The following is a 56640-nucleotide window of genomic DNA, read 5'->3' as shown; positions in this document are numbered from 1 at the left end:
TTTTCATTCAATTAACGCTATCAATGAAAAGCAGCCAGAGCATCGACTAAGTCTTTACAGGTTTCAAACCATAAGTCAGCTGGCCACTGCTGATAATCGTCTTCCTCACTGATATACCCGTAGCCAACGGCGACAGCCGTCATTCCCGCCGCTTTTGCCGCCTCCATATCACGAATATGATCACCGACGTACCAACACGCTTGTGGCGCCACGTTAAGCCTGCGCGCAGCCTCCCAAAGAGGCTCCGGAGCGGGTTTTCTGACCGCTAGATCATCTGCACATAAAAGAGCCCCTGGCGTTAGCGCCAATGCATCTAACAGCGGAAGGGTATAGCGTCTTGGTTTGTTCGTTACGATTCCCCACGAGCGTGATGCTGAGTGCCAGCGGTCTAGCCATTGGTCAAGGGGTTCAAATAGCCGACTGTGAACAGCAACTGCTTGTTCATAATTATCTAACAAATACTGCCGCGCCGTATCGTGTTCAGTAGAACCACTTTCGATACCAATAGCCAAGGTTACTAAGGCACTGCCGCCGTTAGAAACCTGGCCTCGTATTTTCCCGTAGGGCAGTGGTGTCAGCCCATGATGCCGTCTCAATGCATTCGTTGCTTCAGCAAGATCAGGGGCAGTGTCAACAAGAGTTCCGTCTAAATCAAACAGTATGGCTTCAGGTATTGATGTTGACATTTATTGGCTCGCTTTCCGGCAATACATCATGTAATTGACCGATACATCGTTTGCGACCAAGCGGTAGTGACGAGTCAGTGGGTTATAGGTCAGCCCCGTTTGTTCGTTAATCTCAAGATCTGAGGCTCTCGCCCATGCGGCCATCTCAGAAGGGCGGATAAATTTTGCATAATCATGGGTGCCGCGCGGCAATAGTTTAAGCACATACTCAGCGCCTAAAATCGCAAAAGCATACGATTTGGGGGTGCGATTTAGGGTCGAGAAGAAAACATAACCCCCAGGGCGAACCAGCTCACTGCAAGCACGAATGACCGATGCAGGGTCAGGCACATGCTCAAGCATTTCCATGCAGGTTACGATGTCATAATGCCCTGGCTGCTCTGCTGCAAGCGCTTCAACGCTTATCAGTCGATAATCCACCGATGCACCGCTTTCTGTCGCATGTAGCCGGGCAACGCTAAGAGGCGCTTCTCCAAGATCAATGCCGGTAACACTAGCTCCTCGATGAGCCATTGATTCACTTAAAATCCCACCGCCACAGCCGACATCGAGCACCTTTTTACCGGCTAGGCCTGCACGCGCGTCAATAAAGTCAAGGCGTAAGGGATTGATAGCGTGCAGCGGCTTGAATTCCCCCTCTGCGTCCCACCAACGACTAGCAAGTGCTTCAAATTTCGCAACTTCCGCTGCGTCGACATTGTCGTGGTTGCGATGAGTAGTGCTATCCTGAGGTATCGCTTGCATGTTTTAACTCCCATTGTCGGTAAGTTGGCATGAAGGTGGCAACCAACTAGTCGTTCAGTATTATGTCATTCTAACCACTCCTGGAAAGGAACGCATGAAAAGGAACGCGACATGAATCTTAACCCCCTATTTTCGCGACTTTTATTTTCTCAGGGAGCGTGATGAATGCGAGTGTTACTCCACGGAAGTGAACTAAGTGCCGCTACCGCCGCCGCAGCATTAGCCTGGGTAGGCCATCAAGTTGAGTGGCTACTACACGAAAGCGCACCATGGCCACAGCTTTTAAAGGCGGACTGGCTGCGCAGTGAACCTGAGTTAATGACGCATATTGAACAAGCGTTAGCCAGTGAAACACTGAGAATTATTGAAGCGCCAGAGCAGGCTCACTCTCCTGATGTGGTCTGGTTGGCTCTGTCGCCCGATCAGCGCCAAGCGGCCAAGACACTGCTTGAAGCCCCTATATTTGAGCACCATAGTGGTGCTGTATTAATTAATAATTCAACATTTCCAGTAGGCGAAACAGAGCAGTTGCACGCGCTTATGGGGCCCCAGCACAGTAGCGTTGCCTTACCTGACACCCTGGAAGAAGGGCGGGCCTGGCTCTCCTTTACGCGTCCTTCACGCTGGCTGCTCGGTTGTGACGATGCAACCGGTGAACAGGTGGCGCGCGAGCTTTTACGTGCCTTTAATCGCCGCAATGATGTGTTCCAGCGTATGCCTTGTAGAGCGGCTGAGCTGACTAAGCTCGCTATAAACGGCATGCTGGCAACACGTATCAGCTACATGAACGAGATTGCAGGCCTTGCAGATACGCTCGGAGTTGACGTTGAACATGTACGCCAAGGTATGGGCGCTGATACCCGAATTGGCTATGAATATTTATACCCTGGCTGTGGCTTTGGTGGCCCCAATTTCTCTCGCGACCTAATGCGCTTAGCTGATGTTCAGTCAGCCAGTGGTCGTAATTCGGCATTGCTAGAGCAAGTAATGGACATCAATGAACAGAAAAAAGAGACGTTATTTAGGAAACTCTGGACGCTCTTCGAGGGCGATTTAGCCGGCAAAACGATTGCTATTTGGGGAGCCGCTTTTAAACCAGGAACCACTCGAATCGATCACGCGCCTGTGCTGACACTCCTTGCTGCCTTATGGGCGCAAGGCGTAAAGGTAAATCTTCATGATCCAGCGGCAACCCCCGCGCTGCTCAACGCGGTCGGTGACCGAAACGATCTAACTACATTCACCAGTGACCCATACTTGGCATGTGAAGGAGCTGACGCACTGATGCTGGTGACTGAGTGGAAAACTTATTGGAACCCTGACTGGCATCGTTTAGCCTCGTTATTGAGCGCTAAGTTGGTGCTGGATGGACGAAATATTTATGACCCAGCCTTCGTGGCTAGCTGTGGCTTACGGTATAGAGGAATCGGGCGTCGAGCAGATCCCACAACGCATTGAGGAAAAGTCATGCCCAACAGTACTGCATCTTCTCGCATTGTTCCCGATGTGGACCAAAGCTTGACCGCACAACACTTGCGTCATCGCAGGGGGCCCAAACTGTGGCCATTGTGGTTATTGATGATGCTTATTATCATTTCGCTGGGTGCCGCCGCGGTGGGCCTTTGGTATGAAAGAGAGCGCTTATTAGAAGAGGTCCATCGAGTAAGTGGAGAAGTCTCTAATCTTCATGCAAGACTCGACTCGGGTGACACGGACACGCAAGATGCGATAGCCTTTGTACAAGCACAGATGACAACGCTGTTCCAAGAACAGGAGCAATTAGCCGTTGCGGTGACACGTACCCGTGAGGAACTCTACGGTCTTTTGACGTCAAACGAAGAGCTCGTGAATGGTGATGCCCTAAGCAGCATTGCTGAGCGTATTAGTCAGTTGGAAGAACAAGCAGCGTTGCGTGACCAACAGCTTGCCGCTATACGCACATCACTTGACTCACTTGAGCAAGCGGGCATGTCTGGGCGGCAAAATCTAGCAGAAGAGGTAACTTACCTCGAAGAGATGCTGTCGCAGCGCCTATCTGCGACTACCAACCGACTCGATGATATTGCTAAGTTAGAAAACGAAAACAGCGAATTGGTAACAAATGTTACTGCATGGCAAGAAGAGGTCGATCAGCGTTTTACTGAGGTAAACTCAACCCTTGAAATGCTAAGCAGCACTGATACTTCAGCTACTCAAGAAGCGTTACAAGCGCTTGAACAGCAATGGGCGCAACGATTAAACACCTTAGAGAGTGATATCCGTCAAGTGCGGCAAGCCCAGCTGGCATTTAGTGCTCAGATGGAGATGCTCCGCTAGCAATTGTCACCAGCATAAAGCAATGGGTAATAAAGCCACCGAGTCGCTGATTTGGTTAGGGATGAACTGCATGGAAAGAATACGGCGATGGCCTACCGTTAAACAAGCGACTCGTGAGGTGGTTTTACCGCTTCTTGTAACGTGGTCAGCTCCCGTATGGGCACTTAACGCGTCAATCGATGGTGTCAGTAGTGAAGTAGAGGACAATATTGATGCCTATTTACAGAACATTGACGAAGATCAGTACACCGATATCCGTTTGGAAGGCGAAATACGTAAGCGTGCGCAAGAAGCCATGCGCGTTTTCGGCTACTACGAGCCTGACATTACGGTTGATGTTGATAGCTCACCTATCACACTTCGCATAGAACCCGGCTCGCCGGTCAAAATCGACGTGCTTTCTGTCAATATCAGCGGTGAAGCAAGCGATGACCCTCCGTTTCAGGAAGCACTCGATGCATTTCCCTTGAAGGAAGGCGATACACTACGGCATGCCCCATGGGATCGCCTACGCAACCAGTTTTCAGGCCTAGCACTTGAGCGTGGTTATTTCGACTGGGGGTTTACTGACCGCCGAATGGAAATAAGGCCATACCTTGAAAGCGCTCGTCTCTATATGGATTTCGACAGCGGCCCACGCTATCAATTTGGCAATACGACTATTTCAGGTAGTCATATCGAACCTGAGCGTTTGCTTCAAATGCAGACCTTTGAAGCAGGGGAGCCTTATCTAGCGGAATCGATAGCCCGCTATAATCAACGTTTAGCTGAGACAGAATGGTTCAGCTCTGTGACGGTACGACCACGCTTAGAGACAGCGCGGGAGCTGACCCTATCGCCGCCAACAGGAAGCTCACCGTGGTGGAATGAAGCAACGGCATCGCAGCCTCAACGTCCTAGGCTGTCCAGCGCAGCGCTTGTCAGCGCACTTAGTGTCACTCAGCGGGACGATACCAGTCTGCCTATTGACGTAAGTGTAGAGCCTGCCGATCGCCATCAATTTGAAGTCGGGATTGGCTTTGCAACTGACGTAGGGCCGCGCATGCGCTTTGGCTGGAAACAGCCATGGATTAACCGCTTTGGCCATAGCCTGGATCATGATCTGTATGTTTCAGCCCCCGACCAGCGCTTCACAGGGACTTACAATATCCCGTTAGAAGATCCGTTACGCGATAGCTATCGTCTGCAATATGGCGTGCGTAACCTGGATGATGGCGATACCCAATCGTTAGAGGGTACCGTGGAAATCGCTCGTCGATGGGAGTTTGAAAATCGCTGGGTACAAACACTTTACTTCCGTACGACCTATGAAGACTTCACCCAAGGGGGAGTCTCAGATGAAGTATTGCTGTTTTATCCAGGCATTCAGTGGTCCCGTACAAGAACGCGTCCTCAGCGGTTTCCGCTTTGGGGAGATAGGCAACAATTATCGCTCGAGTATTCAGACACGATATGGGGATCCGATGCCAAGTTCGCGCGTATGACGGGTGACACAGAATGGATTCGCACCATTGGCGATGATAATCGTTTTTCGGCAAGGCTAAGTATCGGCGCTATCGAAACAGATAATTTCGATAAACTGCCTCCTTCGTTACGCTTTTTTGCGGGCGGTGACCGAAGTGTCCGGGGTTACTCCTACGAAAGCCTATCTCCGCGAAATGAAGAAGGGCTGTTACGTGGCGGCCAGCAAATGCTGACCTCGACTCTAGAGTACCAGCGTCGCGTGACTGGCGACTGGTGGGGAGCAACTTTTGTCGATACTGGAGATGCCTTCGATAATTGGGGGCCAGAAGAGTTAAAGACGGGCGCAGGGGTTGGCGTACGCTGGATTTCCCCTGTGGGCCCTATCCGACTTGATGTAGCACACCCATTTGACGATGAAGACGATTGGCGCCTGCATTTTTCCATCGGACCGGAATTTTAGGAGAGCATTTTGGCTAAGGTTGCAAAAGCGGCATCTATCAAGCGTCAACCGCTCTCAGTTAAACATCGCATTGGGTTGTTTTTGTGGAGTCTTGTACGGTTAGTCATTGTGCTGCCACTCTGGCTATTTGGTCTGGTCGCTCTGCTGCTCGGCGTTGCGCTCTCCCCTTGGGGAACAGGTCAACTGTTTTCTCAAGGCGAGCAACGGGGCTTCTTTACGTATGAACACCAAGAAGGCGCACTGCTTGACCAGTTTGCATTGCGCGGTTTTCAACTATCGCTTGGTGAGACACGCATCAACGTCGACAGCCTTGAGCTGGCCTGGGCTGAAGATTGTGTGCTGTCAGGTAAGCTTTGCCTGGACAAACTTCATGTAGAAGGCGCAGATATACGTTTGGGCGAGAGCACTGAAGCGGAGCCAGACTCACCAGAATCTGATGGGATGCCTAGCATCCAACTGCCTTTTCCTATTGAACTACGTTCAGTTGAGTTCACTAACGTCCAACTGCAGCTAGCTGATGGAACTCGCGTCGGCTGGGAGTCGTTTTCAACCGCGATTACCGCGCAGCAACATCTTGTCAGTATCGCGCCCACCACGCTCATGCAGCCAACCGTGTACTTGCCTCCCACGGCAGGCACCCAACTGACAGAAGGTATCCAGACACCGTTACATGCATCTGCTATTGATGGTGCGGTTATGGTTACCCAACCGGTCATAGCAGAACCAGGTCAAGCGGTCGAAGCCTTAGCAGCACGGGAGCGAATTGAGCTACCTGAAATAATGCTGCCCATTGATATCGACTTAGCATCCTTCACCGTGACTGACGTCACTGTCAGCGGAGCCGTTGATTACCAAGTCGAACGATTAGCCGTGGTTGCGAGTGCCGAAGGCAGCCAAATAACGCTCCGCTCATTAGAGTTGCTCACGCCTGATGCCGAGGCGAACTTAACAGCCAACGCCACATTATCAGGCAGCTATCCGTTAGATGCTCGATTAACGACAACCTTGTTTTTACCCGAAATATTTCCTGAGCTAAGTGGCGAAGAGCTTGTTTTGGAACTGTCAGGATCCCTAGATGAGCTGACAGCCAGTTTAGGGGCAGCCGGTGTCGTTAATGCAACACTGGAGGCTCAAGTCGATGCGCTGGCACCGACGCTACCCTTCAATATACGACTGCAGAGTAACCGCCTACAGTGGCCCCTCACACAACCTAGTAGCGATGAGTCATCGGCAGAACCCTATGTTGTTGAAGATATAGACATCGTTGCTAGCGGCAGCTTGGAAGCCTACCAGACAACGCTTTCCTTAAACGCTCAAGGCCCGCAAGTGCCGGCCACCGATATTCGACTCAGTGGCAACGGAGATCTTTCATCGTTCCGCTGGACGCCGCTAACCCTAGCGATTAATGACAGTTCGCTGAGTAGTGAAGGGGAAGTGAATTGGGCTTCGTCACTACGGGTTGATACCACCATCCAACTGGATCAATTCGATCCATCGCTGTTTGTCGAACAGCTCAACGGCAATCTCAATGGTGATATTACCGCTAGTGTGCGTCAAACCGGCGACCTATGGGAAGTCAGCCTGCCAGTCCTCGATATTACTGGGGAGCTCCAGGAGTATCCCTTGGCGCTTCAAGCCTCTTTAGAGGCTAACAGTGCGCTTGAAGTAGATATCCAAGAACTACTTTTCACTCAGGGAGACAACCGATTAACGGCCTCTGGTCAAGTTAGTGAGCAAGCAATGTCGCTAGATACCGAGATTGCATTGCGCCAATTACAAACGCTGCATCCAGACTTAGCGGGGACATTAACAGGTAATATTCTGGCCAGAGGTAGCATTAGCCAACCTAAGGTGGAAGCCGAATTAACTGGCCGTGATTTGCAGTTTGCCGAAAACCGTATTGAAACGTTATCACTGACCAGCAATATCGAGGGAATCGAAGACCCAACGCTAGACATTAACCTTGGTTTGCAGCAAGTCAATGCAGGTGGGCAGGCATTTTCGAGTATTGCCCTTGAGCTTAACGGACGCCTATCTCAGCACGCACTCACTGTCAGTATCGACGGCCAAGCCGATAACATGCTAAGCCGTGCACTTGTAGCGCTAGATGGGCGTTTTGATCAACAAGCGCAGCAGTACCAGGGCCAACTAACACCGCTGGAAATCGACTCCGAGTTCGGCAATCTACGTTTAGAAGCCCCTCTTGATATTCGTTACAACCTAGCTAACGGCCAAGCGCAACTCTCACCTTTCTGTGTGCGTCGCGAAGAAGGAGGGCTTGTTTGTTCGCAAGAACAGATTGCCGCATCGGCCGACCAAGGGCGCGCGGTGTTGAGCATCAGAGAAGTGCCGATGGAAGCACTCGAGCCTTTATTGCCAGAAGAGTGGAGCTTTGAGGGTGATACGACAGCAGACATTGTTGCAGCTTGGCGCCAAGGCGGGGCTCAGTGGCAAGCCGATGTTCAGGTATTAAGTGAGTTAGCGATTACGGCAGTCAACGATTACGGCCAGCCCGTAGAGCTTCCTGTGATTAGTTTAAACACGCAGTTAGACGCCAGTCAGGCTCAAGCTGATGCCGATATTGTACTGTCGTTTGCAGATGCTGGTGAGCTGGCACTCGATCTCAGCATTAGTGATCCACTTGGTCGTGGTGGTCTTAGTGGCGAGCTAAGCGCCCAAGCGCTTTCTTTAGCACCTTACCGCCCGTTGGTGGTGGGCATGGATCGCTTAGAGGGCGACTTAAATGGCCGTATACAAATTGCAGGAACCACCAGTCAGCCCGATTTACAGGGGCAGCTTGCGCTTCGTAATCTAAGCGTTCATGGCCCAGATATTCCTATCGATATCAAAGATGGCGAGCTGGTCGTTGCGTTTGACGGCGAACAAGGGGACATAAATGGTTTTGTTGCTGCTGAACGTGGTCGCTTGAATATCGCTGGGGATGCTTACTTTCCTGCAGGCGACGACTGGCGTATTGGTGTCGATGTTAACGCGACTCAGGAGCCATTATTAATCGTTTTGCCACAGTTTGGGCGTTTAGAAGCAGCGCCTGATATCCGCATTCGTGTAACACCGGATCGCTTGCAAGTACGTGGCAATGTCGATCTACCATGGGCGCGCTTAGAAGTTGGCGATCTTCCTGCCTCAGCTGTTAGCCCAAGCTCTGACGAAGTCATTATCACCGAGCGCGATGATCGAGAAGCTGAGCGAGTGGCTCAGCAACGGACTGCCAATGGCGAGCCAAGCGCTGCTGATGAGCTTTCACAATCAGGAATGGACATTGATGTGCTCATCACACTAACCTTGGGCCGTGATATGCAAATATCAGCATATGGGCTTAATTCTGATTTGGGTGGCACGTTAGAAATTCGTCAAGGCAGCGGTGCACTTCAGCTGTTTGGTGATGTCAACCTTATCAATGGTCGTTTTAAAGCCTTTAGTCAGGATCTGCTGATTCGCCGTGGACAGCTGATATTCAGTGGCCCTCCAGGGCTGCCAATTCTCGATTTCGAAGCAATTCGTAATCCTGATATCACGGAAGATGAGGTTATTGCTGGCATTCGTGTTAGTGGCAATGCAGAAGAGCCCAACTTACTGATCTTTTCAGAACCAGCAATGGATGAAACCCGTGCGCTGTCATATTTATTGAGGGGGCGTGCACCCGATGCTGCTGGAGGAGGGATTGATAGTGCGCTTACTACCGCCTTAATCGGCATGTCTCTCGGTAAGACAGGCGGAGCCGTTGGCTCCATTGGGGAAGCGTTTGGTATTAGCGATTTGACCTTGGATACCACTGGGGCAGGTGACAATAGCCAAGTGGTGCTGACAGGGCAGTTAACCGACGATATCCGGATTAGCTACGGTGTTGGCATTTTCTCGCCCATTGCAGAACTGACATTACGCTACACACTTTGGCGCAATCTATATGTGCAGGCAGTATCAGGCGCAAATCAAGCCGTCGACTTAATCTACACATTTACTCGGCCAGGTGACCCTACGATTTATCCACGGCAATAAGAGGGCGTTATGACGCTATTTTCTAAAGCAAATTCAGCACCACTTGGCCGCGTAACGCCGATTGAAACGAGCAGCGTACATACCGTTACAGGCCACTCACTTCACCCTCCTTTCCCAGCAGGGTATGAAGAAATTGTGTTAGGCATGGGGTGCTTTTGGGGCGTTGAACGCCTGTTTTGGCAAGTGCCGGGAGTTTACGTCACTGCCGCCGGTTATGCCGGGGGAGAAACACCAAACCCAACTTATCAAGAAACGTGTACGGGACAAACAGGCCATACCGAGGTAGTTCGAGTGGTATATGATCCCAATGCCACATCCTTGGCTACGCTGTTGCAAATTTTTTGGGAACAGCACGACCCTACTCAAGGCAATCGTCAAGGCAACGATGTGGGTAGCCAGTACCGCTCTGCCATTTTCACAACAACGGCTGCTCAGTTGATGGCTGCTGAAAAGAGTGCCAATGCCTATCAAAAGGCGCTCGATGAGGCTGGCCGAGGTACTATTACTACCGAGATCAAGCCGCTGAATACTTTTTACTACGCGGAGGCTTATCATCAGCAGTATTTAGACAAGAACCCCGCTGGTTACTGCGGGCTCAAAGGTACTGGCGTTACTTGCCCCATCGGTTAGTCGTGGTGAGAAGAGCCAAGTACTCCATCACAAGGTCAGTAATAAGGTCAGTAAAATGCCACATACTTTAAAACGTTCATGGCTCATGCCTTCGGTTTGGGCCCTGGTCGTCTTTGCTGCAATTACTACGCCGACCATGGCAGAGGAAGTTACTGAAGATGCCGTTCCAGCGCCACAAACGGTTGAAGAGAGCCCGTTTGCAAGTGAGCGAGAAGCGGTCATATGGCGTCAGGATGAATTGAAAGAGCTAGAAAGCCTTCTGCGTCAGCTGCGTTTTGACTTGGTGAATAACCAGGATGCACGCGGAGCCGCGCCGCGGTTAGCAACGCTTCAGGAACAAGCGACTCAAGCTCATTTTTTGCCCGCGTTTATTGTCGGCACTCATGGGCGTGGGTCTGACGCTCGCCCAGAAATCTGGGAAGAGTGGGAAGATTTCGCAGCGGGATTTACGGATCTTGAGCAAAAAGTGGCGACGCTAATCGATGCGGCCGAGCAAGAGGACTATCGCGCGGCCACGCGAGCATTTTCTGATGTTGGCTTAAGCTGTAAAAGCTGTCATCGCGCCTACCGCTATAACTGACCGAGATCGATGTCATCAGAGCGATAGGCACAGATGGTGTCAGTCGCTTTGTTGAAGGCGGTCGATACGATAAAGGGTCTCAACCTGCTCCAGGCCAGTTATGGTGCATTTGAGATCTTTTACACGGCCGTCGCTCAACCCATAGACCCAACCATGCACTGAAATATCTTGGCCTCTCTGCCAGGCACGTTGCAGAATTTTGGTTCGGCACAAACTATTAACTTGAGCCTTTACGTTCAATTCGCACATGCGGTCAATTTGCTCTTCCATTGGTAAATGTTCAAGCGTATTACGGTGATGGTTATACTGTTCGCGCACCGAATGCAGCCAGTAATCGACGACTCCGCACTCACCGCCGGTTACTGCCGCCTTAATGCCACCACAACCGTAGTGCCCCACAATCATGATATGACTGACCTTAAGTACATCCACCGCAAACTGCACAACTGACAGTGCGTTCATATCGGTATGGTGGAGCAGGTTAGCGACATTACGATGGACAAAAACTTCGCCTGGCGGAAGGGCAATAATTTGGTTAGCAGGCACACGACTGTCAGAACAACCAATCCAGAGGTAATCAGGGTTTTGCTGATTGGAAAGGCGTTTAAAGTAGTCAGGATCTTCCTCACACATACGCTCTGCCCAGGCGCGATTATTATCAAGCAGTGTTTCAATAGCGTTAGACATTGGATCTCCGTCACAGGTTAGGAGCTGTTAGGTTCAAGATAGAGCAAACTAGGGTACAGAGAGAGGGGTTTTAACCTTCTCAGAATCTAAGGTCAATCTTTGTGCTTAACGACCGTTGTCGGTAAGTACATGACCGATAAGTACATGCAATGGTTCAGGATAGGAATAGCACATGGCAGATAACGCGGAATATGAATACGATTTATTGGTAATTGGAGCAGGGTCAGGGGGTGTTCGCGCCGCACGAATGGCAGCTGCAAGCGGTGCCAGAGTTGCTATAGCAGAAGATCGTTACTTGGGCGGCACCTGTGTCAATGTCGGCTGCGTGCCTAAAAAACTGTACTCCTATGCGGCTCACTTTCACGACAGCTTCGATGATGCCGCAGGCTTTGGATGGCAGTTGCCTGGGCCTGCTGTCTTTGAGTGGTCAGTGCTACGCGATAATAAAACCAGTGAAATAAAACGGCTTAATGGCATTTATCAGCGGATGTTAGAGGGCGCGGGAGTCGTACTGCTTCATGCTAGAGCAACCGTGACAGGGGCACACAGCGTTTCACTGGCTTCTGAAGAAGGCGTTACCCAAGTAACCGCACAAAAGATACTGCTAGCGACAGGTGGTTGGCCATGGGTGCCTGATTTTCCTGGCAGTGAATACACAGTCACTTCAAACCAGATATTTGACCTTGACGCTTTTCCAGAGCGGTTTCTGGTTTTGGGAGGCGGCTATATTGCGGTCGAATTCGCGAGCATTTTTAACGGCCTCGGTAGTGAAACACATTTGATTTATCGTGGAGAGCTGTTTCTAAAAGGGTTTGATGAAGAAGTTCGAGCTTTTACCCGCGATGAAATGAGCAAAAAAGGCGTCAATCTGCATTTCAATACCAATATTGAACGGATTGAACCCAATGGCTCGGCGTTTAACGTGTATTTAACTAACGGTGATGTTCAAGAGGTAGATGCCGTCTTAGCAGCGACAGGACGTAATGCCAATACGCAGGGGCTAGGGCTTGAAGCATTGGGTATTCATCTTGATAGCAGTGGAAAAATCCCAGTAAATGCGCGCTACGAGACGGCGGTCCCTTCAATCTTGGCGCTTGGCGATTTGACCCAGGGGCCTGAATTGACGCCCGTAGCACTGGCTGAGGCGATGCAGTTAGTCGATATCCACTTCAATGAAACACTGCCTAAACCGCTGGACTACGCCACGATTCCTACGGCGGTTTTTTGTCATCCCAATATTGGGACGGTAGGGCTATCTGAAGAGGCTGCCAGAGAAAACATTGGCAAAATTAGCGTTTATAGCGCGGACTTTAAAGCAATGAAACACACCTTGTCTGGTAGCCAAGAACGCACTTTAATGAAGCTAATCGTTGATGACGCGACAGATGTTGTCGTAGGGGCTCACATGGTCGGTGAAGAGGCCGGTGAATTAATACAAGGGATCGCCATTTCGGTCAGAGCTGGGCTTACAAAAGAAGATTTTGATCGTACCATCGGCATCCATCCAACAGGTGCGGAAGAGTTTGTGACAATGAGAACAGCTACGCGCAATTGATTACATAAAATTTACATTTTTAAGGCGAGCATTAGCTCGCCTTTTTTGTCTCGCAGCTATGTGAGGTTGATCTAAACTCTTCCAATACAGCGGCTCTTTCAGCTGATTTTTGCAGGTAGAGACGCCTTTGATAACCAAAAATTATGGAAAAGGACAGGATGAATAATATGATTTTTGAATTGCTCATAATCAGCTGTTATAATGGCGCTCAAATTCGCTACAGCGAAGCATAACCATGAGCACGCCAATAACACCTTTTACCCCTTCTGCAGACCTTGCACGCCCAACAGTCGCTGATGCTGTGGTCGGGCATGCATCTACTCCGTTATTTATTCGCAAGCCGAATGCAGATGATGGTTGGGGCGTCTACGAGTTGATAAAAGCTTGCCCGCCGCTTGATGTTAATTCTGCTTATGCTTATTTACTGTTGGCAACTCAGTTTCGCGACACCTGTGCGGTCGCGACAAATGAAGAGGGCGAGATAGTAGGATTTGTATCTGGCTATGTGAAAGACAACGCGCCGGATACCTACTTTCTATGGCAGGTTGCCGTCGGTGAAAAAGCACGTGGTACAGGCTTGGCGCGCCGCTTAGTCGAAGCCATTATGTCGCGTCCAGAACTTGATAATGTGCATCATCTGGAAACGACGATCACTCCAGACAATCAGGCCTCTTGGGGCTTATTTCGCCGCCTCGCTGCACGCTGGCAAGCCCCTTTAAATAGCCGTGAATATTTCTCTACCGAACAACTCGGTGGGGAGCATGATCCTGAAAACCTAGTTCGTATAGGTCCATTTCAAACAGACAGCATGTAACGGAACGGACCAGCTATTGCCCAATACGCGGTTCTTGCTAGCTGGTTACGTGTTACCGCTGTTTCCGCCAGTTTGTCCTACGCTTGTTGGCTCAATGATTTAAAAAGGAGGTCGTTAATGCAGACCCAAACGCTTGAACGCATGGAATCTAACGTACGTACTTATTCGCGCTCATTCCCCGTTGTGTTTACCAAAGCCCAGAATGCTCGTTTAACGGACGAGAATGGTCGTGAGTACATTGATTTCCTAGCCGGTGCCGGCACGCTCAATTACGGCCACAATAACCCACATCTCAAACAAGCAATGATCGACTATCTGTCAACAGATGGCATTGTTCATGGCCTGGATATGTGGACCGCTGCAAAGCGTGATTACCTGGAAACCCTTGAAGAAGTTATCTTCAAACCGCGTGGCTTAGACTACAAGGTACATCTGCCTGGTCCGACAGGCACTAACGCAGTAGAAGCGGCCATCCGTTTGGCCCGTGTTGCTAAAGGTCGCCATAACATTGTGACCTTCACCAACGGCTTCCACGGCGTCACCATGGGAGCACTGGCAACCACGGGTAACCGCAAGTTCCGCGAAGCGACCGGTGGCATTCCCACACAGGGCGCAAGCTTTTTACCCTTTGATGGTTATATGGGAGAGCATGCGGATACGCTGGATTACTTCGAGAAATTACTTAACGACAAATCTGGCGGCCTCGATATACCGGCAGGTGTTATTGTCGAAACCGTGCAAGGCGAGGGCGGTATTAACGTGGCAGGCCTTGAGTGGCTCAAGCGTTTAGAAAGTATCTGTCACGCCCATGATATTCTGTTGATCATCGACGACATCCAAGCAGGCTGTGGCCGCACGGGTAAGTTCTTTAGCTTTGAACACGCGGGCATCACGCCTGATATCGTGACGAACTCAAAATCACTCTCTGGATTCGGGCTGCCATTTGCCCATGTATTGATGCGTCCAGAGCTTGATAAATGGAAGCCTGGTCAGTATAACGGCACGTTCCGTGGTTTCAGCCTGGCGATGGTGACCGCCACGGCTGCGCTCAAAAAATATTGGTCAAATGATGTTTTTGAGCGTGATGTTCAGTGCAAAGCGCGTATTGTTGAAGAACGTTTCCAAAAGCTGGCAGCCTTACTCAGTGAGAACGGCATGCCTGCCACTGAACGTGGACGCGGCCTCATGCGCGGTATTGATGTTGTCTCTGGTGATATTGCCGACAAGATCACCAGCAAAGCATTTGAGCACGGCCTTATTATTGAGACCAGCGGCCAAGACGGCGAAGTAGTGAAATGCCTATGCCCGCTGACCATCAGTGATGAGGACTTGCTGGAAGCGCTGGATATTCTAGAAGCCTCAGTCAATGCTGTTATCCAAGCGTGATGTAGAGTTAGGCTAATTTTGCAGCATCGATTCAGCACTGGGCCGCTTCGGTTAATACCAAGTGCCTCATAACGGAGCAATTCTATGATCGTTCGTAATCTTGAAGAAGCACGTAAAACAGATCGTCTTGTCACCGCCGAGAATGGCAATTGGGACAGCACGCGTCTTGTTCTAGCCAATGATAATGCGGGTTTTTCATTTCATATTACCCGTATTTTCCCAGGCACTGAGACGCATATTCATTACAAAAACCACTATGAAGCTGTGTTTTGCTATGAAGGCGAAGGCGAAGTAGAAACCCTAGCCGATGGCAAAATCTGGCCGATCAAAGCAGGCGATATTTATCTGCTGGATCAGCACGACGAACATCTGTTACGCGGTAAAGAAAAAGGCATGACCGTCGCATGCGTTTTCACGCCAGCAATTACCGGTAATGAAGTACACCAGGAAGACGGCTCATACGCTGCACCCGCTGGTGAGTAAGGCCCAACGTTAGCGTTACGGATTGGCTAATGACAAAACAGCCTGCTTAAAAAGCAGGCTGTTTTTTATGAGGGTTGTCATTGATGATTAGGATTTTAACCTGATGCCTGTGAGATCATACGGGTTCGCATAATATATATTATGTTAAATTAACTAAATAAAGGTTCCAAAACCAGCGGATCAAGTTGGACAATACAATGTCCTTCTCCTTATCATTCATGCTCTTCTTGTTTAAGGATATCTCACGTTATGCGCTCAGGTGTATTGTGTCTAATGGCTGGTTTGTCGCTTTCGTTTGCAGGCTGTGCTGTGACACCGCCAGAAACGAATGAGCCACCGCCATTAAGCGAAGCGTCTTTTAACACCCGCATCCTTGAACTTGAAACCTCTCTTGCTCAGCAGTGTGCATCCGCGTCTACACGACTGCACGAGCAGCAGCTTAACCAACAGCGAGCGTTAACAGCTGATGTTCGCGAAGTCGGTAGCCTGTTGCGCTATTTGCGCCAAGATGTGGCTGGCCTACAAGCTCGCGGTGAAGATCCCGTTATTGTTCGTGAAGAGTGCGATGTTGATGCCACTCAAGACAACAAAACACTGCTGGGCCGCAGTGAATGGGTTGGTTTACCCAGTGTTGGCACTTATTTGAAGGCGCGCGTTGATTCTGGAGCCAACACGTCATCACTATCAGCATCCGAAATTACCCGCTTTGAACGTGATGGCGAAAATTGGGTGCGCTTTAAGTTGGCACTAAATGACAATGACGTGGTCGTAGATCGCGTGCGTGATGAATGGATCGAAGCGCCGATTGTACGTAGGGTGCGTATTGTTCAGGCATCTGGTGAAGAGTCTCGCCCAGTGATCTCACTGTTAATGACCTTGGGCCCAATCCGCGAAAACGTTGAGTTCACGCTTAATAATCGCACCCATTTGGACTACCCAGTGCTGTTAGGACGGCGATTCATGATGGATATTGCCACTATTGATGTTGCTCAAACCTATCTTTACGAACGTCCAGAATTCCCTGGCGGTGAACCTGTCGATCAAGCCGCTGAAGATGAAGCAGCAGATCAAGACGATACTGAAGAGTAACAGTTCTCCCCCGCCGTTTTTCGCTGAAAGGAATCATGATGTCACGGTTGCCGTTTTATTTGATCGTTGGACTACTGCTGTTGGTTGGTATTGCCGCCAGTGTGCATCGACATGTTCAGTTCGAAATCCCCTGGCTACCCGGCGAACAGCGCCAAGTATGGGAAATCGAAGCTGTTATCAACTTTAATGCCCAGGACGGCCCTGTGCAGGTTGATCTAGCGCTGCCTTCTCATCAGGCCGGATACCGGGTTTTGACGGAAAACACCGCGTCTTCCGGCTATGGGCTTGCCTATAAAGCAGATGAACTAGGTCGTCAGGCTGAGTGGACTATTCGCAATGCCGCCGGTAGCCAGCAGCTTTACTATTCAGTGCAAATGCTGGTTTCGCCAGATGCGCGCTCACCGGTACAAACGCCACCAGAATTATCGTCTGTTCCCCCCTGGGAAAGCCCGTACGACACTGCCGCTAGCCAATTAATTGATCGTGCTTGGGCACGTAGCGCCAATAACGCCACCTTTGCGAGAGAATTGATTTTAGATATTAATGGCGAACGCCAAGGGGAAAATGCACGACTACTCTTAGCCCAGGAACAGCCATCGCCACTGATTGTGCGTTTGTTGAACCAAGCGGGTGTTCATGCAAGGGAAGTCAGCGGCCTATTGATGGAGGATGGTCGTCGTCGACAAACCCTCAGCAGTTGGATTCAAGTGTTCGACGAATCTGCCGAAACGTGGACACTCTTTAATCCGACTACCGGCGAGCAAGGAAAACCCGACAACCTTCTGCTCTGGGAAACAGGTGGTCGCGCGGTGCTAGAGGTCCAGGGCGGAACCAATTCGCGTGTCACCTTTTCAATGTTGACACATTACCAACCGGCTTCTGCGGCGGTTCGCAATCACTACTCTGATGACACACTACTCAACTTTTCTATCCATAGCCTTCCTTTGGAAGAGCAGGCACTTTTCCAAACGATCCTGCTGATTCCCATTGGCGCGCTGGTAGTGGTGTTTTTGCGCGTGCTGGTTGGGGTAAAAACGTCGGGCACGTTTATGCCGGTGCTGATTGCATTAGCGTTTATTCAAACTACCCTGCTAACGGGCTTAATTGGCTTCCTGCTGATTGTGGCCATGGGCTTGATCATTCGTAATTATCTTTCATACCTCAATCTATTGCTGGTAGCGAGGGTTTCGGCGGTCATCATCACGGTCATAGCAATCATCTCAATTTTCACTGTCATTGCTTATCGTATGGGCCTAAGTTCGGGGTTAACCGTCACATTTTTCCCAATGATCATTCTGGCGTGGACGATTGAGCGGATGTCGATTCTTTGGGAAGAGGAAGGGCCAAAGCAGGTACTGGTTCAAGGCGGAGGCAGCCTCTTAACCGCTGTATTAGCGTTCCTTGCCATGAACAACCCCTGGGTTCGCCACATTACTTTCAACTTCCTTGGTGTTCAGTTCATTCTGATGGCGCTCATCTTGTTGCTTGGTAATTACACGGGCTATCGTTTATTGGAGCTTCGCCGTTTTAAGCCAATTACAGATGAAGAGAAATCCTCATGAGCTGGCTAAAGAACTGGACGTGGCCGACACGACTTAGAGACAAGGGAATTATCGGCATGAATCGGCGAAATATTCGCTACATTGGCCGCTATAATTCCCGACGCTTATATCCGCTTGTTGACGACAAGCTGAAAACCAAGCTTCTTGCGCAACGTTACGGCATCACAACGCCAGAGCTCATTGGTACGGTAACGACTCAGTTTGGTGTCAAGCATATCAGTGAGATGCTGAGCGGCCATTCAGGCTTTGTGATCAAGCCCGCCAAAGGCAGTGGCGGAAAAGGCATACTTGTTATTGAAAAGGTACAAGAGGGTATCTTTATCAAGCCAAGCGGTGTCAGTTTGTCGATTGAAGATATTGAGCGCCATGTTTCGAACATACTTTCTGGGCTGTATTCGCTAGGCGGCTCACCGGATGTCGCCGTTATCGAAACACTGATCAATTTCGATGAAAGCCTGATGGCCTATACCTATGAAGGCGTACCGGACATTCGAGTCATCGTGTTTAAAGGTTATCCCGTGATGGCCATGATGCGGCTTTCTACCGCTGCGTCGGATGGCAAGGCCAATCTTCACCAGGGGGCCGTGGGTGTTGGGCTGAACATTGCCACAGGCGCGGCCCTACGTGGAGTGCAGTTTGATCGTCCATGCTTTAGCCATCCCGATACAGGTCACGACTTGGCAAGTCTGGTTGTCCCACAGTGGGATACCCTGCTCCACCTGGCAGCAGGCTGCTACGAGATGACCGGGCTTGGCTATCTTGGCACCGATATGGTGCTAGATAGAAAGCATGGCCCCATGCTGCTTGAGCTTAATGCGCGCCCCGGGCTTGCTATCCAAATGACCAACGGTGAAGGACTTCGCCGTCGGCTTGACCTGATCGAGCAGCAGCCTGACGGTGTTCCCGTCGCGGAACGGGTAGCGTTTGCACAACACCACTTTGCCCGCCAAAGCGAACTCGTAGAAACGCCTGACACTTCTTCGGCGACGGCGTAGACTACGCATATCCCGTTCAACGAGTGCCCTAATGACAGAAGCTAATACGCTATTACAACAAGCGGAATCCCAGTGCCATACCCGAGGCGTGAGATTTACACCTATTCGTCGCCGAGTATTAGAGCTGATTGCTGAGAATGGTGGCGGCCTAAAAGCGTATGACTTGTTAGACCAGCTATCCACTGAGCATGCCGCAGCAAGACCTCCCACGGTTTACCGTGCTCTCGACTTTCTTATCGAGCAAGGTCTCGTTCATCGTATAGAGTCACAAAACGCTTACGTTGCCTGCGCCTGCCCTGAGCATGCCCATGGGTTTCAGCTGTTGATTTGTCGCCATTGTGGCTATGTTGAAGAGCTTCACTTAGATGAAATAAGCGCTCAACTGGCCGAATTAGCCAAACGACAAGGGTTTAACGTCGAGCGCCAAACGATAGAACTTCAAGGTTTGTGCCAAAATTGCCGATCTGCGAGTAACGAGTAATGTCACGTTTTGACCAATTAGCCCCGCGCGACCTATTCAAAGCCCTAGAGTCTGCCAGCCCTTCCGATACGTTGCCCGGGACCGAAGCGCTTCTTGACGCAGTGCGCTTTAACGAACAAGGCTTGCTGCCTGCCATTGCCCAGCAGTTTGATTCAGGCGAAGTGTTAATGATGGCATGGATGAACCGCGAGGCACTCGAAGAAACGCTAGCAACGCAGCGTGCTTGCTACTATTCACGCTCGCGTAAAAAGCTCTGGCGTAAAGGTGAAACCTCGGGTCAACAACAGCAGCTGAAATCTGCGGCTCTCGACTGCGATGGTGACACGCTATTACTTCAAGTCGATCAGACAGGACCCGCTTGCCACACCGGTCGACGCAGCTGTTTTTACTTATCGGTAAATGAAGAGCGTGCGACGATTACCAGCGAACCGCTTATCGACCCAGCGGCACTTTACGGCAAGAAATAGTGGTAAAGCCGCTATCCCAAGCAAAGCACTGGGCCTTGAAGGCACTCGCCATTGTCATGATTGGTTGCATCAAGGTCTATCAATACACCATTAGCCCCCTGCTGGGGCCGCGCTGTCGCTTCTGGCCAAGCTGCTCGTCTTATACCGTTGAAGCCATTCAAGTGCATGGCCCTTTCAAAGGCGGCTGGATGGCGATAAAGCGTATTATGCGATGCCACCCAGGCAGCGCCGGTGGTATCGATCCCGTGCCTGGTGGCAGAAGCGAGCAGCTATGTCGTGAAGACCCCGATTTAACAGCGCCGCCGCACTCAAAGTGCGACCATCATCACTGAGAAAGCTTTCCAATGCGCGTTTACAATTAAGACTGTTTTGCCACCTGGTAAATACGCTCCAACATGGCATGCAAGCCGTTACTGCGGGTAGGTGATAGGTGCTTATCCAAACCTAAATCTTTCAAAAAGTGAGGCTCGGTTTGGCTAATCTCATCAGGTGTGCGATCACTATAGATTCTCAGCAGCAACGCAATCAGTCCTGAAACGATGGCCGCATCCGACGTTGCCTTGAAAATAAGCTTGTCGCCCTGCCCTTCGTGACACATCCACACGTTAGATTGGCAGCCCTGAATCTTAAACTCTTCGGTTCGCTGCTCCTCCGGAAAGTCAGGCAGTTGCTTCCCCATATCGATAATGTATTGATAACGATCCATCCAGTTATCAAATATTTCAAACTCTTCGACCAGTTCTTGCTGGGCCAGCTCAGCGCCTGAAGTTGCCATGGCGTTTCCTTTGGGTTGGTGTCTCAATATCATGCCTATTATAACGGGTCAGAAGGCATTTTTGGGGCTGTTTTCAAGCGATGACGCTGCTGCTCTTGGTGCCATTCATTATCTTCGGTGTGTAAGTAGCGACTCGTCGTATCCAGTTTAGAATGACGGGCACTCTCGGCTAAATAGCGCAGGCTTACCCCCGATTGCGCTTGATGTGTAATCGCCGTATGCCGCAGCCAGTGGGGTGTTGCACGACGCAGCGCACTCACATAGGCAGGCTTACCATTTTGCGCTTCTAGTGCATCAGCCGCCTCGCTAAATACGCCTTTAATCAGCCGATAAAGTTGGTTATCGCTAATGCCACGACGTTTATCTAACGCACGGATAAGAGGGTCGGGTTCGTGATAACTGGGCAGGCCTGCTAACCCAAGCGCTTCCCGCCATTCGAGCACACACTCAAGCATGTCATCGGGCACCGGAATACGTGCAAGCTTACTCCCCTTACCGACCACCACCCACCACCATCGCCCCTCGCTTTCCTGAAAGTCATCCATCCGAGCGTTAGCCATTTCACTAATACGTGGCGCTAACAGATAAGCGAAGCTGAATATAAACCGTCGCCGTGCTTGTTCATACGCTTCTCGCTCACTAGCGTGTCCGGCTGGCGTATTCAGCCACTGCCAAAACCATACCCAAAGATCTCGCTCTAAATAACGCTCAATGGTTTGAGCCTGGTTGTTCAGCCGCCTTGCTTTGTCGCGCATTAGCACAAATGGGTTATGGCGTACCCACCCTGCTTCCACTAGCCAGCTAAACAAGCCCTGCAGAATAATCAGACTTTGCCGCCGGCTTGCAGGCGAGAGCCCACCACGAAAAGGTCGCCATTGCGCATGATAGCGAGGCTTACTTGCCCCCACCCACTGCTCAGTTGGCTGAGGATCTGCCAAAAAAGCCTCGTACTGGCGCAACATTTCACGATTCATATCGCATAACGAGGTGTTGTGGCTGGACAACCAAAGCAGCAGGCGCTCCGCCTCTCGGCGGTAACTTTTCAATGTCTGAGGGCTGCCTTGGTACTCCCTAAGCCACGCAGCAACAGCCTCAACGTCGTTTTGAGCATCAATTAGCTGCGTTGGGGTGACGGGCACGGAAGACTTAGCCAGCAAGTCAGGCCAGCTGCCCTTTTCTAGGCCTTCACGTACGTGTTTTTGCTGTTTTTCGACCTCTCTGGGCATCGCCACATTCCCCATATCTACCGCGTTATTTTTCAATGGGTTAAGTGTGCTGCTATCGGCACTAAAATTCAAGATAAGGGCAGTAATCTTGAATTTATAGCACTTAATGTAAATAACATTACGTTTTATGTATTACGTAATTATTGTAATTTTAACCAAACCCTACGAAAATAGCGCTACCAATCTGACAGGGATAAGCACCATGGCTCGCAGCGGGATTCAATACAGTGATGTTCAGCAAGCAATCGACACCCTGCTCGCTCGCGGCGACACTCCTAGCGTGCAACGCATTCGGGAAGTACTGGGAACCGGCAGCTTCACAACGATCAGTGAGCATTTCCGTAATTGGCGTATTGAGCGAGAGCAAAATCGCGATGTTCCGCCACCTAAGGGCGTCCCAGAAGTCATCGTTAACGTCGCCACCGAACTATGGCGCGAGGCGCAAGAGGTCGCCAATCAAGCGCTCGTCCACTATCGTGAAGATGCTAATCGGCAGGTAGAGAGCGCCCAGCAGGAAGCTGCCGAAGCACTTCAGCAAACAGCCAATGCGCAGCAACGAGAAAGTGCCCTTGCAGAGCATTTGCGACATACAGAACAGCGCTTGGAGACACTTAATCGCGAGCTGGCCGCTAGTCAAGCGAGCGAGCGTCAGTGGCAGCAACAGGCAGAGCAAGCCAACCAAGATGCTAAGCGATACCAGCAGCTACTTACCCAGTCGGAGCATGATGTCGCTTCGCTGAAAGAGCGCTTCACTGAAGAGCTGCAACAACGCCAAGCCGCTTGGGAACAGCGCCTTGCTCAGGAGGAGCAGCGTAACGAAGCAGCGGAAGGAAAACTGATGGCGTTGCTAGACACGCTAAGACAAGAGCGTGCCCAAGAAGAAAAAGCACTACAAAAGCGCCTGCTCCAGTTCGAGCAGCGCTCAGACAGCTTGGCGAAAGAGCTTCAGCTCAAAAAAGACACGTTGCAGCACTACCAGTTAGACAACAGCAGCTTGCAACAACGTATTGACGAGCTTGAGCGCAACAATATATCGCTAAAAGAGCTGCACTCCAGCCTGCAGAGCGAGCTTGATAAAGCCCACCAAGCACTAGAACAGCAGCACAAAACGGCGCTTCAGGACGAAAACTGGCAGCAACAGCTTTGGCAACGAATGGAAGCCCTTCACGCGCAATTAACAGCCCTGCCCGAGACGCTTTCATCACAGGATAAAGAAGGCACCTCAACTGACGAGTAATGCATTGCGTATAAAAAAGCCCAGCCCACCGAGCCGCCTTCGTCATTCCCGCAGGCCCTTAGCGGGAATCCATGTTGACCTGGAATTTGGGGCTCCTGCAGGTCAAGATCAAGGTGGATTCCCGATAACCCCACTCGGGAATGACAGTGCGGTTCACGCTTTGGAAGGTGGTCGCTTTGCTGTATGTGGCTAGTGGATAATGCCAGCCAGCCTTGGCTGACTGGCATTACGCAGATCTACTGGGCATTTCGAAGCGAACACGGTGCCACCAACAGTGCGTTAGCGGTAGTAAGCGTTCGTTGTATCCGTGTGATCGGTCACATCACGGATACCCGCTAGCTCAGGAATCCGCTCCATCAGTGTTTTCTCAACGCCATCTTTAAGCGTTAAATCTACCGCTGCACAACCTTGGCAGCCGCCACCAAAAGCAAGGATCGCCACCTTGTCTTCGGTCAGCTCTACCAGCTTGATTTCACCACCGTGGGCCGCCAGCCCTGGGTTAATCTCGCTGTAAAGCGTGTAGTTGATGCGGTCTTCCAGCGGGCTGTCCGCGTTAACTTTAGGCATTTTCGCGTTAGGAGCCTTGATGGTTAACTGGCCGCCCATACGATCCGCGTTAAAATCAACAACCGCCTCGTCTAAAAACGCCAAGCTGTTTTTATCGAGAAATACGTTAATTTTTTCAAGTTCAAGCTTAACGTCAGTGGGTTCTTCTTCACCTGGACGGCAATAGGCTAAACATGTTTCCGCGTAAGGCGTGCCGGGTTGGGTGATAAAAATACGTACAGCAATGCCTTCAACATTCTGCTTTTCCAACAGTTCAGCAAGATATTCCTGAGCACTGTCAGTAATATCAATACCTTGGGTATCTGTTTCGATAGTCGCGGTCATAAGGGATGTTATCCTCCCGTGGTTGTGGCTTGGCCACATCACATGTCATTTATAACTATTTCATTAACGCCTATGGTAAGCAAAACTGCTCGCCAGCACAATCCCGACTATTTTAGTAGGCTATTGCCTATGTATATGAGCGCGCCTCATTAAGATACTGCAATAACTTCACGCCCTTACTTGCTGCCCTATGGTGTGCCCTTTGTTATGATAGGCGCCGCTCACACTATGACGACGACTATAAAAAATATCCTTTTTGACTGAGACGCTGGAGATTCCCCCCTGCCATGGCTGCTAGTGATTTGACTGCTTCCCTCACCCAACGCCTTGCCCAACGTATCCTGATTTTGGACGGCGGCATGGGCACCATGTTGCAGAACGCCGAACTCAGCGAGGACGATTTCCGTAGTGACCGCTTTCGTGACTGGCCCTCGGACCTTAAAGGTAATAATGACTTATTAGCACTTACCTGTCCGGACTTAGTAGCACGTATTCACCGCGACTATTTAGAAGCTGGCGCGGATATTATCGAAACCAATACATTTAATAGCACACGTCTTTCCCAGTCAGACTATGGCATGGAAGATTTGGTGCCTGAGCTGAATCGTGAGTCGGCACGTTTGGCGCGTAATGTCTGTGACGCCGTGGCGGCTGAAACGAATATCCCGCGGTATGTCGCTGGGGTACTTGGGCCAACCTCACGCACCGCGTCTCTGTCGCCGGATGTCAACGACCCTTCTAAGCGCAATGTCACCTTCGACGAGCTTCGCGAGAACTATTACGAAGCTGCTAGGGCGTTAATCGAAGGCGGTGCAGATCTTATTATGATCGAGACTATCTTTGACACACTTAATGCCAAAGCCGCTATTTATGCCCTTGAAGAGTTGTTTGATGACCTGAACACGCGGCTGCCGGTGATGATTTCCGGCACCATTACCGATGCCTCAGGTCGCACGCTTTCTGGTCAAACCACCGAGGCATTCTGGAACTCTGTTCGCCACGCTCAGCCTCTCTCAGTTGGCTTGAACTGTGCTCTAGGTGCGGAGGAGCTGCGCCCTTACATCGAAGAGCTTTCCACTAAAGCCGATACCTTTGTTTCTGCGCACCCCAATGCGGGCCTACCCAATGAGTTTGGTGAGTATGACCAAACCCCAGAGGAAATGGCGGCCATTGTCAGCGAGTTCGCGGCAAGTGGACTGGTCAATATTATTGGGGGCTGCTGTGGCTCAACCCCTGAGCATATTCGCGCCATCGCTGAGGCAGTCAGCTCGATGGCGCCCCGCAAGATTGCAAAGCGTAGTCATGCGTGCCGTCTGTCTGGCTTAGAGCCCTTCAACATTGAAGCCGACGCGCTGTTTGTCAATGTCGGTGAGCGCACTAACGTGACCGGCTCGGCACGCTTTAAGCGGCTGATCGTCGAAGAAGACTTCACCACCGCGCTTGAAGTCGCCTTGGAGCAAGTCGAGAACGGCGCGCAAATTATCGACATCAACATGGACGAAGGCATGTTGGAGTCCCAGGAAGCGATGGTTCGTTTCCTTAATTTAATCGCTGGCGAACCCGATATCGCTCGCGTTCCGATCATGATCGACTCCTCTAAATGGGACATCATCGAAGCGGGCCTTAAGTGTGTTCAGGGCAAAGCGGTTGTTAACTCTATCTCGCTGAAAGAAGGTGAAGCCGCGTTTCGCGAGCAAGCCACCAAATGTCGCCGCTTTGGCGCCGCCATTGTGGTCATGGCGTTTGATGAAGAAGGCCAAGCAGATACCTTTGCGCGTAAAACCGAAATTTGTGAACGCGCCTACCGCTTACTAGTCGATGACATTGGCTTCCCTGCGGAAGATATTATTTTCGACCCTAATATCTTTGCTATCGCGACCGGCATAGATGAGCACAATAACTACGCCGTCGATTTCATTGAGGCTACCCAGTGGATCCGTGAGCACCTGCCTCACGCGATGATCTCCGGCGGCGTATCGAACGTCTCGTTTTCATTTCGAGGCAATAACCCCGTTCGTGAAGCCATTCACTCGGTATTCCTTTACCACGCCATTCGTGCAGGCCTCAGCATGGGCATCGTCAATGCGGGCCAATTGGCGGTTTATGATGACTTACCCACTGAGCTGCGTGATGCGGTAGAAGACGTCGTGCTCAACCGCCGTAGCGATGGTACCGAGCGGCTGCTTGACCTTGCCGACAAGTACAAGGGCGATGGCAGCGGCGCCGCCAAAAAAGAAGACCTGGAGTGGCGCAGTTGGCCGGTTAATAAGCGTATCGAGCATGCGTTGGTTAAAGGCGTAACTGCATATATAGAAGAGGACACCGAACAGGCTCGCGCCGAGGCCGCTAGGCCCATCGAGGTGATCGAAGGCCCGTTAATGGATGGTATGAACGTGGTTGGCGACCTGTTTGGTGCCGGCAAAATGTTCCTACCCCAGGTAGTTAAGTCGGCTCGCGTCATGAAGCAGGCGGTTGCCTATCTGATTCCCTATATCGAAGCGGAAAAAAGCGAAGAGACCAAGGCCAAAGGCAAGATCGTAATGGCCACGGTTAAAGGCGATGTTCACGATATCGGCAAAAACATTGTCGGCGTGGTACTGCAGTGTAATAACTACGAAGTCATCGACCTTGGCGTGATGGTGCCTACCGAAAAAATTCTTCAGGCCGCCCAAGATCACAATGCTGACATCATTGGACTTTCAGGACTGATCACCCCATCGCTTGATGAGATGGTGCATGTTGCTAAAGAAATGAAGCGCCGGGGCATGGATCTGCCGCTGCTCATTGGTGGTGCCACTACCTCCAAAGCCCATACAGCCGTAAAAATTGAGCCACAATACGATCACCCCGTGATTTATGTAACCGATGCCTCCCGAGCGGTTGGCGTCGCGGGCCGTTTACTGGCGCCGAACCTTAAAGCCGCCTACGTTGCCGAGATTCGCGAAGAGTACGAAAAAGTGCGCGAGCGTAACGCCAAACGCCGCCCTAAAGCCGCAGACCTGGACTATACCCAAGCCCGTAAACGGCGCTTTCGCACGGATTGGAACAGCTTTACTCCAGTGAAACCTCAGGTGTTGGGTCTCAAAACCTTCGATAACTACGACCTTGAAGAGCTGGTTGAACGCATCGATTGGACACCGTTCTTTATGAGCTGGCAGCTTGCTGGCAAGTACCCCAAAATCCTTGAAGACAAGGTGGTCGGGGAAGCTGCACGCAATTTGTTTGCAGATGCCAAAGTGATGCTGCGCAAGCTAATCGACGAAAAGCGCGTTCAGGCGCGCGGCGTCATTGGCTTGTGGCCCGCTAACAGCGTCGATGACGATGTCATTGAAGTGTATGCCGATGAAAGCCGCACCGAGATCGTTGAGCGTTTGCATCACATTCGTCAGCAGACCACCAAAGGGCGTGATGGGATCTGCTACAGTCTGGCGGATTTTATTGCGCCTAAAGAGAGCGGCAAAGCCGACTGGATCGGTGGTTTTGCCGTTACCACAGGCCATGGGGTTGATGAACTTTCTAAAGCCTATGAAGCAGCTGGTGACGATTACAATGCCATCATGGTGCAAGCATTAACCGACCGTTTAGCAGAAGCGTTTGCCGAGCGCATGCACGAGCGCGTGCGCAAAGAGTTCTGGGGCTATGTGCCGGAAGAGACGCTGGATAATGACGCGCTAATTGCCGAGAAATATCAGGGTATCCGCCCTGCTCCCGGCTACCCAGCCTGCCCTGACCATACCGAAAAGGCCACGCTGTTCCGGTTGCTTGATGCGACGGAAAATACCGGCTTGGCACTGACCGAAAATTTTGCCATGTGGCCTGCGGCGGCGGTCTCTGGCTGGTACTTCGCACACCCCCAGTCCAAATACTTCTCCACCGGAAAAATCACCCGGGATCAAGTGGAAGCGATTGCGCAACGCAAGCAGATGCCATTAGTGGAAATGGAACGCTGGCTATCGCCAGTGCTCTCTTACGACCCTAGCTAATGTCAGCAGTGGGCCGCCGCCAAGGTAAGGTCATGCGCTTAGCCTTACCGATCATGCTGGGCATGCTCTCACAGAGCATGCTCAACCTTATTGATGCTGCACTGGTAGGCCATTTAGGCCAAGAGGCATTGGCAGGTGTTGGTATCGGCGGCTATGCCATGTTTATGATGACGGCGCTGGTTTTTGGCCTCTCTTCCAGCGTCCAGTCGCAAACCTCTCAAGACCTGGGCGCAGAACACTTCCCGCTAACACGCTCACTTCACTCTGGCTTGCTGATCGCCGTTATGGTCGGCATTCCATTATCGTGTCTCGCGTGGTGGCAGGCTCCCCGGTTAATACAGCTAATGACGCCAGCAGATGACGTGACGGCGATTGCCGTGGAGTATTTCCGCTGGCGCGTTGTATCGTTAGCCGCGATTGCCCTGACACTTTGCTTTCGCGGTTACTGGAACGGGCGGCAACACACGCACCTTTACCTGCGTATTATCGTCATTGTGCATGTGTTCAATGTGGTCGCTAGTGCAGGATTAATTTATGGCATTGGTGGCCTACCGGCGCTGGGTGCCAATGGTGCAGGTATGGGCACGACGCTTTCGCTACTGCTGGGGCTGATTATTTGGGCTTGCGTGACCTATAACGCCCACGCACTTACCCGACAGAAGCTGACATTGCGCTCATTACAGACCACACTATTTTTGGCTATCCCACACTCACTGCAACAAGTATGGTTTGCCGCCGGCTATGTGGTGCTGTTCTGGCTATTAGGTAGGATGGGCACGCAGAGTGTCGCTGTGGGCCATGTGCTAGTGAATCTATCGTTGCTACTTATTTTACCTGGCGTCGGGGTGGGTGTGGCGGCAATGAGCTTGGTCGGTGAAGCATTAGGGCGCGATGATCAACAGGCAGCACACCGCTGGGGAATCGACGCATTAAGCGTCGCTGGCTTGCTGCTGACAGTGTTGGCACTCCCTATGCTGTTGTTCCCGGCCACTGTTCTGGCTATTTTTTTTGAAGATCACTCACTTATTCAGTCAGGTACTCTTCCCTTACAGATTACTGGCTTAATGATAGTGCTGGATGCTGCCGCATTGGTGCTGGCCCAAACGTTAATGGGCGCTGGCGCTCAGCGAACAGTGATGTTGCTTACTTTGAGCATGCAGTGGCTAGTGTTTCTGCCACTGGCCTGGTGGGTAGGCATTGAGTTGGAATATGGGCTACTCGGTGTATGGCTAGTGCAACTTTTCTACCGTGCGCTCAACTCCAGCAGCTTCTTATGGGTGTGGCAGCGTCGACGCTGGCTAGCTCAAACGCTATGACTATAAACCTCAAATACCATTTAGCGATAAAAAGATAATTATATATTCTTTTGTAGAATATGACGCCCGCGTTAAGGTGACGGCACATTACCGTCCGTCTCGACGTGACCATTTCGCTTTTAGCAGGATCGTGCCACATGTACCGTTATGATATTCACGACCAAACGTTGGTTGACGAGCGCGTCGCTCAGTTTCGTGACCAAATGGACCGCTACCGCGCCGGGCGTTTGGGAGAAGAAGAGTTTCGCCCGCTGCGACTCCAAAACGGCCTGTATATTCAGAAGCATGCGCCAATGCTGCGAATCGCCATCCCCTACGGCATGCTGGCGGGTAAGCAGCTTCGCGCGTTAGCGGAAATTACTCGGCGCTATGATCGTGGCTATGGCCACTTCACGACTCGGCAAAACTTGCAGCTGAACTGGCCAGCATTGGAAGACGTACCCGATATTTTGGCAGACCTCGCCAAAGTGCAAATGCACGCTATTCAAACTAGCGGAAACTGCATCCGCAATACCACCAGCGACCAGTTTGCAGGTATTGCCGGTGATGAAGTGGAAGATCCGCGCCCCTGGTGTGAGCTAATTCGCCAGTGGTCAACCTTACATCCTGAGTTCGCCTACCTGCCACGCAAATTTAAAATTGCCGTCAGCGGTGCCGCCCAAGATCGCGCAGCTATTCAAGTGCATGACATCGGCCTGCGGCTATGGCGTAACGAAGACGGTGACGTCCGCATTAAAGTGCTGGCAGGTGGCGGTCTTGGCCGCACACCGATGATTGGCGACGTGGTGCGCGAAGATCTTCCCTGGCAGCACCTCTTAACGTATCTAGAAGCATGTGTTCGCGTATACAACCAATTTGGTCGCCGCGATAACAAGTTTAAAGCACGTATTAAAATTCTCGTCAAAGCGCTCGGTATTGAAGAGTTTCGCCGCCGCGTTGACGAAGAGTGGGCGCATCTTAAAGATGGCCCGCAAACACTTAACCAAGCAGCGGTTGATGCGGCCAAGATTCACTTCCCTGAACCAGAGCGCCGTCCGGTTGCTGAGAGCGCCATTGCCGATTTCGAACAGCTACGCAGCGAAAATCGTAGTTTGGCCCGCTTTGTGACGAATAACGTCACCGACCACAAGGTCCCTGGTTATAAAGCGGTGACCCTTTCACTTAAGCGCCGCGAACACGCGCCTGGCGATGTCACAGCGGATCAAATGGAAGCCGTCGCCGACCTGGCCGATCGCTATAGCTTCGGTGAAGTGCGCGTGACCCACGAGCAAAACCTAGTGCTGTCTGACGTTCCCGTCGATGAGCTAGAGGCGCTCTGGAAAGAGCTTGATGCACTGGGCATGGCCAATCCAACCGTAGGTACGCTGAACGATATTATCTGCTGCCCTGGCGGCGACTACTGTGGCTTGGCCAACGCGGTCTCTATCCCCATCGCCCAAGCACTGCAGGAGCGGTTTGAAGACCTGGACTTCCTCTATGACCTCGGCCCGCTGGATCTGAATATTTCAGGCTGCATGAACGCCTGTGGGCATCACCACGTTGGCCACATCGGCATCCTCGGCGTCGACAAAAAAGGCGAAGAGTACTACCAAATCTCGATTGGTGGTAACTCAACTGACGATGCCTCGTTAGGTAAAATCCTAGGGCCCTCTTTCTACCGCGAAGACGTGCCGGACGTTGTCGATAAGGTACTGCAAGTCTATGTGGCCGAACGTCACGCAGACGAGCGGTTCCTCGACACCTATCGCCGTATTGGCTTAAAACCCTTTAAGGAGCGTGTTTATGCCCAGCAATGACACTCAGACTGACGCGGTTGAGCTCACGCCAGTACATGTCGACCATCTGATCGCTGATGGTGAACTGGCAGCAGAGAATGCCTGGTGTGTGTCCTATGACGCAGACACGCTCCCTGAACAGCGTCCCGCCTTTGTGCCGCTGGCACTCTGGCAAGCGAACCAGGACGATGCCGAGCTAGCACCGCTGCTTTCAAGTGATACCGAGTTAACCACGGAGCTTGGCCAGCAGCTAAGCCGTACCAGTGCGATTGCCATCGATTTCCCGGCATTTACGGATGGGCGTGGCTACACGCTTGCTCGTTTGCTTCGCGAACGCTACGGCTATACCGGTGAAGTACGTGCAGTCGGTGATGTGTTGGTCGACCAGTTGGATTACATGCGCCGCTGTGGCTTTACCGCCATGGCTCTGCGTGATGATCAGCATCCAGACGACGCTATCCGTGCGTTGAATATGTTTAGTGTTCGCTACCAAACCGATGTTGAGCAGCGCCAAGCATTGTTCGAACGCCGCCTGGCGGACACAAAGCAGTAACCGCAAACGATATCGAGATAGACGTAGAAAGATAGAAGTAGAGATAGAAACAGAAAGGGCAGCTTCTCGGCTGCCCTTTTTGTTTGATAAACAATTACTCGATAAACAATGGCAGGCTATCCGCGACGTTTTTGCTGGCGCTCACGGTTGTTAGCTTTGGCACGGTCACTTTTACGTAGCATGACCCAGGTGGCGCCAAGGCCACCCTCCGCAGGTTGCGCAGAAATATAAGCCTGCACTTCGTCGAACTGAGTAAGCCATTTAGCCAGATAGGAACGCAGGACATTCGCAGGACTATCTATTTCTCGCCCCCTCCCATGCACAATGAGCACAGAGCGAAGGTCGTGGAGGTAAGCTTCTTGAATAAACGGGAACAGCATTCTGCGGCACTCTGCCAGCGGCCGCCGTAGCAGATGTAGCTGGGCCTGAACACTGTAACCACCATGCTTCAGTTTATCGACCACTCCTTGCTGAATACCCTCCCGGCGGTATTCAATCGGATCAAAGGGCGGCAACAAGTCGACAAAATCATCGGATAAGAAATTACGCTCTTCCAGACGCTGCTCAGCACTTTCACGACGAGCAAGCTGGGCCTCTGTAGGCCGCTGGCGCTGGGTACCTGTATCTGCGCGGTTATGCTTGGGTAACGGCTTTACATCGCCGACCAACGCACTGAAATCCATCTCATCACGAAGTGATTGATTCATAACAGGCTCCTCTGACAGGGTCTAATGCCTCTATCCTAGCAAACCCGCCGACATTGCTTAAGACTTGTTTTCATTAACATCTAACGCCACGCTGATAGCCAACATTATCAAAGGAGTGGGCATGGTTTGGTTAAAACGTTTGATCGCGTGTAGCGCAGCACTACTAATCGGTGCCGCAGGTTGGCTTTGGCTGACAATGCTGAGCCCGTGGTTTTACGAGCGCCCCTCCCACTTGCCAGTCATTGAAGAACGAACCCACAGCGTCTTCGTCTATGGCACGCTGCGCTATCTCCCTGTGCGCTGGGTGGTGATGGGCAGTTCAGGCAACCCACAACCAGCACGTCTTGAGGGCTTTAAAAAACAAGGCCTGGACTTGACTCCCGATACCCATAGCCATGTAGAAGGGTTACGGTTAGAAGTCACTGCGGATCAGCTATTGCGCTTGGATCGTTATGAGCGCTTGGGTATTCGCTATGAGCGGGTCAAACAAACGCTGGCGGATGGTTCAATTGCCTGGGTTTATCTACGCCTGCCCGCATTTAGCCAATTGCGTAACGCATCTCCTGTACAACCGGTAGCTCTGGTACCATAAGCAGACAACGCAGTGCCCTCTTTACGTCGTTATTTCTAGGATACCTCATGAGTGATTCCACGCCGTTTGTTTTAATTCTTTACTATTCGCGCTCAGGAGCCACTGCGGATATGGCAAGGCAAATTGCAGCAGGTGTCGAAAGCATTACGGGGATTGAAGCGCGGCTGCGCACCGTCCCCCCTGTCTCCACAACCTGTGAAGCCGTTGACCCCGAAATTCCAGCGGAGGGAGCAGTCTATGCAGACCTCGAAGATTTGCGCAACTGCAGCGCGTTGGCATTGGGTAGCCCTACGCGTTTTGGCAATATGGCGGCACCGCTTAAGTATTTTCTAGATACCACCAGCAGCCTATGGATGAATGGCGCATTGATTGATAAACCTGCCTGTGCATTTACCTCCACTTCCAGCCTTCATGGGGGCCAGGAAAGCACGTTGCTCACCATGCTCATTCCGTTACTGCATCACGGCATGGTCTACGCCGGCATCCCCTATAACGAGACCGCCCTTCTTAGTACCCAAACCGGTGGCACGCCCTATGGGGCTAGTCATGTTGCCGGTGCGCGTAGTGACCGCTCTGTCGACGAGCATGAGCGTGCACTGTGTCTTGCTCAAGGCAAGCGGTTAGCCAAGCTTGCGCGAGCACTGCATACAATGCGCCAGGAGGACGCAGTATGAGGCAGTGGTTAGAAGGTCTTGAGACTCGCCATGGACTCGATAAGCTCACGCAGCAAGCAAGGCAGTTAGTCCTCGTCAGCTTTGTCATTCTGCTGCTGCTTGTTGTCTATCGTGGCTTTTTTATTCAAGGTGATACCTTTAACTGGCGTCCAGTGGTCGCGTTTGTGCTGCCACTCTTGCTATTCCTACCCTCGATCATTGGTCAGCGAGCCAGAGGCCATGCCTGGTTAGCCTTTGTTAGCCTACTGTACTTCACGCAGGGCACTATGCTGGCAACCCTACCCGGCCAAGGCGTTCGCGGTGTGCTGGAAGCGCTTGCATCCCTGGCCCTATTTACTGGCTGCATGGCGTACGCGCGTTTTCGCAGCCGTCAACAGCGCCAAGCATAAGCTTAGCTACCCTCTGTTTGCTAAAAACATCAGTAGGGATAAAACCACAGCCAGCCACAAACGCCCGCCGCAACTAAAAAAGCACCTAGCGCAAATAGGCGATGCTTAGTTCGGCGGGCAGGTTTTATATCAATCGGTTCACTATTGAAACGTTTGATTCCCGTCACCATCGCCGCGACTAAATTTTCTCCTTGCAGAGCATGCACAACGATGCCCGCAACATGGATTGCTATCAGGATAAGCAGCACATCACTATTGAGTGAATGCAAGCTGGCTAGCTCGCTACTTATGTCTCGGCCCAACAAACCGTAAAGCGGGCCCTGAAAGAAGATATCGTCACTCAAAAACAGCCCACTCACTGCCTGAAAACTCAGTGAGAGCAGCAGAAGCACCACCATCCACCCCCCCAAGGGGTTGTGGCTCGCATAGCGAGGTGCACGTCGCTTGAGCAGCGCATTTGCATAAATTGCCGTATTTTTTGGCCCATAAACAAACGTACTAAAGCGGGCATAGATAGGGCCTGAAACACCCCAGATCACGCGAAATATCAATAAACCAATAATCAGGTAGCCTGCTTGGGCATGAGCCTCAATCGGAAACAAAAACGGTGCGCCATTGGTTTTCGCGGTGTAAAACGAAATGGCCACCGCTGCCAGCAGACACCAATGGAATAAGCGTACAAAGACGTCCCAAACGGCCAGCTGTTTTCTTTCATTCTGCATTACGTTGCCCTTTATCTTCTATCCATACATTTTCTCATTTCTTCAATGTTTCTGATATAACGCATTACAGAGCACAGGCGACGCGTTATACAATCAAGCAACTTTGCATTACCCGTAACGCCATCAACCTCTCGGCTGGGCTTCCAAATAGAGCTTGTCAACAAAGCGTAGAGACAGGGCTTGAGCTTTACCGAAAGACCAGCGACCATGAACAAAATTTAAAGGGAGCAGTATTCAATGACACGCAATATAGCTGATATTAGGCGCGATTATGAAGGTGGCCGCCTTGATGAAGCCCAAGCCCCCGACAATCCCTTTGTGCTGTTTGATGAGTGGTTTAGCCTAGCGCTGGAAACGGAAGGACAAGACGGTAACGCAATGACCCTTGCTACGGTAGACAGCCAGGGGCGCCCCCATGCCCGTGTCGTTCTGCTCAAGGGGTTTGATGAGCAAGGCATGGTGTTTTTCACCAACTATCATAGCCACAAAGGTAGCGAGCTGAGTAACGTACCTTTTGCGGCCATCACCTTTTGGTGGCCTTCGCTGTCACGACAAGTGCGCATCGAAGGTCCCGTAGAGCAAGTGGCACAAGAGGAGTCTGATGAGTACTTCTCAAGTCGTCCACGTGGTAGCCAGCTGGGTGCCTGGATTGCTACCCAAAGCGTTGTGATCCCCGATCGCAATTGGATCGAAGAGCGGCAAAAACGCTTTGAACAAGCCTACGAAGGACAAGATATTCCGCGTCCGAATCACTGGGGTGGCTATCGAGTTAATCCTGAAATGATAGAGTTCTGGCAGGGGCAACCCAGTCGTCTTCACGACCGCCTGCGTTTTGAGCGGCGTGACGGCGGCGACTGGAGCCGCTTCCGCTTAGCTCCTTAATCAAGCAATTCATTAAGTTAGTCGGTTCTTAATTTAGACATTTCGTCACTCGCGTTTACCCATCCCATGAATGAGCCTGCCTCTTTTGAGGCAGGCTCATCTGGGTCAGAAGCAGCCTAGTCAGGCTGGGCTCTCTAACCGGTGACGCTGCCATTCACTTTCAGGCTCGTTCAACCTGAGCACGGCATCAATCACCTGCTCTTCCATGTTATAGCGACACTTAAAGCCCAAGTGCTTCATCAAGGCGCGCATGGGATGGTTATCGACCATAATTTTGCCGATCATTTCGAGCGTGCCAATGCTGGTGCAGTAATCGATCATCTTGTTCATTAACAGGCTACCAATACCCAGCCCCTGCAAGTCGTCACGGATAATAATCGAAAACTCCGTGCGAATATTATCAGGATCATTCCATACCCGAACGACACCCAACATCTCTTTACTCCCGTCATCGTGCTGATGTTCGGCAATAAAGGCCATCTGTCGGTCGTAGTTGATATGCGACAGAATCGACAGATCACGCTGGGTTAAGTTAGATTTATTGTGGAAGTAACGAAAACGAATACTCTCCTCTGATAACTGCCGGTGGAACGTCGTAATCAGCGGAGCATCTTCCGCGCGGATGGGGCGAACCTCTACCCGCCATCCATTTGTCAGCGTTACCCATTCACGTAGCTCTTCAGGGTAAGGCATGATGGCAAAACGCGCAGGCGGCCCTAAGTCCATGGCAAAATCCACGGCTAACATCCCATCACGGTTCAGCAACAAAGGATTGAGTTCAAGCCCTCTCAAGTCGACTAAGTCAGACGCCATTTGAGACAGCTTGACCAACAGCTGGCAGAGCCGCTGGATATCTCGTTCGGGGTCGGCCGAATGCTCGCGAATCAATGAAGCCGCATGGGTCCTGCCCACCACGTCAGCGGCCAAGCTCATGTTCAGCGGCGGTAGCGCAATCTGGCGGTCCGCTAGCACGTTTACTTTATAGCCACCTATCCCAAAAACAATCAGCGGACCGAATACAGGGTCACGCGTGATCCCGGCACAGATCTGCATTGAGTGTTTACCACGCTGCATTGGCTGCAAACAGTATTCGCGAATAGCATATTGAGGGAATTTCTCGCGTACCTTGTCGCCTAGCTGACGGATCCCTTCGGCCACTTGCTCCGGCGTTTCTAAATCTTGCAGTAGACCCGCGGATATTTTATGGGGGTGCTTACGGTAACGATAAGGACGACAATTGCCCTCGTGAATGACTTTTAGCGCCTTAGGGCCTGGAAAATGATCCGCCATTGCTAAGGCATCTTCCGGCTTGCTCAAATAGACACTAGGCGCCGCTGGAATGCCATAGGCTTCCAATACTTGGGCCGTTTCGGAATGGGTCAATGTTTGTCGCCCTTCCGCTTTGGCATTTTTAATCAGCGCGCGACACTCCGCACGAATCTCTGCGCTGGTGGAAAAAGGTAAGCTAGGCGGAATTTCATGCAGCAGCGCTTGAACACGCTGATAGTCCACCATATGCATAAATGCTTTCACCGCCTTTTCCGGCGATGTATAGGTGGGTATCCCCGCCAAATTGCACACATGCCTAGCATTCAGAGCTTCTTTCAGCCCCATCCAACTCGTTAGTAAGTTACGTTTAAATGTCTTTCGATGATCAATCAGCGCCTGAGCGGTGGCCAATGAAGGCGCTAAACGAGTAGGCGCGTGAACCACCAGTACGGCATCCACATTTGGATCGGCAGTGACAATTTTTAGCGCTTCTACAAAACGCTCTGGCGTCGCGTTGCCGCCTAAATCCACTGGGTTCTCACCGGGTTTGCTCATATCTACCTGGCTTTTATGCAGCACCCGCTGGGTCTCTTCGCTAAACTCCGCCAGTTTACCGCCGGCACTTATCAGTTTATCGATCGCCAGCATGGCGGGTCCTAAGCCATTGGATACAATAGCCAATCGGTCGCCGCGAAGCGGCTTCATGCGCGATAAGGTTTCAAGCGCATCCAGCAATTCATCGTAATCATTGACGCGAACAACGCCCGCCCGGGCAAAGGCCGCGTCAAACACCACATCACGATTAGCAATACCTGGTGTGGGGGCCATACCCGAAATATCTGACTGCGGCGTTCGCCCACTCTTGATGGCGACGACCAAGCGGTTACGCGATGCATCACGCACGGAGGTCATAAAGTGCTGAGCATCCATCACGCGCTCAAGGTGCAGCAGAATCGCTTGCGCTGGAGAAAACTGATTCACATAATCAATCAAATCTGGCAGTAGAACATCAACACTGTCACCTACCGTGATCAAGTGTGAAAAGCCAACATCGCGGCCAGCAGCCCAATCGATCATGGCATTTGCCAACATGCCCGATTGCCCTAAGTAGGCCACTTTGCCCGCTTGAACTGGCTGGCTGGCATAGGAAGCATTCAGTTTCTTCCCAGGCACAATCAGCCCCATGCACTCGGGCCCTAGCACCCGGATACCCGACTCTATCGCCGACTGCAACATACGTTGCCGGATTGAGCCTTTGTTGCCCGTCTCACGATCAAGGTAGGCACCACCGGAAAGCACCAGCGCAGCTTTAACACCAAACTGCCCAAGTTTTTTGATAAGACTAGGAACACCATCGATTGGCGAACAGATAACCGCTAAATCAGGGATTTCAGGCAGTTCATTCACGGTGCGGACGCAATCCACGCCGAAGACTGTGTCATATCCTTTCAGATTGACCGCCCATATTTTCCCCCTAAAACCGCCCTCTTGGAGATTACTGAGCACTAAACCACCCAACGAGGCTGGCTTTTCAGAGGCACCGAACACGGCCACTGTGCGCGGTTCGAAAAAATGATGCAAAAAACGTGTGCTCACGAATGCGTCTCCCCTGAAATTAATAACCACTGTGTACGACTTATTGACACTGTCGCGCAAGCCCCTGAGACGATTAAGGTGGCGATATTGTCTTCGGAGCGCTTGCATGATTACTGCCTACCTTACTCACCCAGACTGCGCATTGCACCATATGGGGCCTGAGCACCCTGAAAGCCCTCAACGGCTTGAAGCGATTCGTGCGCGCCTATCTCTAGCAGGCCTTCTTCAACAAACCATGCAGGCGGATGCCAAAGAGGCGTGTGACGAGGCATTAGCAAGAGTGCACCCAACAAGGCACCTTAATGCGTTAGCAAAGTGCCTGCCGAAAGAAGGCATCGTCACCCTCGATAGCGACACAATGATGAACCCCGATAGCCTAAAATCGGCCAGAGTGGCCGCGGGAGCCGTCATTCGCGGAGTTGATCAAGTCTTTAAGCGCCAAGCTGACAACGTATTTTGCGCAGTACGGCCGCCTGGGCATCATGCAGAAGCGGCTGATGCGATGGGGTTTTGTTTCTATAACAACATTGCCGTCGGTGCGGCCCATGCAAAAGCAAAATATGGTGCTAAACGTATCGCAATACTCGATTTTGATGTTCATCAGTGCAACGGCACTATTGATATCTTCAAAAATGATCCAGAGGTACTGGTGTGCACGAGCTTCCAGTATCCGTTTTACCCCTGGCGCTATTTACGCAGTGAATGGCAAAATGTGGTCAATACGCCGCTGGAAGTAGGCACTGATAGTAAAGAGTTTAGACGCATTATCGAACGACAGTGGCTTCCCGCTCTCCATGCGTTCAAACCAGACTTAGTCATGCTTTCTGCAGGCTTTGATGCTCATCGCGACGACCCGATGGGAGATATCTGCTTAGAAGATGAGGATTTTTATTGGATAACCCACTTAGCAATGGAGATTGCAGCCCTCTATGCAGAAAACCGAGTAGTTTCAGTACTTGAGGGGGGGTATAACCCGAAAACCCTCGCTAGCGGTGCAGAAGCTCACTTAAAAGCGCTATTGGGTTTGCCCTTTACGGATGTTCCATGACGTATGCCACTCACTATTGTGAAACGTCATGCGACGGCGACCTTGATACAGAGCGTCTGTGATAACATGCGGTTTTATTGACGTTTACTCACGTGGCTTTTTATGACCGCTACTACTGAAGAGCATGCTGCGCTGCGCATAGCCTCTGGGCGAAAGCCCTTTGTCGAACCTTTACGCCTGGGGGAACGTTTAAAACAGATTCGCCTTGCTAACCAGTGGACATTGGAAGACGTCAGCCAGCGCACAGGCTTAGCACGTTCAACACTCTCCAAGATCGAAAATGACCAAGTGTCGCCTACGTTCAGTGTGGTTCAAAAACTTATTACCGGCCTGAACATCGACCTGCCCCAGCTATTTACGCCGCCGAAGCGTGAGCGCTATACCATGGGGCGTAGAGATCTTACCCGTAAGGGCAAGGGCCAAGTGCACCCTACCCCTACCTACGAGCATGAGCTGCTCGGACATCAGCTTGCTCAAAAGCGCATGATTCCTTTTAAGACCATTGTTAGAGCACGCAGCTTTGATGAGTACCATCAGTGGGTTCGACACGACGGTGAAGAGTTTTTGATGATTTTAGAAGGCGATATTTTGTTATACACAGAATTTTATGCGCCACTCATGCTCGCCGAAGGCGATAGTATTTATTTTGATAGCGACATGGGGCACGCCCTGGTTTCTACCAGCCCAGAAGATGCGGTCGTGCTTTCTGTTTGCACACGGGGCGACTCGGTCTAACGCCCAGATTTCGTATCGCTCAAAATAACCGCAAAAATAGCTATAAACAGTTTGTGGGCTTAGGAAGGCCAGCGATGCGAGCAATACGCTTTGGTGGACTCCCCGGAAACAGCGTCATTAAATAAATCGAATTCCCCTTCTCATCACCCAGCGCCTGTTTTGTGGCTTTCACTAAGGGCCGCATTGCGGGTGCCATTTCATATCGAGTATAAAACTCGCGCACCAGCTGAATAATTTCCCAGTGTTTTTCTGTAAGAGTTAACCCTTCATCCTCAGCGAGCAACTGAGCAACCTCACCGCTCCACTGATCCTGCTTAACTAGATACCCCTCAGGATCTAGTTGGATCTTTTGCGACGAATCAAGATAACGGTATAAACTTTGATTACTCATATTCAATACCAGGAAATGATCTTTTCATTTTGCTCGGTCAACTTAATAAAGCCGTCCATTTCTATCAAAGGCAGCCCATGGCTGGTGGCAACAGAGTGAACCCCTCTCGAAATAGCATCTTCAGCTAGCAAAAAAATCGACGCTGTATTGGCTGCCCAACCTTGCCATTCAGGATAGAGCGCAGCCTGCACGCCGTCTTCTATCAGCACAACAGAATCGCCATTGCTGAGTGCGTTGAGCATTTGCACAGCAGCATCGCTATGGGGAGGTTTATTCAGAATATGCAGCATAGTTATTGGCTACTCTGCTAAAAATTGAGCGCAAAATTAAAAATTAAGAACATAATTATAACGCTGGAACAGGTCTGGCACGTCTGAAGCCGGGACTAGGGTAACTCCCTCAACCAGCTGATCAGTGGCTATATTGAAGGCTTGTAGGGTCTCGGTAGGGACTAATAGGTTTTCTATATCGTACATTTCTAACATATTAATTGTCGGTAGCGTGGCTTTTTGGCCTGGCGCGCCAACCTGTTGCTCTTTGAGTAACGCGAATATCCCCTGCCCTAAAAACAGCAGATCAACCGCTTGCCCAAAGGCAGCAGACACTAGCGCAACATCCAGCCCTTCCCGCAACTCATTTGAGCTATAGGGCGCATGTCGTATAACGATAAGTCGCTCATTTGCTTCAGCCATCTTAGTCCTACCTATCTACTCCGGTCGCCCTGTTTTCAGCCCTGTTCTCACTACTAAGCAAACGTAATAAAACGATCACAGCGCTGCTGTAGCTCAAGCAGTTGCCCTAGCCCCGTTAATTCAAAGGGTGGCTCAAGATTGAAGTTCACTTGCCCGTGCCGCTTTGCCTCTGCTTCACTCACCACACCACGGCGTAACGCCGCCGCGACGCATACATCTAATCCCACCCCGTGCTGATGATGCAGGTCAACCCAAGCGTCTCGCATATTGAGCTCATCCTGTGGAGGAGTCATTAGTCGAGAGGCATTATGAACGCCATCTTGATAGAAAAAAACGCCCTTGATGTGGTGTCCTTCATTTAGCACTGCTTGGGCAAATCGCAGCGCGGAATGAGGGGCGGCACTACTATACGGCGCCCCCATGACCAATAAGCCATACTCCATCGGATTATCTCGATACAGTCCGCCCTAAAAAAAACAGACCCTAGCAAGTAGGGTCTGTCGCGATAGTACTGCAGGGGTTGATCAGTCGTTGCTCATAATGCCTAAAATCGAGAGCAGACTGATGAACAGGTTATAAATGGAAACATAAAGCGTAATAGTTGCGAGAATGTAGTTGGTCTCTCCCGCCCGGTGAACAATTTCACTGGTTTGGTAGAGGATCGCCGCTGATGCAAACAGCACAAAACCAGCGGAAACCATCAATGAAAGCGCAGGAATGTTGAAGATCAGCCCGGCTACCATGGCCAAAATCAACACAATGGCACCAGCCATTAGGAAATTACCTAAAAAGCTGAAGTCTTTCTTGGTGGTTAATGCAACCGCAGAAAGGCCGATAAACGTCAAGCCAGTCATTGCCAATGCATTCATTATCAAAGCGCCACCGTTAGGCAACGTAAGATAGGCGGAAATGATTGGGCCAAGCGTGAAGCCCATAAATCCAGTGAATGCAAAAGTCGCCAACAAGCCAGCTGCCGAATTGGCCGTTTTGTGAACCAGGAACATCAGCCCGTATGCACCGATAAAGAACACAAAAATGTTCATTTGTTGGATGCCCATTGCGACAGAGGCACCAGCGGTGACCGCAGAGAATAGCAATGTCATGGCCAATAGCGCGTAGGTGTTACGCAGAACTTTATTAGCGCTAACACTACTTACTTCGCTGCGCGTTTGCGCTCTCGCCGTGTTCGAATCGTTAAAAGCCATTTATCTATGCTCCCTAATGGTAATACTAACAACGGACAAGGATGCCGTTACCAAGTTCCAGACGCAAGTATTTGTCTTCCACGCAAACAACTGCTTTTTAAGGCACTTGCTCCTCAAGCGTTGACTATGCTTAACATTCCACACCACTTTGGACATAGAAATGCGCTATAAAATTCCCCTGACCGTACCAAATTTGGCGTGATTATCTTCGCTTCTTCTGCTTACAGCTTCACTGCTGGCGGTGAAACGTTATCGTCGTCTTCTTCCTTGTGAGGTAAATGCTGCATTGTCGCTGCTTGACGCGCATCCTGAGCGTTATAGAGACGTGCATCGATCACGTTCAGCACCGCCAACTGTGCAAATAGCACGGCAAAACAAATGATCAGACCTTTTAACATGGCACTGTTCCTTAGGGGGCTAACAACTTAGAGGGCAAACAACATCGTCGTTGGTAGCGAATAATAGTCCTCGGCGGAAAGAAAGCAACGGGGTTTGGTAAAATCACCATTTGCCCTATCAATTTACGCTAACAATCCGCAAATTCTTCAGTATCAATATCAGCTTGTTGCGTGTCGCTATAACGAGCGCCAGCAACTTGGCTCGGCAACAGCATACCGTTGAGCTGAGTCACTGTTGCGTCATCCAACACGACCGTTTCAGCGCGTAAGTTCTCGCGTATATGCGTCACTGAGCAGGAACCAGGAATAGGCACAATATGATGGCCCTGGGCGTTTAACCAAGCTAGCGCCAGCTGTGCGGGTGAGATCTCAAGACGCCTAGCCATTGTTTTAACGTCATCCAACAAAGCTATATTGTGAGGTAAATTGTCTTTACTAAAGCGGGGCATTCCGGCGCGCATATCCCCTGTCGAAAACTGGGTACTTTCTTCCACTGCCCCCGTCAAAAAACCGCGCCCAAGTGGGCTGAACGCCACTAAGGCAGCACCGAGCTCCGCACATGCATCCTTCAGAGCAATGTCGGGATTACGTGTCCAGAGTGAGTATTCTGACTGTACTGCTGCGACTGGATATTCCGCATTACCTTTACGAAATGTTTCTGCCGATACCTCAGATAAGCCAACCGCACCAATTTTACCCTCTTCCACTAGTCGGCCCAGCGCCCCAACACTCTCTTCAATAGGAACACTACGATCTAGGCGATGCAGGTAGTAAATATCCAAATAATCCGTTTTCAGTCGTGACAGACTCTCTTCACACTGGCGACGCAATGTGTCAGGGCGACCATCGATAATGCGCTTCCCTGTTTCAGCGTCCAATGCCATTCCACACTTGCTGGCGAGAAACAGCTGGTACCTTTTTGTTTTTAAAGCGAGCCCCAACAACCGCTCATTTGCTGTTCCACCATAGAGCGTCGCCGTATCAAAATGGCGGTATCCCATCTCAAAGGCTTCTTCCAATACCCGAAGCGCCTCTGTTTCTGGCACATACTGCCCATAGCCATGGGAAAGATTCATGCATCCCAAGCCAATACGAGGAGACGAGACACCGTTTAATCGGTCAAAGAACGCGGACATAGCAACCTCTGAGGTGATTGACGTTAATTAGATAGTAGTGCGCTAGTGTTATGCGTTTTACCCTGGCTACAAACCTGCGACTGCAGCCAGTCAGGCAATCGGTGTTCAAGATAATAACGCGGCCGCCACGGAGGCCCCTCTATAAAGCCCACATGGCCACCCGAGGCATGAAGCTCCAGGGTGACATAGCTTGGCAGAGTTTCCGCATTAGGAACGCTCTGTGGGTAGATAAAAGGGTCATCTAGTGCATGCACAATGAGCGTTGGAATACGAAGGTGCTCCACGAAGAAAGCACTGCTACAGCGGTGGTAATAGTCATCGGCGCTTTCAAAGCCATGCAGTGGCGCAGTAACGCGGCCATCGAAGTCCCAAAACGTCTTCATACCTTGTAATGCTTCAAGCGCCGCTAAACGCGCCAGTTCTTCCCTTCGCCCTTGGCGTACAAACGCCTGCTGCTTATGTTCAACATACTGGCGCAGGTCTCGCAGGAAGCGGGCCTGATAAATCCTGGAGAAGCCTTTACTTATTCGGTCTGCGCAGTGGTCCAGCCGAAACGGTACCGATACCGCTGCCGCGGCCTTCAACGGCGTATTGCCACCCTCTTCACCCAAATACTTAAGCAACACATTGCCACCCAATGAGTAACCAATCGCGGCAAACAATTTGTTTGGATAGCGTAACGTTAGTTGCTTAACCACATCCGCCAAGTCCTCACTCGCGCCAGAGTGATATCCCCTGGCGCGATGGTTTGGCTCACCAGAGCAGCCACGCCAATTGACAGCCACGCTCGACCAGCCGCGCGCCGCTAACGCTTGTTGTTGCCCTAGTATATACAGTGAAGAAGAGCTGCCAGTTAGGCCATGAAGCAGCAGTACGCAATTCGCCGACTCACCCTCAGGGCCATACCAATCAAGATCGATAAAATCACCATCTTGAAGCGTCATTCGCTCACGCCGACGTTGTAATTGAGGCGATGTCCGCCATAGCGGGCTATAGAGCGTTTGCAAATGTCCGCCAGGCAGCCAGCGCGAAGATCGAAATGGAGGCATAGGTGAAGACAGGGTTGAAGACGAGCTTGAAGACATGGAGGAAAAGCGCCAGCAAAAAACAGCTGAATAGCTTAGCAAAATTTGTAAGCAGATTTGGTTGTGGCAGAAATATCGCCTTGGATATCAGCCTTGGGGCTGACACAGGCCCGCCTAAAGCAGTCGCCCCTTGTATGCAGCGTTTTCATAGATGCGACAATACGCCATGCATCACTGGATACTTTCAACTTACGTCGCAGAGTGGTTTCAACTACTATTATTAATGATTAAAGAAATATATCCATAGCCTTTAAGAATATAGCTCCTGCGACAACTACTGATTTTCAATACTTTCATGCCACACGATCTAGGAGGTCGCCATGGAATTAGATCCTCTGTTGCTTTCAAGGCTACAGTTCGCTTTTGTTGTCTCTTTTCATGCCATTTTTCCGGTGTTTACTATCGGTTTGGCTTCCTACATCGCACTACTGCATGGCCTATTCTACAAAACGGAAAATCCCGCTTGGGATCGCTTAGCGCTGTTCTGGACAAAAGTGTTTGCCGTTGTGTTTGGCATGGGCGTTGTATCAGGCATTGTGATGTCGTTTCAGTTTGGTACTAACTGGAGCAACTTTGCCTACGCCACATCTAACTTCTTAGGCCCTGTCCTCAGCTATGAGGTAGTAACGGCCTTTTTCCTAGAAGCCGCTTTTCTAGGTGTGCTGTTATTTGGCCGCAATAAAGTACCTGAAGGTGTGCATTTATTTGCTGCCATCATGGTTGCTGTAGGCACGTTTATATCTTCTTTCTGGATACTTTCTGCCAACAGTTGGATGCAAACCCCGGTAGGTTACGAGCTCATCGACGGTCGGTTCCATATCACTTCCTGGATGGAAGCACTCTTTAACCCCTCCTTCTGGTATCGCTTTGTTCACATGGGCATGGCTTCCTTCCTAACCGGCGGGTTCGTCGTTGCAGGGGTTAGCGCCTGGTTCTTACTACGCAAGCGTGATGTTGAAGCTAACAAAAAAGCGCTATCCATGTGTTTGTGGTTACTGCTGATATTAGCGCCTGCGCAAGCGGTAGTCGGCGATTTTCACGGTCTGAACACCTTGGAGCACCAGCCAACGAAAGTAGCTGCCATGGAGGGTAACTGGGAAACGCAAACCAATGTGCCGCTTCTGCTTTTTGCTATCCCCGATAAAGAAGCCCAGACCAATCATTTTGAAATTGGCATCCCCAACCTTGCCAGCTTGATTCTGACGCACCATGTCGATGGTGAAGTTCCCGGGCTTAACGCAGTACCAATAGAAGAGCAGCCTCCTGTCATCATTGTATTCTGGGCTTTCCGCGTCATGGTAGGCATTGGCGTGCTGATGATTGCTGTTGCGCTGACCGGGTTGTTTCTGCGTCGTAAGGGGCGTGTCTATGAAAACCCACTTTTCTTAAAAACGCTTACCGTCATGATTGCATCCCCCTTCCTCGCGGTTCTGGGTGGCTGGATTGTTACCGAATCAGGACGTGCGCCTTGGTTAGTGTATGGCGTCATGACACACGCGGAAGGCTTAACGCCGTCCCTTACTGGCGGCATGGCACTGTTTACCTTGATTGGCTATATCGCGGTTTACAGCGTGGTATTTTTCACCGGTATTTATTATCTAACGCGAGTTGTGCGCAATGGCATGAAAGTAGAAACACAGTCTGAAGTTGGAGGCGAGGTTGAACGCCCGAAACGCCCCCTATCCGCAGCACACACCCCCTTTGATGATGACTTGGAAGGAGCCAACACATGAGTATTGATCTTTCACTCATCTGGGCTGCCATTATTGGCTTTGGCGTCATTATGTATGTCTTAATGGATGGCTTCGATCTAGGGTTGGGAATTTTGTTTCCCTTCGCTCCTGATGAAGAGTCACGCGATGTGATGATGAACTCTGTTGCTCCCGTGTGGGATGGCAATGAGACGTGGTTAGTGCTGGGCGGTGCTGGGCTGCTCGGCGCCTTTCCTTTAGTTTATTCCGTGTTTTTGCCCGCGCTCTATATCGGTGTTTTCCTAATGCTGGCTGGCTTGATTTTTCGCGGCATCTCATTCGAGTTTCGCTTCAAGTCTAAGAAAAACCGCCGTTGGTGGAACCGCGCATTTTGTTGGGGTTCTGCCATTGCCACCTTCGCTCAAGGCGCAGTCGTCGGCGCTTACATCCAAGGGTTTGCTGTCGAAGACTTTCGCTATGTCGGTGGCGCACTGGATTGGTTGACACCCTTTACTGTATTGACGGGGATTGGACTAATGGCGGGCTACGCATTGCTTGGTTCTACGTGGCTGATCCTGAAGTCAGAAGACCATGTCCAGCAGTGGGCCTATCGCATCACACCAAAATTACTCTTAGCGGTATTGGTGGTATTTGGCATTGTTAGCCTGTGGACACCGCTGGTTAGTCCAGAAGTGCGTGACCGCTGGATGAACCAGATCCACCTAATTTGGCTGTTCCCTATTCTCGCCATGGTCTGCGCTGGCACTCTTTATCGTGCCGTAAAACGCCAGCAGGAAGGCTTACCGTTTGTCGCAACATTGGGCCTATTTATCTTTACCTACCTAGGCCTCATTGCCAGTAAATGGCCGGTTATCGTACCGCCCAACTATACAATTTGGGATGCCGCTTCTGCACCGGAGTCGCAATTGTTTTTGCTGATCGGCGTGCTGATTGTTATCCCTATCGTGTTGGCCTACACTGCCTGGTCTTACTGGGTATTTCGCGGCAAGGTAAAAGTGGGCGAAGGGTACCATTGAGGCTTTAGCAGTTAATCTGTTGATTGCTTGTCACAAAAAAGAAGGGTGCCATTTGGGCACCCTTCTTTTTATTACTGGGTAAGCGGAGAAAATGGTTGATGTGTCCTTGCCACAGGCCCTTATCGTCCAGGTGATCAACGGATAATATGGTTGACGAAGCCGCGTGAGGAGGTCATATCCTCAAAAGCATCATTCTCTTGATATTTAAGATGGGCTGTTTAGTGATCGTACCTGCCGAAGCAAATAAAGCATTGTCAATTGTTCAGAAGCGGCTAGCAAAATCACTGGTGGCTGTCTATCTCCATGGCTCGGCTGTGGCTGGTGAGCTTCGCCCCCGCAGCGACGTAGATTTGCTTGTGGTCATTGACCAACCGATGACATCCGAGGTTCGAAGATGCCTTACTTCCGAGTTAATGGAGATATCTGGGCGATACCCTTTTGATCCGGATGGACGCCACCCTCTTGAAGTGATTGTCTTTTTGCGCTCAGATCTTGCTGAGCCGCTCTATCCTGCGCGAAGCGAATTCATTTACGGTGAGTGGTTGCGTCATGAGTACGAGGCGGGTGAAGGTTCCGAGCCTGCCTGTGATCCAGAGCTTACCCTGGTGCTGGCCCAATCACGGCAGGAAGCGAAACCTCTAATCGGACCGAACGCAAACGAGCTTCTACCAGCTATTCCAAAATCTGATATACGTCGTGCAATCAAGGATGTTCTGCCAGCTTTAATCGAAATGCTACAGGGGGATGAGCGCAACGTCCTGTTAACTTTGGCGCGTATGTGGCGGACATCAGTTACCGGTGAGTTTGTCTCTAAGGATGTTGCTGCCGATTGGGCAGTTACTTGGCTACCGGCTGAACAAGCGGATGTTTTAGTCGATGCGCGGGAGGCTTACTTGAGCGGATGTGAAAGTGATTGGCGAAATCGCCAGCAAGAACTCCAACACACGGTAAAATCCCTGCACGATCATGTCTTAGCGAATCTATGAAAAGCTCTTCGTGTACCACGATGCGTCCATAACACAAGCCTCTCATGTCCAAAATGCCCGACAACATCCTGCACCTGCCGGAGTACCAGGTGCTGGGTTACACATCTACCGATGACGAAATGCACTTCCAGATAGACGCGCCCGATCCCATGGCCTGCGAGGAATGCGGGGTGCAGGGAGAGTTCGTGCGGTTCGGCAAGCGTGATGTTCCCTATCGTGATCTGCCCATCCACGGTAAGCGAGTCACCCTGTGGGTGGTCCGCCGCCGGTACACCTGTCGGGCCTGCGAGACTACCTTCAGGCCCCCCAGCTACCGGAGGTAGTGGACGGCTTCCGCATGACGCTTCGGCTGCATGAATACGTGGAGAAGGAGTCCTTTAACCACCCCTACACCTTCGTGGCGCACCAAACCGGGCTAGACGAGAAGACGGTACGGGATATTTTCAACGCCCGCGCCGAGTTCCTGGGCCGCTGGTACCGCTTCGAGACGCCCCGCATTCTGGGCATCGATGAGCTATACCTGAACAAGCGCTACCGCTGCATCCTGACCAACATCGAGGAGAAGACCCTGCTCGATCTGCTAGCCACCCGCCGTCAGGACGTGGCGACCACCTTCCTGATGAAGATGAAGGACCGGCAGAAGGTCGAGATCGTCAGCATGGACATGTGGAACCCCTACCGGGCAGCGGTCAAGGCGGTGCTGCCACAGGCCTGCATCGTGGTCGATAAGTTCCATGTGGTGCGTATGGCCAACGATGCTCTGGAGAAAGTGCGCAAGGGGCTCAGGACAGAGCTGAAAACCGCCCAGATCCGTACCCTCAAGGGAGATCGGAAAATCCTGCTGAAGCGCGCTCACGAGGTCTCAGACCGGGAACGGCTGATCATGGAAACATGGACAGGCGCGTTTCCCCAATTGCTGGCCGCCTACGAGCACAAGGAGCGCTTCTACCGTATATGGGACGCCACCACACGACCGCAGGCAGAAGCTGCCCTCGATGAGTGGATCGACTCTATCCCGAAGGGCCAGAAGGAAATCTGGAGCGATCTGGTCAGGGCAGTGGGTAACTGGCGCGAAGAGATCATAACCTACTTCGAGACGGATATGCCCGTCACCAACGCCTACACGGAGTCCATCAACCGATTGGCCAAGGACAAGAACCGTGAGGGGCGTGGATACTCCTTCGAGGCGATGCGGGCACGAATGCTCTATACCACGAAGCACAAGAAGAAGGCACCGACTGCGAAAGTCTCTCCGTTCTATAAGAAAACTATTGGTTATGGACTGCCGGACTTCGCAGAAGAACTCAACTACGGGGTCGATCTATCAACCATCTGAGCGTGGTATCAGGTTGGTGGGTGGAATGTGCCCATCAACCATCTTTTCCGCTTACCCCATCTTTTAAGGTATACACCTGGAACCAGAACGGCTGCGTCGTGTGTTCTGCGACGTCCTCAATCGAGCAAATCGACATGGTCGACAGCGTAAACGGCACACCAAATTTTTCAGCCGCCCGTGCTGCTTTAATTTCGCCATCTGCCGCTTGCATTCCCGTTAGCCCTACGGGCGCAAGCGCAACCGGCATAGCCACATCTTCGCCCAGCATAGAACTTCACGTAGAACGCCCTGACATATAGACCGCAACACGCCGTTTTAAATGAATATGCTGGAAGTCGCTGGTATTTTCACGAAAGGTTTGCTCTGTCCAACAGCCCGACTCGGCGTAGTCATAAAACATTTTTGGTGTACGGCGGGCGTAATGGCGACGAAGATTTTCAATGTTGGTATAGATCGGCATAACACATCCCTAATAGATATTGTTCTCATTAGCATCTAGAACAGACGATCTCTATGTTGTTCTTCAATACTGCACAAGTAAACGCCCTGTTTCGCTCTCTTTACTCATCAAACTATTTCAGCATAACCAGTAGAGATTTGCGGAAATGGCAGGGCATTAAAAGGAAACAAGTTACTCGGTGAACGCCAATACCTGCTCCAACAGAGCACGCTTACGCGGCAGTAAACTCACTTCTAACCCTAACGGTCGGAATACACGATTCTTAACCTCTAGGGTGACATTATTTTTATCGCCCTCCAGATCCGACAACGTTCGTCGACTGATGCCCACCAAGGCGGCATAACGTGTTTGGTTTAACCCCAGCACATCGCGGCGTAACGCACGCAATAACGCTCCGTCGGTGATTTCCCCCGCATAGAAGCGTTTCAACAGAGTCACCAGGGCCTCTTCGCGATCATCAGAATAGCGCTTCATAGCAACCCCCAGCGCTTGAGTCGAGTATTGATAGTGCGTAGGCCGACTGCAGGCATATCAAGGATTCGGGGTGGAACTCCACGGGCAGCCAAGCGTTCATCGACGCCCTCTAGCTTCAATGCAAGCGCACGAAGCTCTTCCATCACTCGCGCTGGATCGACAACGTCTGCCAGGGTGTCGGCAATTCCTCGCCAATCGTACTCCCCGCCAACTTCCAGGGGTGTTCCCCATTGCGTTGTTCGTGTCACCCCCTCGGGGTCAGCCTTCATGGGCGCGAAGTCATATACAGGGGCAAGCCCAATGCCTTCGGGGCGCTTCAATAACGCCGTATTCCGGCCATGATTGTCAGAGTTGCCGAAAGCGATATTCAACAAATCACGCTTAATCCACTCCAAAACAAAGCGCTCACCCTCGAAAACGGCGCCTTGTTCTTGCACGCGATATTGAGCCCTCAGCAAACTAATCAGTTGGCGGATTGTTTCGCCATGATGCAGGAAAGTGCCCGGTGCGGCGCCTACCAAGGAGTAGACTGACTCCAGGCCATAGCGAACCCAAGTGCCGTCGAGGTACTGCATGTCGAAACGGGGTAACCACAGGGATGGGTAACGCTCGCCCTCCACCAAACGCATCTGTTCGGTATCTATCGTGGCCACCCCTAACGATGCAAGCTCCTGATAATAATGATATTCAGCTCTCAAGATGTTGCAATCGTCAACTGAACGTCTACCGCGCGGAAATTTCACCAGCATGGGTAGGTCAGGTCGATGGTTTTCATCCTGCCAGGTATCAATCCAAACGTGGTCGTCGTTCGTCAATCTGAGCAGCAATTTTGGCGCTTCACCGCCAGCCCCAGTGGCACCGCCACTGGCCGCCCCCATCTGCTGGGCATACTCTAAAAAGTCCACCTGACGCTCTACAACGCTTTGCAGCGGAAACCGTCGCTCCTCTAAGGCTTTCTTTACGGAGAGATCAGGCAATGATTCTTTGATTCGTAAGTTGCCGACCGGCGCGATAGTGCCACGTGCCAGTAATTCAGCATCCTGTTGCCCAATCGGTAAATCGTGAAGCCCTAGATAATCCACCCAAAAACGCCGGCTAGCTCCCGCCGGCATAATGTCTTCCAAGAAACCGAACCAGTGTGGCGACTCATGAGTCAGCATTAACTCGATAGGCAACCGCATACTGCAAGCGTGCAGGTCATCTTGAAATAGCCACTCAACGGCATAGTCAGTCGCATAGCGCAGCCGAGACTCCCCGCGAGTACCCTGCTCAGGGTTAGGCAACGACAATTCAGCCGCATCATGCCACGCTTGTTCAAAATGAACCTGTATCGTTAACTTCACGAATCACCCATGTCGAAAGCCGCTGATGTACGAAATTATTAATGCGCAGCAAAATGCTCAAAAATTCTTCCGCCGATTACTTATGAGCAGTTTAGCGCACATAATAACTACAACAAAGAATTAATGAGCATTATAGTGCACACTGAATTATCCACACGAGCGCCATATTGGAGCCTAATGTGAATATTACCCATTTAGAGCATGTGTTTATCGCGCTGCTGATTCAAATGGCTCTACTTCCTTTTGCAAACGCAAGAGTCACCGGTGCCATCGCGATAGCACTGTTGCTTGGACGTGAGATTGCACAACATGAATACAGGTTAGCCGTTCAACGTGGCTGGGAATGGGGGCAAACATTACCGGTGGGCATCTTTGAAGGTGTTTGGCGCGGCTGGACGCTGGATTCAGTGTTAGACGTTGTTTTACCTGCCCTGGCATGCACAGTAGTGGCCATTACGATCAAAATCATAAAGCCAAACGGCTAAATCGCGAAAGCTAAGCGTCTAAGAACGACAAAAGGCCCTGACTCCTCAGAAGCTTTTAACAAGCCTTTATAAAGCACTTTACCTATTACGCGAATCATGCAAAATTGCTTAATCAACACCTTATATAAAAACGAAAAAAGGAAAGTCTATGCCCCGCAGTCACATAGGAATAGCAACGGCGCTTACATCACTGCTATTTGCCATTCCAGCCTACTCCGACGACCCACTTCGCCTCGCTGTTGATGTTCCCTTTGAGCCTTTTGAGTATCGCTTGCCCGACGGCACCCTAACAGGCTTCGAGGTGGAACTGGGTGAAGAAGTATGTCGACGCATCGAGCGTGAGTGCGAATGGGTAGAGCAAGGCTGGGACGGCATCATCCCCGGCTTATTAGCACGCAAGTACGACGCCATCATGTCCTCAATGGCAATCACCGATGCGCGCCGCGCACAAGTGCTGTTCTCAGAACCCTACTACAGCAACCCTAGCGTCTGGGTGACTCAGGAAGGCAACGAGATCGATATTGAAGATCGCGACGCCCTTGAGGGTATATCGGTAGGCGTTCAACGTGGCACCATCCGCGATGAATACATCACCGACACCTATGGCGATCTCGTTGACGTACGGCGCTATGCAACAGGCGAAGATCTCGCGGTAGATATTAGAACAGGTCGCTTAGACGCAGCTTTTATGTATTACCCACTAGCGCTGTCATCGCTTGAAGTTAACGCTGAAGGCAGTGGGATTGTTACCAGCTCGCCGCTGATCCGCGAGCCCAAGCACTATTTCGGACATGGCGTGGCGGCAGCCTTCCATCCTCGCAATGAAGCCCTGGCGGAGCAGTTCAATGAGGCACTGCGAGAAATCAAGCAAGACGGTACCTATGACGAGCTAATGAACAAATACGTCGACTACGACATCAAGATCTAAGACTGTCACTATCTCGCCAACTATACCCCCAGGGATAACACGCTACGCTTACCCCTGGGGTTGTTGTATTAAGTAGAGAACAATCTAAATCTAATTCCGTGACAGTGCTTCATTAAGAATGGGGACTTGTACTCTACTCAGTCCAGCTAATCGCCACGTCTCAACGGGCTCGCTGCCTTCTTCCTCCTGAATTGAGCCCCAAGCCACTCGAATCGACGTTGTATAAACAGCCCCGTCTCCCATCACAATATTCGCGTCAATTAAATACCGCCGCTTCTGCTCTTGCATGACGTCATCATCAAAATCCGAGGTTACTTCAATCTCCGCAATACCCGCATCGTTACATGCTTCATGGAAGATAGAAAATTTCTCTTCATAATAGAGATCTGGTTCAATTTTCCGTTGATGCATCCCAAGGTGCCTTTCTATATCGCCATCACAGATTGCTTGAACAACGAGCTCAAGGTAATCCCCCCATTTTTAGAGGGCTTCAAAAGTAGGCCTCAGGCCATCATGGCCAACTTCTGTTGAGGAGTGATTCCTCCGAGTCCCATATTGGGTCGTTCGTGATTGTAGTGCCAGAGCCAGCGAGTAGCATAACCTTGGACTTCTTCGGTGCTGTCGAACAGATACTGGGCCAGCCAATCGTAACGCACCGTTCGGTTGTAGCGTTCGATATAGGCATTCTGCTGGGGCTTGCCGGGCTGGATAAACGCCAACACAATGCCTTGGTTTTTCGCCCAGTTCGCCAGCTTGCCGCTGATGTATTCAGGGCCGTAGTACTTGCTGAATAAGCAGGTTGGAGCCAGCCATCTGTACCAAAATCTCTGATGCCAATCAGTGGATTTAGGAGATGTACACATGGCTGACAACTTAAAGAATAGCTCTGTGAAAGTGATGATCGCCATCGACATTGCCAAAACGTCCCATGATGCTGTCATTTTATGGCCGTCAGGTCGTACCAAAACGTTTAAGCTCCCTAACACGTTAGTGGGTTATCAGAACCTCATTAATGCAGCAGAAGTACCTGCTGAAGACATTCTGGTGGCCTTTGAGCCAACGGCTGACTTTCATCGGAATATTGCCTATTGGTTAAGGTCTCAAGGCGCCTTGTGCCATATGGTGTCGTCTTTAGCCTGCGCCAGAGCGCGTGAAATGTTGTTTAAAAGCTGGGATAAAAACGACAAGAAAGACGCGCGGGTTATCATGTACTTGATGCAGCAGGGCATGATGCAACCATTTTACGATCCGTTAGTGAATGAAATGTTAGATATTCAGGAGCTTGCGAATACGTATTATCAAATCTCACTCGCTAGATCCCGCTGTCAACATAGTTTATTCAATCATTACCTCACTCTCTTTTTTCCAGAAATGGAGCGTTTTTTTAACAGCACCCGTGCCGTGTGGTTTTGCCGCTTCTTGCTGAAATTCCCTACCCCACAAAGTATCACGCGCTATAAAAAAACGACCTTCGTGCAACGTGCTTGGGAGGTAGTGGGGAGGAAGGTGGCCAAGCAGCGCTTTTTAGAAGAGGTTTATGAAGTGGCGGAGCAGTCGATAGCGTTACCCGTACCGCTTAATAGCCCAGCAATTGCCACCTTCAAATTGCAGGTCAGGCGTTATCTGAAGCTAACCGAGCAAAGGCAGCAAATCGAAGAAGCCGCTGACCAGTTGATATCTCACCGCGATGATTACCAGCGACTTCGGACATTGCCTGGTATTGGTCCTATCATTGCGTTAGTTATTATTGCCGAAAGCGGTGACCTAAAGCGTTTTTGCCATTATCGCCAATACCTTAGCTTTTGCGGCTTCAACTTGTCGGCAAGTCAAAGTGGTAAACAGCAAGGGCATTACCGCTTATCAAAGCGAGGCAATGCACGTTTACGGTACGCCTTCTGGTTGGCAGCCACAGTCGCCATCAGACAGCGGGAAAATACATTCCGACAGAAATACGAGCGCTATATTCGGGCAACCCCTGATGATCCGGATATCAAGCGGAAAGCCCGCGTGGCAGTGGCCGTTAAATTAGCCCGCGTCGCGCATGCTTTAATAAAGACAGGTAGTGATTATCGAGGCTATTATGAGTTTGGTTGTGAGACGTAAATCTGTGCCGTTAGGGCACCCAGTGACCCTGTAGATAATGCTCAACGCTCACAACCGTTCCAAAGTAAGCGTTCATTCCAGGACGTAGTTGACTTACTTCACGT

The 56640-nt window shown here is 51.1% G+C and carries 53 protein-coding genes and 3 pseudogenes; 34 read left to right on the top strand and 22 right to left on the bottom strand.

Annotated features, from left to right (window positions below; genetic code table 11):
- Positions 1-20: 20 nt before the first annotated feature.
- Positions 21-686 (bottom strand): HAD-IA family hydrolase, encoded by a 666-nt coding sequence (locus INT19_RS08555; RefSeq protein WP_193060449.1) that lies wholly within the window; start codon positions 684-686, stop codon positions 21-23.
- Entirely contained in the window at positions 687-1430 is a 744-nt protein-coding gene (gene ubiG, locus INT19_RS08550) for a bifunctional 2-polyprenyl-6-hydroxyphenol methylase/3-demethylubiquinol 3-O-methyltransferase UbiG (protein WP_193060448.1), read from the bottom strand.
- 165 nt (positions 1431-1595) lie between these two features.
- Between ubiG and INT19_RS08545 the strand changes: the two genes are divergently transcribed.
- From INT19_RS08545 to INT19_RS08520, 6 genes are all read left to right on the top strand, one after another.
- Positions 1596-2888, top strand: a complete 1293-nt coding sequence (locus INT19_RS08545; RefSeq protein ID WP_089038386.1) for a nucleotide sugar dehydrogenase — start codon at positions 1596-1598, stop codon at positions 2886-2888.
- Between the two features lie 9 nt (positions 2889-2897).
- Positions 2898-3746 carry a hypothetical protein gene (locus INT19_RS08540; protein WP_089038385.1) on the top strand — a complete coding sequence of 283 codons (849 nt, stop codon included), beginning with the start codon at positions 2898-2900 and terminating at the stop codon, positions 3744-3746.
- A 70-nt stretch (positions 3747-3816) separates the two neighbouring features.
- Positions 3817-5670: an autotransporter assembly complex protein TamA gene (gene tamA, locus INT19_RS08535; protein WP_089040870.1), complete on the top strand. Its 1854-nt coding sequence runs from the start codon at positions 3817-3819 to the stop codon at positions 5668-5670.
- A 9-nt stretch (positions 5671-5679) separates the two neighbouring features.
- Positions 5680-9687 carry an autotransporter assembly complex protein TamB gene (tamB, locus tag INT19_RS08530; protein WP_193060447.1) on the top strand — a complete coding sequence of 1336 codons (4008 nt, stop codon included), beginning with the start codon at positions 5680-5682 and terminating at the stop codon, positions 9685-9687.
- Between the two features lie 9 nt (positions 9688-9696).
- A complete protein-coding gene (gene msrA, locus INT19_RS08525; protein WP_193060446.1) occupies positions 9697-10317 on the top strand; it encodes a peptide-methionine (S)-S-oxide reductase MsrA in 621 nt (206 codons plus the stop codon).
- Positions 10318-10402: 85 nt separating this feature from the next.
- Positions 10403-10897 carry a c-type cytochrome gene (locus INT19_RS08520; RefSeq protein ID WP_226912743.1) on the top strand — a complete coding sequence of 165 codons (495 nt, stop codon included), beginning with the start codon at positions 10403-10405 and terminating at the stop codon, positions 10895-10897.
- A gap of 39 nt (positions 10898-10936) precedes the next feature.
- On the opposite strand, the gene can is transcribed toward INT19_RS08520, so the two are convergent.
- Positions 10937-11584: a carbonate dehydratase gene (gene can, locus INT19_RS08515; RefSeq protein ID WP_089038381.1), complete on the bottom strand. Its 648-nt coding sequence runs from the start codon at positions 11582-11584 to the stop codon at positions 10937-10939.
- 172 nt (positions 11585-11756) lie between these two features.
- On the opposite strand from can, the gene gorA reads away from it, so the two are divergent.
- The 10 genes from gorA (at position 11757) to yidD (ending at position 20748) form a co-directional block, all read left to right on the top strand.
- A complete protein-coding gene (gene gorA, locus INT19_RS08510; protein ID WP_193060444.1) occupies positions 11757-13139 on the top strand; it encodes a glutathione-disulfide reductase in 1383 nt (460 codons plus the stop codon).
- 235 nt (positions 13140-13374) lie between these two features.
- Positions 13375-13953 carry a diaminobutyrate acetyltransferase gene (ectA, locus tag INT19_RS08505; RefSeq protein ID WP_030072977.1) on the top strand — a complete coding sequence of 193 codons (579 nt, stop codon included), beginning with the start codon at positions 13375-13377 and terminating at the stop codon, positions 13951-13953.
- 117 nt (positions 13954-14070) lie between these two features.
- Entirely contained in the window at positions 14071-15339 is a 1269-nt protein-coding gene (gene ectB / locus INT19_RS08500; protein WP_193060443.1) for a diaminobutyrate--2-oxoglutarate transaminase, read from the top strand.
- Positions 15340-15423: 84 nt separating this feature from the next.
- Positions 15424-15822, top strand: coding sequence for an ectoine synthase (locus INT19_RS08495; protein ID WP_009724424.1), 399 nt, complete (start codon positions 15424-15426; stop codon positions 15820-15822).
- Positions 15823-16071: 249 nt separating this feature from the next.
- Entirely contained in the window at positions 16072-16911 is an 840-nt protein-coding gene (locus INT19_RS08490; RefSeq protein ID WP_193060442.1) for an ATP-dependent zinc protease family protein, read from the top strand.
- 38 nt (positions 16912-16949) lie between these two features.
- Entirely contained in the window at positions 16950-18473 is a 1524-nt protein-coding gene (locus INT19_RS08485; protein WP_089038377.1) for an inactive transglutaminase family protein, read from the top strand.
- The gene (locus INT19_RS08480; protein WP_038484259.1) at positions 18470-19468 is read left to right on the top strand and encodes an alpha-L-glutamate ligase-like protein; all 999 of its coding nucleotides are present in this window, start codon (positions 18470-18472) and stop codon (positions 19466-19468) included. The genes INT19_RS08485 and INT19_RS08480 overlap by 4 nt, the downstream gene beginning before the upstream one ends.
- A 31-nt stretch (positions 19469-19499) precedes the next feature.
- Positions 19500-19949 (top strand): transcriptional repressor, encoded by a 450-nt coding sequence (locus tag INT19_RS08475; RefSeq protein ID WP_038484256.1) that lies wholly within the window; start codon positions 19500-19502, stop codon positions 19947-19949.
- Entirely contained in the window at positions 19949-20416 is a 468-nt protein-coding gene (gene hisI / locus INT19_RS08470) for a phosphoribosyl-AMP cyclohydrolase (RefSeq protein ID WP_193060441.1), read from the top strand. The genes INT19_RS08475 and hisI overlap by 1 nt, the downstream gene beginning before the upstream one ends.
- A 56-nt stretch (positions 20417-20472) precedes the next feature.
- A complete protein-coding gene (gene yidD / locus INT19_RS08465) occupies positions 20473-20748 on the top strand; it encodes a membrane protein insertion efficiency factor YidD (protein ID WP_205739042.1) in 276 nt (91 codons plus the stop codon).
- Between the two features lie 26 nt (positions 20749-20774).
- Here yidD and INT19_RS08460 read toward each other — a convergent pair whose 3' ends face one another.
- Together INT19_RS08460 and INT19_RS08455 are read right to left on the bottom strand one after the other, a co-directional pair.
- Positions 20775-21191: a SufE family protein gene (locus tag INT19_RS08460; RefSeq protein WP_038484250.1), complete on the bottom strand. Its 417-nt coding sequence runs from the start codon at positions 21189-21191 to the stop codon at positions 20775-20777.
- Between the two features lie 38 nt (positions 21192-21229).
- Positions 21230-22417 (bottom strand): tyrosine-type recombinase/integrase, encoded by a 1188-nt coding sequence (locus tag INT19_RS08455; protein ID WP_193060439.1) that lies wholly within the window; start codon positions 22415-22417, stop codon positions 21230-21232.
- Positions 22418-22619: 202 nt separating this feature from the next.
- Here INT19_RS08455 and INT19_RS08450 point away from each other — a divergent pair, with 202 nt between their 5' ends.
- Entirely contained in the window at positions 22620-23654 is a 1035-nt protein-coding gene (locus tag INT19_RS08450; protein ID WP_193060438.1) for a DNA-binding protein, read from the top strand.
- Between the two features lie 279 nt (positions 23655-23933).
- On the opposite strand, the gene nfuA is transcribed toward INT19_RS08450, so the two are convergent.
- Positions 23934-24545, bottom strand: coding sequence for a Fe-S biogenesis protein NfuA (gene nfuA, locus INT19_RS08445; protein ID WP_038484241.1), 612 nt, complete (start codon positions 24543-24545; stop codon positions 23934-23936).
- A 287-nt stretch (positions 24546-24832) separates the two neighbouring features.
- Here nfuA and metH point away from each other — a divergent pair, with 287 nt between their 5' ends.
- From metH to INT19_RS08425, 4 genes are all read left to right on the top strand, one after another.
- Entirely contained in the window at positions 24833-28528 is a 3696-nt protein-coding gene (metH, locus tag INT19_RS08440; protein ID WP_193060437.1) for a methionine synthase, read from the top strand.
- Positions 28528-29844, top strand: coding sequence for an MATE family efflux transporter (locus INT19_RS08435; RefSeq protein WP_193060436.1), 1317 nt, complete (start codon positions 28528-28530; stop codon positions 29842-29844). Before metH ends, INT19_RS08435 begins: the two co-directional genes overlap by 1 nt.
- Positions 29845-29981: 137 nt before the next feature.
- On the top strand, positions 29982-31640 hold the full coding sequence (locus INT19_RS08430; RefSeq protein ID WP_089038372.1) for a nitrite/sulfite reductase: 1659 nt from the start codon (positions 29982-29984) through the stop codon (positions 31638-31640).
- Positions 31627-32172, top strand: a complete 546-nt coding sequence (locus INT19_RS08425) for a DUF934 domain-containing protein (protein ID WP_193060435.1) — start codon at positions 31627-31629, stop codon at positions 32170-32172. Before INT19_RS08430 ends, INT19_RS08425 begins: the two co-directional genes overlap by 14 nt.
- A 116-nt stretch (positions 32173-32288) precedes the next feature.
- Here the strand turns inward: INT19_RS08425 and smrA are convergent, their stop codons facing one another.
- The gene (smrA, locus tag INT19_RS08420) at positions 32289-32879 is read right to left on the bottom strand and encodes a DNA endonuclease SmrA (RefSeq protein WP_089038370.1); all 591 of its coding nucleotides are present in this window, start codon (positions 32877-32879) and stop codon (positions 32289-32291) included.
- A 121-nt stretch (positions 32880-33000) separates the two neighbouring features.
- Here smrA and INT19_RS08415 point away from each other — a divergent pair, with 121 nt between their 5' ends.
- The 3 genes from INT19_RS08415 to INT19_RS08405 are packed head-to-tail and all read left to right on the top strand — an operon-like array spanning position 33001 to position 34534.
- The gene (locus INT19_RS08415; protein WP_193060434.1) at positions 33001-33471 is read left to right on the top strand and encodes a gamma-glutamylcyclotransferase family protein; all 471 of its coding nucleotides are present in this window, start codon (positions 33001-33003) and stop codon (positions 33469-33471) included.
- A gap of 47 nt (positions 33472-33518) precedes the next feature.
- A complete protein-coding gene (gene wrbA, locus INT19_RS08410; protein WP_125747878.1) occupies positions 33519-34145 on the top strand; it encodes an NAD(P)H:quinone oxidoreductase in 627 nt (208 codons plus the stop codon).
- The gene (locus INT19_RS08405; protein ID WP_193060433.1) at positions 34142-34534 is read left to right on the top strand and encodes a DUF2069 domain-containing protein; all 393 of its coding nucleotides are present in this window, start codon (positions 34142-34144) and stop codon (positions 34532-34534) included. The genes wrbA and INT19_RS08405 overlap by 4 nt, the downstream gene beginning before the upstream one ends.
- Positions 34535-34563: 29 nt before the next feature.
- Here INT19_RS08405 and INT19_RS08400 read toward each other — a convergent pair whose 3' ends face one another.
- Entirely contained in the window at positions 34564-35256 is a 693-nt protein-coding gene (locus INT19_RS08400) for a cytochrome b/b6 domain-containing protein (RefSeq protein ID WP_193060432.1), read from the bottom strand.
- A 237-nt stretch (positions 35257-35493) separates the two neighbouring features.
- Between INT19_RS08400 and pdxH the strand changes: the two genes are divergently transcribed.
- On the top strand, positions 35494-36138 hold the full coding sequence (gene pdxH / locus INT19_RS08395; protein ID WP_038484211.1) for a pyridoxamine 5'-phosphate oxidase: 645 nt from the start codon (positions 35494-35496) through the stop codon (positions 36136-36138).
- 120 nt (positions 36139-36258) lie between these two features.
- On the opposite strand, the gene INT19_RS08390 is transcribed toward pdxH, so the two are convergent.
- On the bottom strand, positions 36259-39003 hold the full coding sequence (locus tag INT19_RS08390; RefSeq protein WP_193060431.1) for a bifunctional acetate--CoA ligase family protein/GNAT family N-acetyltransferase: 2745 nt from the start codon (positions 39001-39003) through the stop codon (positions 36259-36261).
- Between the two features lie 106 nt (positions 39004-39109).
- On the opposite strand from INT19_RS08390, the gene INT19_RS08385 reads away from it, so the two are divergent.
- Together INT19_RS08385 and INT19_RS08380 are read left to right on the top strand one after the other, a co-directional pair.
- Positions 39110-40051, top strand: a complete 942-nt coding sequence (locus tag INT19_RS08385; RefSeq protein WP_193060430.1) for a histone deacetylase family protein — start codon at positions 39110-39112, stop codon at positions 40049-40051.
- A 102-nt stretch (positions 40052-40153) separates the two neighbouring features.
- Complete coding sequence (locus INT19_RS08380) at positions 40154-40786, top strand: helix-turn-helix domain-containing protein (RefSeq protein WP_038484202.1); 633 nt, start codon at positions 40154-40156, stop codon at positions 40784-40786.
- A gap of 40 nt (positions 40787-40826) precedes the next feature.
- On the opposite strand, the gene INT19_RS08375 is transcribed toward INT19_RS08380, so the two are convergent.
- The 8 genes from INT19_RS08375 to INT19_RS08340 form a co-directional block, all read right to left on the bottom strand.
- A complete protein-coding gene (locus tag INT19_RS08375) occupies positions 40827-41177 on the bottom strand; it encodes a TusE/DsrC/DsvC family sulfur relay protein (RefSeq protein ID WP_193060429.1) in 351 nt (116 codons plus the stop codon).
- A 2-nt stretch (positions 41178-41179) separates the two neighbouring features.
- Entirely contained in the window at positions 41180-41467 is a 288-nt protein-coding gene (tusB, locus tag INT19_RS08370; protein ID WP_193060428.1) for a sulfurtransferase complex subunit TusB, read from the bottom strand.
- 36 nt (positions 41468-41503) lie between these two features.
- Entirely contained in the window at positions 41504-41869 is a 366-nt protein-coding gene (locus tag INT19_RS08365) for a DsrE family protein (RefSeq protein ID WP_193060427.1), read from the bottom strand.
- A gap of 53 nt (positions 41870-41922) precedes the next feature.
- Positions 41923-42312, bottom strand: coding sequence for a sulfurtransferase complex subunit TusD (gene tusD / locus INT19_RS08360; RefSeq protein WP_193060426.1), 390 nt, complete (start codon positions 42310-42312; stop codon positions 41923-41925).
- A gap of 81 nt (positions 42313-42393) precedes the next feature.
- Positions 42394-43074 carry a Bax inhibitor-1/YccA family protein gene (locus tag INT19_RS08355; protein ID WP_038484188.1) on the bottom strand — a complete coding sequence of 227 codons (681 nt, stop codon included), beginning with the start codon at positions 43072-43074 and terminating at the stop codon, positions 42394-42396.
- Positions 43075-43295: 221 nt separating this feature from the next.
- Entirely contained in the window at positions 43296-43472 is a 177-nt protein-coding gene (locus INT19_RS08350) for a hypothetical protein (RefSeq protein ID WP_167457121.1), read from the bottom strand.
- Between the two features lie 128 nt (positions 43473-43600).
- Positions 43601-44608 carry an aldo/keto reductase gene (locus INT19_RS08345; protein WP_193060425.1) on the bottom strand — a complete coding sequence of 336 codons (1008 nt, stop codon included), beginning with the start codon at positions 44606-44608 and terminating at the stop codon, positions 43601-43603.
- A gap of 23 nt (positions 44609-44631) precedes the next feature.
- On the bottom strand, positions 44632-45657 hold the full coding sequence (locus tag INT19_RS08340; protein WP_193060424.1) for a hydrolase: 1026 nt from the start codon (positions 45655-45657) through the stop codon (positions 44632-44634).
- A gap of 356 nt (positions 45658-46013) precedes the next feature.
- Between INT19_RS08340 and INT19_RS08335 the strand changes: the two genes are divergently transcribed.
- From INT19_RS08335 to INT19_RS08320, 4 genes and pseudogenes are all read left to right on the top strand, one after another.
- Positions 46014-47426, top strand: coding sequence for a cytochrome ubiquinol oxidase subunit I (locus tag INT19_RS08335; RefSeq protein WP_193060423.1), 1413 nt, complete (start codon positions 46014-46016; stop codon positions 47424-47426).
- Positions 47423-48421 (top strand): cytochrome d ubiquinol oxidase subunit II, encoded by a 999-nt coding sequence (gene cydB / locus INT19_RS08330; protein ID WP_193060422.1) that lies wholly within the window; start codon positions 47423-47425, stop codon positions 48419-48421. The genes INT19_RS08335 and cydB overlap by 4 nt, the downstream gene beginning before the upstream one ends.
- A gap of 221 nt (positions 48422-48642) precedes the next feature.
- Entirely contained in the window at positions 48643-49407 is a 765-nt protein-coding gene (locus INT19_RS08325; RefSeq protein WP_319022185.1) for an aminoglycoside adenylyltransferase family protein, read from the top strand.
- Positions 49408-49451: 44 nt separating this feature from the next.
- A pseudogene (locus tag INT19_RS08320) lies at positions 49452-50743 on the top strand (ISL3 family transposase).
- A 34-nt stretch (positions 50744-50777) separates the two neighbouring features.
- On the opposite strand, the pseudogene INT19_RS08315 reads toward INT19_RS08320, so the two are convergent.
- The 3 genes and pseudogenes from INT19_RS08315 to INT19_RS08305 form a co-directional block, all read right to left on the bottom strand.
- Positions 50778-51203: pseudogene (locus INT19_RS08315) on the bottom strand (alpha-hydroxy acid oxidase).
- 171 nt (positions 51204-51374) lie between these two features.
- Positions 51375-51677, bottom strand: coding sequence for a helix-turn-helix domain-containing protein (locus INT19_RS08310; RefSeq protein ID WP_193060421.1), 303 nt, complete (start codon positions 51675-51677; stop codon positions 51375-51377).
- Positions 51674-53020, bottom strand: a complete 1347-nt coding sequence (locus INT19_RS08305) for a type II toxin-antitoxin system HipA family toxin (RefSeq protein ID WP_193060420.1) — start codon at positions 53018-53020, stop codon at positions 51674-51676. Before INT19_RS08305 ends, INT19_RS08310 begins: the two co-directional genes overlap by 4 nt.
- A 179-nt stretch (positions 53021-53199) precedes the next feature.
- On the opposite strand from INT19_RS08305, the gene INT19_RS08300 reads away from it, so the two are divergent.
- Positions 53200-53505: a hypothetical protein gene (locus INT19_RS08300; RefSeq protein WP_193060419.1), complete on the top strand. Its 306-nt coding sequence runs from the start codon at positions 53200-53202 to the stop codon at positions 53503-53505.
- 148 nt (positions 53506-53653) lie between these two features.
- Positions 53654-54433 carry a transporter substrate-binding domain-containing protein gene (locus INT19_RS08295; RefSeq protein ID WP_193060418.1) on the top strand — a complete coding sequence of 260 codons (780 nt, stop codon included), beginning with the start codon at positions 53654-53656 and terminating at the stop codon, positions 54431-54433.
- Positions 54434-54523: 90 nt separating this feature from the next.
- On the opposite strand, the gene INT19_RS08290 is transcribed toward INT19_RS08295, so the two are convergent.
- Positions 54524-54844, bottom strand: coding sequence for a hypothetical protein (locus tag INT19_RS08290; protein WP_193060417.1), 321 nt, complete (start codon positions 54842-54844; stop codon positions 54524-54526).
- A gap of 92 nt (positions 54845-54936) precedes the next feature.
- Positions 54937-55209 (bottom strand): annotated as a pseudogene (locus tag INT19_RS08285) (integrase core domain-containing protein); the annotation flags it as partial.
- Positions 55210-55294: 85 nt separating this feature from the next.
- On the opposite strand from INT19_RS08285, the gene INT19_RS08280 reads away from it, so the two are divergent.
- Positions 55295-56536, top strand: a complete 1242-nt coding sequence (locus INT19_RS08280) for an IS110 family transposase (protein ID WP_193060416.1) — start codon at positions 55295-55297, stop codon at positions 56534-56536.
- Positions 56537-56640 lie beyond the last annotated feature (104 nt).

It is taken from the genome of Halomonas sp. 3A7M (genome assembly GCF_014897875.1).
Taxonomy (GTDB): domain Bacteria; phylum Pseudomonadota; class Gammaproteobacteria; order Pseudomonadales; family Halomonadaceae; genus Vreelandella.
Note: the sequence above shows the minus strand (reverse complement) of the source record. Positions and strands in the feature narration are given on the sequence as shown.

What these genes read in the sequence shown, in the direction of transcription:
- INT19_RS08555 (WP_193060449.1), bottom strand. Translation starts at nt 686, where the DNA reads ATGTCAACATCAATACCTGAAGCCATACTGTTTGATTTAGACGGAACT.
- ubiG (WP_193060448.1), bottom strand. Translation starts at nt 1,430, where the DNA reads ATGCAAGCGATACCTCAGGATAGCACTACTCATCGCAACCACGACAAT.
- INT19_RS08545 (WP_089038386.1), top strand. Translation starts at nt 1,596, where the DNA reads ATGCGAGTGTTACTCCACGGAAGTGAACTAAGTGCCGCTACCGCCGCC.
- INT19_RS08540 (WP_089038385.1), top strand. Translation starts at nt 2,898, where the DNA reads ATGCCCAACAGTACTGCATCTTCTCGCATTGTTCCCGATGTGGACCAA.
- tamA (WP_089040870.1), top strand. Translation starts at nt 3,817, where the DNA reads ATGGAAAGAATACGGCGATGGCCTACCGTTAAACAAGCGACTCGTGAG.
- msrA (WP_193060446.1), top strand. Translation starts at nt 9,697, where the DNA reads ATGACGCTATTTTCTAAAGCAAATTCAGCACCACTTGGCCGCGTAACG.
- INT19_RS08520 (WP_226912743.1), top strand. Translation starts at nt 10,403, where the DNA reads ATGCCTTCGGTTTGGGCCCTGGTCGTCTTTGCTGCAATTACTACGCCG.
- can (WP_089038381.1), bottom strand. Translation starts at nt 11,584, where the DNA reads ATGTCTAACGCTATTGAAACACTGCTTGATAATAATCGCGCCTGGGCA.
- gorA (WP_193060444.1), top strand. Translation starts at nt 11,757, where the DNA reads ATGGCAGATAACGCGGAATATGAATACGATTTATTGGTAATTGGAGCA.
- ectA (WP_030072977.1), top strand. Translation starts at nt 13,375, where the DNA reads ATGAGCACGCCAATAACACCTTTTACCCCTTCTGCAGACCTTGCACGC.
- ectB (WP_193060443.1), top strand. Translation starts at nt 14,071, where the DNA reads ATGCAGACCCAAACGCTTGAACGCATGGAATCTAACGTACGTACTTAT.
- INT19_RS08495 (WP_009724424.1), top strand. Translation starts at nt 15,424, where the DNA reads ATGATCGTTCGTAATCTTGAAGAAGCACGTAAAACAGATCGTCTTGTC.
- INT19_RS08490 (WP_193060442.1), top strand. Translation starts at nt 16,072, where the DNA reads ATGCGCTCAGGTGTATTGTGTCTAATGGCTGGTTTGTCGCTTTCGTTT.
- INT19_RS08485 (WP_089038377.1), top strand. Translation starts at nt 16,950, where the DNA reads ATGTCACGGTTGCCGTTTTATTTGATCGTTGGACTACTGCTGTTGGTT.
- INT19_RS08480 (WP_038484259.1), top strand. Translation starts at nt 18,470, where the DNA reads ATGAGCTGGCTAAAGAACTGGACGTGGCCGACACGACTTAGAGACAAG.
- INT19_RS08475 (WP_038484256.1), top strand. Translation starts at nt 19,500, where the DNA reads ATGACAGAAGCTAATACGCTATTACAACAAGCGGAATCCCAGTGCCAT.
- hisI (WP_193060441.1), top strand. Translation starts at nt 19,949, where the DNA reads ATGTCACGTTTTGACCAATTAGCCCCGCGCGACCTATTCAAAGCCCTA.
- yidD (WP_205739042.1), top strand. Translation starts at nt 20,473, where the DNA reads ATGATTGGTTGCATCAAGGTCTATCAATACACCATTAGCCCCCTGCTG.
- INT19_RS08460 (WP_038484250.1), bottom strand. Translation starts at nt 21,191, where the DNA reads ATGGCAACTTCAGGCGCTGAGCTGGCCCAGCAAGAACTGGTCGAAGAG.
- INT19_RS08455 (WP_193060439.1), bottom strand. Translation starts at nt 22,417, where the DNA reads ATGCCCAGAGAGGTCGAAAAACAGCAAAAACACGTACGTGAAGGCCTA.
- INT19_RS08450 (WP_193060438.1), top strand. Translation starts at nt 22,620, where the DNA reads ATGGCTCGCAGCGGGATTCAATACAGTGATGTTCAGCAAGCAATCGAC.
- nfuA (WP_038484241.1), bottom strand. Translation starts at nt 24,545, where the DNA reads ATGACCGCGACTATCGAAACAGATACCCAAGGTATTGATATTACTGAC.
- metH (WP_193060437.1), top strand. Translation starts at nt 24,833, where the DNA reads ATGGCTGCTAGTGATTTGACTGCTTCCCTCACCCAACGCCTTGCCCAA.
- INT19_RS08435 (WP_193060436.1), top strand. Translation starts at nt 28,528, where the DNA reads ATGTCAGCAGTGGGCCGCCGCCAAGGTAAGGTCATGCGCTTAGCCTTA.
- INT19_RS08430 (WP_089038372.1), top strand. Translation starts at nt 29,982, where the DNA reads ATGTACCGTTATGATATTCACGACCAAACGTTGGTTGACGAGCGCGTC.
- INT19_RS08425 (WP_193060435.1), top strand. Translation starts at nt 31,627, where the DNA reads ATGCCCAGCAATGACACTCAGACTGACGCGGTTGAGCTCACGCCAGTA.
- smrA (WP_089038370.1), bottom strand. Translation starts at nt 32,879, where the DNA reads ATGAATCAATCACTTCGTGATGAGATGGATTTCAGTGCGTTGGTCGGC.
- INT19_RS08415 (WP_193060434.1), top strand. Translation starts at nt 33,001, where the DNA reads ATGGTTTGGTTAAAACGTTTGATCGCGTGTAGCGCAGCACTACTAATC.
- wrbA (WP_125747878.1), top strand. Translation starts at nt 33,519, where the DNA reads ATGAGTGATTCCACGCCGTTTGTTTTAATTCTTTACTATTCGCGCTCA.
- INT19_RS08405 (WP_193060433.1), top strand. Translation starts at nt 34,142, where the DNA reads ATGAGGCAGTGGTTAGAAGGTCTTGAGACTCGCCATGGACTCGATAAG.
- INT19_RS08400 (WP_193060432.1), bottom strand. Translation starts at nt 35,256, where the DNA reads ATGCAGAATGAAAGAAAACAGCTGGCCGTTTGGGACGTCTTTGTACGC.
- pdxH (WP_038484211.1), top strand. Translation starts at nt 35,494, where the DNA reads ATGACACGCAATATAGCTGATATTAGGCGCGATTATGAAGGTGGCCGC.
- INT19_RS08385 (WP_193060430.1), top strand. Translation starts at nt 39,110, where the DNA reads ATGATTACTGCCTACCTTACTCACCCAGACTGCGCATTGCACCATATG.
- INT19_RS08380 (WP_038484202.1), top strand. Translation starts at nt 40,154, where the DNA reads ATGACCGCTACTACTGAAGAGCATGCTGCGCTGCGCATAGCCTCTGGG.
- INT19_RS08375 (WP_193060429.1), bottom strand. Translation starts at nt 41,177, where the DNA reads ATGAGTAATCAAAGTTTATACCGTTATCTTGATTCGTCGCAAAAGATC.
- tusB (WP_193060428.1), bottom strand. Translation starts at nt 41,467, where the DNA reads ATGCTGCATATTCTGAATAAACCTCCCCATAGCGATGCTGCTGTGCAA.
- INT19_RS08365 (WP_193060427.1), bottom strand. Translation starts at nt 41,869, where the DNA reads ATGGCTGAAGCAAATGAGCGACTTATCGTTATACGACATGCGCCCTAT.
- tusD (WP_193060426.1), bottom strand. Translation starts at nt 42,312, where the DNA reads ATGGAGTATGGCTTATTGGTCATGGGGGCGCCGTATAGTAGTGCCGCC.
- INT19_RS08355 (WP_038484188.1), bottom strand. Translation starts at nt 43,074, where the DNA reads ATGGCTTTTAACGATTCGAACACGGCGAGAGCGCAAACGCGCAGCGAA.
- INT19_RS08350 (WP_167457121.1), bottom strand. Translation starts at nt 43,472, where the DNA reads ATGTTAAAAGGTCTGATCATTTGTTTTGCCGTGCTATTTGCACAGTTG.
- INT19_RS08345 (WP_193060425.1), bottom strand. Translation starts at nt 44,608, where the DNA reads ATGTCCGCGTTCTTTGACCGATTAAACGGTGTCTCGTCTCCTCGTATT.
- INT19_RS08340 (WP_193060424.1), bottom strand. Translation starts at nt 45,657, where the DNA reads ATGCCTCCATTTCGATCTTCGCGCTGGCTGCCTGGCGGACATTTGCAA.
- INT19_RS08335 (WP_193060423.1), top strand. Translation starts at nt 46,014, where the DNA reads ATGGAATTAGATCCTCTGTTGCTTTCAAGGCTACAGTTCGCTTTTGTT.
- cydB (WP_193060422.1), top strand. Translation starts at nt 47,423, where the DNA reads ATGAGTATTGATCTTTCACTCATCTGGGCTGCCATTATTGGCTTTGGC.
- INT19_RS08310 (WP_193060421.1), bottom strand. Translation starts at nt 51,677, where the DNA reads ATGAAGCGCTATTCTGATGATCGCGAAGAGGCCCTGGTGACTCTGTTG.
- INT19_RS08295 (WP_193060418.1), top strand. Translation starts at nt 53,654, where the DNA reads ATGCCCCGCAGTCACATAGGAATAGCAACGGCGCTTACATCACTGCTA.
- INT19_RS08290 (WP_193060417.1), bottom strand. Translation starts at nt 54,844, where the DNA reads ATGCATCAACGGAAAATTGAACCAGATCTCTATTATGAAGAGAAATTT.
- INT19_RS08280 (WP_193060416.1), top strand. Translation starts at nt 55,295, where the DNA reads ATGGCTGACAACTTAAAGAATAGCTCTGTGAAAGTGATGATCGCCATC.